This window comes from Curtobacterium sp. PhB172 (genome assembly GCF_003752545.1).
In the GTDB taxonomy this organism is placed as follows: Bacteria; Actinomycetota; Actinomycetes; order Actinomycetales; family Microbacteriaceae; genus Curtobacterium.
In genome coordinates, this window is record NZ_RKIF01000006.1 from 542,953 (window position 1) to 600,623 (window position 57,671).

The window sequence follows — 57,671 nt, forward strand, 5'->3', positions numbered from 1 at the left end:
AGACGATCTCGGACCTCGGTGGCACGCCGAACGGTGTCCCCGCCGGCAACGCGGGTCTGGTGGCCACGAACGGCCAGGCCGCTCTGCCGCTCGTCGGTGGTGCAGCAGCAGCCCTGGCCGCAGCCGCCGCGATCGGTGCCGTGCTGCTCCGTCGACGCACCGCAGCGGCCCGCCGCTGAACGTGCGGTCCCCAGTGCGGTCCGTCACGGTGACGGCCATCGTCGTCGCCGTGGCGGTCGCATCCCTGACCGGGTGCTCGTCGGCCGGATACGCCCCCGACGGGCAGCCGCCCGCCCTGCCGACGAGCACCCCCACTCCGGTCCCGACGGCGTTCTCGACCGCGGTGCCGCAGCAGGCAGCCACCATCCCCCCGGTCCGGCGCGCACCGGCTCCGACCGGCATCGTCGTCGACCACGACGGCATCAGCGCCCCCGTCCAGCCCGAGGGCGTCGACGGCAGCGGGGCGATGGGCCTCCCGCCCGACCCCGCGACCGCCGGGTGGTACCGGTTCGGCCCAGCGCCATCGTCACCGGAGGGCACCGTCGTGATCGCCGCCCACGTCGACGCCGTCGGGTACGGTATCGGACCCTTCGCCCGGCTCCGGGACGTCCCCCGCGGGACGACGGTCACCCTCACCGACGCTGCCGGTGCCGACACCCGGTGGCGGATCGACTCCGTCAGCACGCTCGAGAAGCAGGGCCTCCCCTGGGGAGACGTGTTCCGCGACGACGGACCGCGCCGACTCGTCCTGGTCACGTGCGGCGGCCGGTTCGACACGAGCACCGGACACTACGAGAGCAACCTCGTCGTCACCGCGGCACCGATCTGACCGAGGCGACCGACGGCCGCTTACGATCAGGTCGTGGTCGACGACGACCGCACCAGCGACAGGAAGACGTGACGACCATCCTCCCGGACGACGGCGAACTCTCCGACGCGTTCAGCGCCGGGGGCGAGCACGCCCTGCGCGCCGTCTACGAACGCTGGTCGTCGCTCGTGTACTCCTTGGCCCTGCGGGCGCTGTCGGACCCGGCAGCCGCGGAGGACGTCACGCAGCAGGTCTTCGTGAAGGCCTGGCAGCGGAGCGCCAGCTACGACCCTGCCAGGGGTCCGCTCGGCGCCTGGCTGGTCGGCATCACCCGCAACTGCATCGTCGACGCCCTGAACGATCGCCGTCGGCACGCCAGCGCAGCCGACCCCGAAGTCGTCGAAGCGACGACGCCCGCACCGGAACCGGCGTTCGACCTGGCGGAGCGCGCACTGGTCGCGGGCGAGCTCGACCGACTCGACGAGACACCGAGACGAGTTATGCGACTGGCGTTCTACGACGACCTCAGCCATCGTGAGATCGCCGAACGGCTCGACCTGCCGCTGGGCACCGTGAAGAGCCACATCCACCGGAGTCTGGCTCGGCTCCGAACACGTCTGGAGGTGATCGAATGAAGCACGTCGACGACGAGACCCTGGCGATGCTCGCGGTCTCCGACCAGGTGGCTGAGGACGACGTCGCCGAACACCTGGCGTCCTGCGCCCGGTGCCGCGACGAGGTCGCCGTGCTGCAGCGGGTCGCCGCCGTCACGCGGGCGTCCGACGACCTCGAGCTCATCGCGCCACCGGACCACGTGTGGGACCGGATCGCGGCCGAGATCGCGCAGACGCCGCAGCAGGTGACCGCCCCCGTCGACCAGCGGTCCCACGTCGTGTCCCGTCGACCCCGGTCGGCCACGCGTCTTCGTCGTCTCGTGACGGTCCTGATCGCGGGTGCCGGCGTCCTCGCGGTCGTCCTGGGCATCGGCGTGGCGACCGGCGTCGTCCCCGGGTTGCCCCGTGGGGGCACCGAGACCGTCCTCGCGAACACCGAACTCGCGGCACTCCCCGGCTGGTCCGGCACGTCCGGTACCGCCGAACTCGAACGCGACCGGGACGGGCGGGTGACGCTCGTGGTCGACCTGCACGGTGAACGCGGTCGATCCGGTACCGGTCCGCTCCGCGAGGTCTGGATGATGCGGTCCGACCTCGCCGGCCTGGTGAGCGTCGGCTACCTGGACGGCGACCGCGGCACCTTCACCGTGCCCGCCGACCTGGACACCGCGCGGTTCCCCGTGGTCGACGTCTCCGCCGAGGCGGACGACGGCGACCCGGCGCACTCCGGCGACTCGATCGTGCGCGGGACGCTGACCGATCCCTGAGCGTCTTCGTCCCCCGAATTCTCAGCTGTGACGTATTCGAGACCTCGGGGCGCGCAACGGGTGTCGTTCTCCAGTCCTTTTATCTCATGAGCGTGTTACGTTGGCGCCATGTCCGACACCACCACCGTCGTCTCGCCGGCCACCCCGGCATCCGCCGCCCCGCTCCGCGAGGTCGGTGCCCTCATCCGGGGCGCCCGCAAGGGCCGCAGCATGACCCAGGCGCAACTCGCCGAACGCGTCGGCACCAGCCAGAGCGCGATCAACCGCATCGAACAGGGCGGGCAGAACCTGTCCCTCGAGATGCTTACCCGCATCAGCGACGCCCTCGACCAGCAGATCGTCTCGATCGGCGGCGCCCCGCAGCGTGCCCACCTGCGCGTGCAGGGCGGCCGGAAGCTCAGCGGCTCCATCGCCGTCAACTCGAGCAAGAACGCCGCCGTCGCGCTGCTCTGCGCCTCGCTCCTCAACCGCGGCGTCACCCGCCTGCACAAGGTCGCCCGGATCGTCGAGGTCGACCGGATCATCGACGTCCTCCGCAGCCTCGGCGCGAGCGTCACGTGGTCCGAGGACGGCGAGACCCTCGAGATCGTCGCCCCGTCCGACCTGCACCTCGACGCGATCGACGCCGACGCCGCCCGCCGCACCCGCAGCGTCCTGATGTTCCTCGGCCCGCTCAGCGGCCGGTACGAGTCCTTCCGGCTCCCCTACGCCGGCGGCTGCGACCTCGGCACCCGCACGGTCGAACCGCACCTCATCGCGCTGCGCCCCTTCGGCGTCGACGTCGAGGCGACCTCCGGCTGGTACGAGGTCGGCGTCGCGAACCAGGACGTCCCCACGAAGTCCGTCGTCCTCACCGAGCGCGGCGACACCGTCACCGAGAACGCGATCCTCGCCGCGGCCGCCCGCGACGGCGAGACCGTCATCCGCAACGCCAGCCCCAACTACATGGTGCAGGACCTCTGCTTCTTCCTCGAGCTGCTCGGGGTGCAGGTCGAGGGCATCGGCACCACGACGCTCCGCATCACCGGCAAGAGCCGCATCGACGAGGTCGTGGACTACTGGCCGAGCGAGGACCCGGTCGAGGCCATGAGCCTGCTGACCGCCGGCATCGTCACCGACTCCACGCTCACCGTCACCCGGGCGCCGATCGAGTTCCTCGAGATCGAGCTCGCGACCCTGGCCGAGATGGGCCTGCGCTTCGACGTCACCGACGAGTACCCCGCCGCGAACGGCCGCACCCGGCTGGTCGACATCACCGTGCACCCGTCCGAGCTGCACGCCCCGATCGACAAGATCCACGCGATGCCGTTCCCCGGGCTGAACATCGACAACCTGCCGTTCTTCGTCGTCATCGCCGCGATGGCCGAGGGCACCACGCTCGTGCACGACTGGGTCTACGAAGGCCGGGCGATCCACCTGCTCGACCTGACCCGCCTCGGCGCGAGCGTCACCCTGCGCGACCCGCACCGCCTCGACGTCACCGGTCCGACGCACTTCTCCGGCGCCGAGATCAGCTGCCCGCCGGCGCTCCGGCCCGCGGTGGTCATCCTGCTGGCGATGCTCGCGGCGAAGGGCGAGAGCGTGCTGCGGAACGTGGGCATCATCGCCCGCGGCTACGAGCAGCTGCAGGAACGGCTGAACTCCCTCGGCGCGTCCATCGAGACGTTCCACGACTGAGGCGACCGCCTGCCCGCGTGACCCGACGGCCCGTCCCCGCAAGTGGGGACGGGCCGTCACCCGTTCTGCGCGGATCGACCCGTGCCTCCAGGCTGATGCGCAGGAGCGCTCCACCACCCACCCAGGCGACCGGTGCTGGATGGGGTGATGGCCACGAGATCGCTCTTGACCGTCCCCCTGCTCATCACCGTCGCGGCCGCCGCGGCGGCCTGGTTCGTCCTCGGCCCCGCCGCCGCCCTGGCGTTCGTCGCGCTCGCGCTCCTCGAGATCGCGATGGCCGCCGACTCGTCGGTGCCGATGGCCGGCATCGCCGGACGGCTGCACTCCCCCGCCCGACGGCTGTTCCTGTCGCTCGGGATCGTCGCGGGCGTCCTCGCGATGCGGCTGCTCCTGCCGCCGGCGGCGGTCGCGGTCGGCGACGCGACCGACCCCGCGAGCTCCGTGCAGGAAGCCGTCTTCGCGCCTGGCTCGTTCTCGGCGCACCTCGCCGAGGTGCGCCCCGCCCTCGCCGCCTTCGGCGCCGCCTTCATCTGGCTCGTGTTCGCCGAGTACCTGTTCAACACGGACCGTGCGTCGCGCAGGTCCTGGCTGGGCCGCCTGGAGGCCCGGCTCGCCGCCGTCGCGCGTCCTCGCGTCTGGTCGCTGGTCACCGCTGCGACGGGGGTCGCCGTCACGGCCGTCCTCGTCGGTGTCGACCGCGCATGGTCGCCGGGAGCCCTGCTGCCGGTCGTGCTCGGCGGTGCGGCGGGCATCGTCGCGTACCTCGGGTCGAAGCGCGTCGCCGCCTGGGCGCTCGACGGCGTCGGCTCGGACACCGCGTCGATCGGGGTCGGGCGGGGTGCCTGGCGGATCCACGCCTACGCGTCGACGGTGGTGTTCGAGCGGGGGCTCGTGGTGTTCATGCTGTTCGAGATCCTGGACGGTGTGTACAGCCTGTCCGGGTCCGGGACCCTCGGCGCCGACGGCCTCGGAGCGCTCGAACAGGCGGCGGTCGCCGTGGCGGCGATCGGTGTCGGTGCCGTGTTCCTGGCGCGGTTGACCTCGCGGTTGGACGAAGCCGCGGGGCTGGAGCGGCTGCGGTACCTGAAGGCCGGGGCGGCGTACGTGCTCGGGGTGCTCGCGGTGCTGCTGTGGGCGAGCCTGCTCGTGCCGATCCCCGGGGTCGTCGTCGCCTGGTTCGGCAGCGTGGTGATCGGTTCGGCGCTCGCGAGCTCGTTGCCGTGGCGGGCGTGGTGGCGTCGGGTGGCGCGGGGATCCGCGAGGTCGCGCAGCAGCAGCGGTCTCGCTCCGTGAGTCAGCGGTGGTCGCGGCGAGCGGCGGCTGCGGGAGCGTCATCGCGGACACCGGCGGCGAAGAGTGCCTCCTGCGCGTCGGCGAGGTCCTTGCCCTCGATCGAGAACGCGTCGAAGACCGCGTGCCGGAACCCGAGCCACCCGACCACGACACCGACCGCGACGAGCGCCGTGAGGATGCCGTACATGACCTCGGGGTGGTCGAGGAGCAGCGGGGTCACGAACGCCAGCAGCGCCGCGGCGATCCGGGCCACCGCGATGATCGTTCCCTGGACCGAACCGCGGAGCAACGTCGGGAACGACTCCTGCGACCAGACCTTCATGATCGCCTCGAAGGCGAACGCGTTGCCCACCGCGCCGAACGCGAGCATCGCGACGAGGGTCGGCAGCGAGAAGCCGAACACGAGCGGCAGGCCGTAGCTCACCACGAGGCACACGGCGCCGACGATGTAGAACGGCATCCGCAGCCGACCGTCGACGATGCGCATGAACCAGAACGCGAGCAGCATCCCGATCGGCACGCTGACCAGGTTCATCGTCGAGAAGAACGGCACCGACAGCCCGACGACGTTGACGGCCACGTAGGCGCCGAACTGCCCGCCGGTGTTCGCGCCGAGGTTCGTCAACGTGTAGAAGACCAGCAGGGACAGGAACGGCAGCAGGAAGATCCGCTGCGTCAGGACGTCGCGGATGCCGTGGCGGGCAGCACGGACGGTGTGTGCGCCCGCGGCCTTCTCGGCATGGGCGTCGGACCACGTGGTGGACTCCGGGATCGTGAAGCGCAGGACCATCACGAGGAGTGCGACGACACCGACGTGCGCGAACATGATCTGACCACCGGCGCGGCCGAGGTCTCCGACGCCCGCCGAGATGGCGTAGGTCGCCAGGATCCCGGCGAACCAGAGCACCTGGGAGAAGCCGACGAGCCCGCCCCGGTTCTCGTCGGTCGCAGCCTCGGAGATCGTCGCGAGCGAGACCGGCAGGTCCGCTCCGGTGCCGAGGCCGACGAGGATCGTGCCGATGAGCAGCCCCGCGAACGCCGGGCTCGCCACCAGGACCCCTGCGCCGACCACGGTCATGGCCATCGTCACGATGAACACCGCCCGACGACCGAACAGGTCACCGAGCCGGCCGCCGGAGAGCGCGCCGATCGCGATGCAGAACGTGAGCGCGCCGGAGAGCACCCCGATCTGCGTGCCGGTGATGCCGATCGACTGCTGGTACAGGACGAGCGCGGTGCCGGAACTCACGATCGCGGCCGCGTCGATGTACGAGGCCATCCCCGAGACGACGGCGACCCACCAGGGGTGCGGTCGCCGGGCGGGCTGCTGGGGTCGGTTCACTGCGTTCTCCCTTGAACGTCGGCCGAACACCGGATGAAACGGTTCAACCGGTCGGCGGCACTGTAGCTCGCCGAGTGCCGCAACCGCAAGGATCGTTTACTCCGCCTGCTGCCCACAGCCTCGCTGTTCGTTTCCTGAGGACATTGACTTCTGCGACTCCCAGAACCTACGGTCATCGCAGCGGCACCGTCGCCGCGCGTTCCCGAGGAGAACACCATGTCGATCGAGCACCTCGCCCGTGGCGTCGCCCATCCGGCCATCGAGTACCGTCCGGAGCTGCGGTGGTGGCTCGCCGAGGGGCTGCACACCGACGTGACCCTCCGACGCGAGGTCGACACCGCCCACGCACTCGGGTTCGGCGGCATGGAGTTCCTGGCGATGGACGAAGGGGCGATCGACCACGGCCGGTACGGCTGGGGATCCGAGGAGTGGGTGCACGACTCGCAGATCGTCGTCGAGGAGACCACCGCCAGGGGCATGTCGGTGAGCTTCACGTCCGGGACGAACTGGTCGAACGCGAACCTGCCGACGATCGACGCAGACCACCCCGCCGCTGCGCAGGAACTCGACGTCGTGCACGAGGACCTGCCCGGCGGGACGAGCCGCTCGGGTGCGCTCCGTCGGATCGACCTCGACGCGCCGATCGCACACACGACGCTCCCCGGTGAACGCGGGACGGTGCGCGTCCAGACGCTCGTCGCGGTGGTCGCGACGCGCGTCGTCCCGGACTCCGCCGGTTCCGGCGCCGCAACCGTGCTGGACCCCGACTCGGTGGTGGACCTGACCAGCGCGGTCACCGACGAGGCACTCGACTGGACCGCACCGGAGGGCGGCACCTGGCGGTTGTCCACGTTCTGGAGCCACGGCACCGGCCAGACGGCGTCACCGTCGGCGACGGTCAACTGGACGGTGAACTACCTGGAGCGAGCGGGCGTGGATGCCGTGATCGACTACTGGGAACACGTCGTCCTAACCCCTGGCCTCCGCGCCGAGATCGCCCGCAATCCCCGTGCCCAGATGTACATGGACTCCCTCGAGCTGTCGACCTACGGCGCCGGTGGCCTCTTCTGGGGAGCGCACGTCGCCGAGGAGTTCCGGACGCGCCGCGGCTACCCGATCACGCCGTGGCTGCCGTTCCTGACCCGCAGCGCTCCGTTCATGGCGTCGAGCACCACGTACCACGCCGAACCGGTGCCGGACCGGGCGGTCGACGTCGAGAAGGTCCGCTTCGACTACGTCCGGACGCTCACCGACCTGTACATCGAGAACATGCTGCGCCCGTTCGCGGCGTTCCTGCACGCCAACGGCATGACGCTGCGGTCCGAGATCAGCTACGGGCTGCCGTTCGAGTTGACGCGCCCCGGGCCGGAGGTCGACGGGATCGAGACGGAGTCGCTCGAGTTCGCCGCCCAGATCGACGCGTACCGGCTGCTCGCAGGGCCGGCGCACCTGTTCGGCAAGCAGTACTCGTCGGAGACCGGTGCGACGACCCGCAACCACATGCTCGACCACCGGTTCACCGACCAGATCGTCGCGACGCAGCTCGCCGCCGGCATCACGAAGACCGTCCTGCACGGCTGGGCGAGCACCACGGGCGCCGAGGGCGTCACGAGCTGGCCGGGACACGAGGGCATGTGGAGCATGTTCTCGGAGCGCTTCGACGCCCGGCAGCCCGCTGCCGAGTTCTACCCGCTCTGGAACGACGCGATCGGCCGGTACCAGTACGTCCTGCGCCAGGGACGCCCGCGGATCGACGTCGGCATCCTGCACACCGACCACTTCACCGACAACGCGTCCGGCATGGTGTTCCGCGACGCCGACGGTGGCCGCGTCCCCGACGAGGTCGCCTACGGCCAGTACTGGATGCGCGACCGGCAGAACCACTGGTGGCGCGACCTCGGCATGCAGGACGCCGGGTGGACGTACGAGTTCCTCGACGGGTCGCTGCTGCTCCGCGACGACGTGCGGGTGGACGGCGGCCTGGTGCAACCGGACGGCCCCGGGTACCAGGCACTGCTCGTCTTCCAGAGCGCGCTCGATGCCGACGTCGCTGCACGGTTGCTCGCCTGGGCCGAGGACGGCGTGCGGATCCTCGTCGTGCACGGCACGCGCGAGCTCAAGTCGCTGATCGCCGGGACGGACACGCACCACCCCCGAGCGGCCGCCCGCACCCCGGGCCTCGACGGGCGCGACGCCGAGCTCGCGGACACCGTCGAGCGGCTGCTGGCCCTGCCGTCGGTGACCGCGATCGACGACGCCGCCGACACCGTCGCCGCCCTTCGCGGCCTCGGGGTGACGGGCCGCGCCGAGTTCGTGACGGAGGACCGGAGCGTCCTGTCGCACCTGCGCGAGGACGGTGACCTGCTGCACGTGTACCTGTACCACTTCCTGTACGAGACGACCTCGGCCACCACCGTGGAGGTCGCGCTGCCCGGCACCGGCGCGGTGTACCGCGTGGACGCCTGGTCCGGCGCGGTGTTCCCCCACCCAGCCGCACGGACCGAGGGCGACCGGACGATCGTCACCGTGGACCTCGCGCCCGGTGAGACCGCGCTGTTCACGCTCGACCGCAGCGGGCCTGCGCGCGAGACCGCACTCGACGCCCGGCTCGGCGGACGGGCGACGACCGACGTCGTCGTCGAGATGACCGACTGGCGGATCGCGGTCGAGAGCTGGGACGCGGGCGGTGAGGAACTCATCACCGAGGACCGCGGCCACGGCTACGTCACGCGCGAGGTCCGGCCGCTGACCGACGTCCGACGACTCGACGCCGGTACCGGTCCGCTCCGTCCGTGGAAGGACCTGCCCGCCGTGGGACCGGAGGTCTCCGGGGTCGGCGAGTACGCCACGTCGTTCACCGTCGACACGGTGGACGACGACGGCGCCCGGTTCCTGCTCGACCTCGGGTCGACGGCCGGCGGGCTCGGTTCGGTCGTGCTCAACGGCGGACCGGCACGCGGGTTCGACACCTCGCACCCGGTGGTCGACGTCACCGACGACCTGCGCACGGGAGAGAACACGGTGGTCGTGCGGGTCGCCAGCTCACTCAACAACCGGTTGCTCGCCCGCGGGTACTACGAGGACGTCCCCGACGTCATCGCGCAGCTGCTCGGCGACCCCGACGCGGTGCAGACGACACACGTCCGCGACCACGGCCTGCTCGGTCCCGTTCGTCTGGTGATCGGATGACCCGTCGCGGCGGACGACCGAGCGGTGTGGACCTGCGCCCCGTCATCACCCCCGACCCGTTCGACATCCGGGTCGCACTCGCGGGCATCGTGCACTGGGCGGACAGCCCGCAGGTCCGGCAGCGCATGATGACCGCGATCGACTTCCCGGTGGCCGATCTGTCGATGTTCCTGGTGGTCAACCAGCTGACCTACCGCGGCGCGACGAAGCCGAGCGTGCTCGCGGGGGCGTTGGGCACCGGTCGTGCCAACCTCACGAAGATCGCGAACCGGCTCGAGGACATCGGGCTCGTGGTCCGGGTTCCGGCTCCCGATGACGACCGCAGCGTGTTGATCGCGCTCACCGCCGAGGGCCGCGGGTACGGCGAGCGGATCAGCGACCAGCTCAGCCAGGACCTCGATGCGGTCCTCGCCCACTGGGGTCCGAAGGACGTCGACGCCCTCCGGCGGGTGCTCGCGCGCCTGCGACACGACGCGGCGAACGGGTCCTGAGCCGAGCGTCGCTCCGGCACCCGTGTGCACGATCACCGTCGGCCGCGTTGACTGGAGTGTCGGTCGAACGAGGAGTGCACGTGCTGGGTCCTGAACTGGTGGTCGTCCTCGGCCTCGCCATCGCACTGACGGCGGGGATCGCGGACCGGATCCGGGTGGCCCCTCCGGTCCTGCTGCTCGTCTTCGGCGCTGCGCTGGCCTTCGTGCCGGAGTTCGCGGACGTCGAGCTGCCGGCCGACGCCGTCCTGCTGTTGTTCCTGCCGGCGCTCCTGTACTGGGAGAGCCTGACGACGTCGCTGCGCGAGATCCGGAAGAACCTGCGCGGCATCGTCCTGATGGGCACCCTGCTCGTGGTCGCCACAGCGGGCGCCGTCGCCGTCCTGCTCCACCTGCTCGGCATGCCGTGGGGTCCGGCCTGGGTGCTCGGCGCCGCCGTGGCCCCGACCGACGCGACCGCTGTCGGGGTGCTCACGAAGATGCTGCCGCGCCGCAACGTCACCGTGCTGCGGGCGGAGAGCCTGGTCAACGACGGCACGACCCTCGTCGTGTACGGCATCGCGGTCGCCGTCACGGTGGGCACGCAGGAACTCACGTTCTGGGGCGTGTCGGGGATGCTCGTCCTGTCGTACCTCGGTGGGGTCGCCGCGGGGCTCGCCGCGGCGTGGGTCGGCACGCTCGTGCTGCGCCGGGTCGACACCGTGGTGCTCGAGAACCTCGTCACGCTCCTCGTGCCGTTCGGTGCGTTCCTGGCTGCCGAGGCGATCGGCGCCTCCGGTGTGCTCGCCGTGGTGGCGGCCGGCATCGTCGTCAGCCAGGTCGGGCCGAAGCTCGACCGCGCCGAGACCCGGCAGCAGGTCCGCGCCTTCTGGTCGTTCCTGACGTTCCTGCTCAACGGTGCACTGTTCGTCCTGGTCGGCATCGAGGCGATGGTCGCGGCCCGGGCGCTGACGCCGTCCGAGCTGCTCCGCGCCGTCGGCGTCGTCCTGGCCGTCGCGGTCGTGCTCGTCGTGGTCCGGTTCGCGTTCCTCAACGCCGCGGGCGGCACCGTCTGGCTCGTCACCCGTCGGACGGGAGGCGCGCCCCGCGAGGGCCACCGTGACCGGCTCGTGAGCGGTTTCGCCGGGTTCCGCGGCGCGGTCTCGCTGGCGATGGCCGTCGCCGTCCCCCGCGTGCTCGAGTCCGGAGCGGACTTCCCGGACCGCGACCTCATCGTCTTCGTCACGGCCGGCGTGGTCGTCGTCACCATCGTCGGTCAGGCACTCGTGCTGCCGGCGGTCCTGCGGCGGGCCGCGCTGCCCGAGGACGAGTCGGTCGGTGAGGAACGTCGCTACGCCGAGCGGACCGCGATCGAGGAGGCCCTCGACGCCCTGCCGCGGCTGGCACGGTCGACCGGAGCCGACCAGGCCACCGTCGACCGGGTGCGCAAGGACTACGAGGCGCACCTGGACGTCATCCAGGCACGCGAGGAGGACGACGACGATCACCCGGCGGTGCAGCGGCACGACACCGCCGTCGCGCTCGAGCTCGCCCTGGTGCAGCACAAGGCCGCGACCCTGCTGCGGCTCCGTGACTCGGACGAGATCGACGACCTGGTGCTCCGCCAGGTCCGCGCCGGCTACGACGCGGAAGAGGCGCGACTCGACGGCATCACCCCCGCGTAGCGGAACACCGGACGGGGCGGTCAGACCGGTCGCGCGGTCAGACCGGTCGGGGGCGGTCAGCCCGCGATGCGGAAGCCGATGTGGCTCATCCCGGTGTCCGACTCCTGGCCGCGCCGAGCCGCCGGGCGGTACCGGCGGCAGTAGCTGTCGGCGCACAGGAACGATCCGCCCTTCACGACCCGGCGCTCGACGGTCACGGCCTCGGACGCCGGCGCACAGCAGTCGTGCTCAGCGGCGGGGTCCACGTACCGGTCGCTGGTCCACTCCCAGACGTTGCCCGCCGTGTCGTGCAGACCGTAGCCGTTGGGTGGGAACGACCCGACCGGCGACGTCCGTCCGTACCCGCGTTCCGCGCGCCAGGGGAAGTCGCCGTGCCAGTAGTTCGCGCGACGTTCCCCGGGGCGCTCCGGCTCGTCCCCCCAGGTGAACTCCGCGTCCTCGAGGCCACCGCGCGCCGCGAACTCCCACTCGGCTTCGGTGGGCAGCCGCCCGCCCGCCCACACCGCGTAAGCGGACGCGTCCTCGTACGCCACGTGCACGACCGGGTGGTCGGCGCGGTCGGCGATGGTCGAGCCGGGACCGGAGGGACGACGCCAGTTCGCGCCGGGCGTCCACGCCCACCACTGGCTCAGGTGTCGGAGGTCCACCGGCCCGCTCGCCCCGGTGAACACCATCGAGCCGGCGTGCAGGTTCTCGGCCGGGGCACCGGGGAACTGCGCCGGGTCGAGGGGCCGCTCCGCCACCGTGCGGTACCCGGTGGCGCGGACGAACGCCGCGAACTCCCGGTTCGTCACGGCCTGCGAGGCGATCTCGAACGCGGCGACGGTGACGCTGCGTGCCGGGGACTCCTCCGGGTAGTGCTGGTCGGAGCCCATCGTGAACGCGCCGCCGGCGATCCGCACCATCGAGGAGCGGATCGCCGTGGCGGTGGTCGGGCCGGTGGTGGTCGGCACCGTCAGTCGCCGCCGGCCAGGAACGACTGCAGCTTGTCGACCGCCTGGTCGATGCTGAACGTCGCCGCGCGCTGTCGTGGCGGGAACTCCTCGAAGGTGTCCAGGAACTGGGTGACCAGCGTCGTGGCGGCGAGCAGCAGGTAGTCGTTCTCGAACAACCAGTCGAAGTACGTGTTCGACGTCTGGTCCGCTCGTTCGAACGGGTCGGTCCGCAGGTTGTAGAGCTTCGGGACCCGCAGCACGACGAACGGATCGAACCAGACCTGCAGGGTGCCGGTGACGCGCTGCTCCATGAACACCGCCTTCCAGTTGTCGAACCGGAGCGCGAGGACGTCGCCGTCGTCCGAGAAGTACACCAGGCCCGGTCGCGGACCCTGCTCGACCTCCCCGGTCAGGTACGGCAGGAAGTCGTAGCCGTCGATGTGCACCTTGTAGGTCCGGTCGCCGATCGTCTTCCCGACCTTGAGCTCCTCGACCGTGGTCGTGTCCCCCACCGCCGCCAGGAACGTCGGGAGCCAGTCGTGGTGCTGGATGATCGCGTTCGAGATCGACCCCGCCTCGATGTGGCCGGGCCAGCGGATCATCTGCGGGACCCGGAACGCGCCCTCCCAGTTCGTGTTCTTCTCACTGCGGAACGGGGTCATCCCGCCGTCCGGCCACGTGTTCATGTGCGGGCCGTTGTCCGTGGAGTAGATCACGATCGTGTCGTCCGCGATCCCGAGCTCGTCGAGCTGGTCGAGGAGCGAGCCGACCACCAGGTCGTGGTCGATCATCGTGTCGTGGTACGGCGACTGCCACCGGCCGGCCTGCCCCCGGCTCTCCGGCTTCGGGTGCGTCCGGAAGTGCATGTGGGTGGTGTTCATCCAGACGAAGAACGGGGTCTCGGACTCCGCCTGACGCCCGATGAAGTCCATCGCGGCGTCCGCGAACTCCTCGTCGATGGTCTCCATGCGCTTCTTGGTCAGCGGGCCGGTGTCCTCGACACGCTGCTTGCCACGTCGTCCGTAGCGACCGTCCTCGGTGTCGTCGTCCTCGTCGTTCGACCACGAGTGGATCACGCCGCGCGGCCGGGCCCGCTCGTTGAAGGCCGGGAACTCCTCGATGGACGGCCAGTTCGCCGACTCGGGCTCCTCCTCCGCGTTCAGGTGGTACAGGTTGCCGTAGAACTCGTCGAACCCGTGCGCCGTCGGCAGGAACTCGTTCTTGTCGCCGAGGTGGTTCTTGCCGAACTGCCCGGTGGCGTACCCGTGCGGCTTCAGCACCTCGGCGATCGTCGGGTCCTCGGCGCGGAGCCCCAGGTCCGCGCCGGGCATGCCCACCTTGCTGAGCCCCGTGCGGAACACGCTCTGTCCTGTGATGAAGGACGACCGGCCGGCGGTGCAGCTCTGCTCCCCGTAGGAGTCGGTGAAGCGCATGCCCTCATCCGCGATCCGGTCGATGTTCGGTGTGCGGTAGCCCATCAGGCCATCGCTGTAGGCGCTCAGGTTCGTGATCCCGATGTCATCGCCCCAGATGACCAGGATGTTCGGCTTGTCCTTCGGCATCGCTGTCCTCCTCGTTCGTGTGGTCGTGCTCGTGCATGGATCGTGCTCGGGTGCGCTCCGGTGCGGGCCACCCCGACCGGGTGAGATCGTGGACGTCGTCTGCTCAGCCCGTCAGCAGCGCGACGGCCACCGCGACGGCGGTCGCCAGCGCACACGCGATCGGCAGGAGCCCGAGTCCCTGGGCCGCCGTGGCGGTCGACCGCACCACCAGGTGCCGACCGTCGAACCGGCGCAGCAGGAACCCCAGGACCACGACGACCACGAGGCCGACCCCCGCGATCGGGAGCGTCCACCACCAGTCGAGGGGCGCCACGAGGCCGAAGACGACGAAGAAGGCCACGGTGGACACGAGCGACGCCGCCGTCACGAGGACGAGTGTCCGAGCCGATGGACCGACTGCGCTCGTCACGGGTGCCCACCAAGGTCGTGCGCGATCGCCCGGAGGTCCTCGTCGGAGAGCGTCGTCCGGAGCACCGTGCCGCCGAGGTCCGTCATCGCGCCGACGAGCCGGTCCCCGTCGACCGACGCCACCGAGACGATGACGGCCGCCCCGCCCCGCGCCAGCTCGGCGGCGAGACGCTCCCGGAAGTCCGCGTCCACGCCGGCACGGTCCAGGCTCGCGAAGAGCGCCCCCACCGCACCGCCGACGACGAGCCCCGCGAACGGCATGAGGAACAGGAACCCGAGCACGGTGCCGAACACCGCGCTCGAGGCCGCCCGTGCACCACGCTGCGAATCACGCCCGGTGGAGTCGACGTGGGTGCGACCATGCTCGTCGACGTGCACGACGGCGATGCCGTCGAGGGCGATCTCCGCGCGGCGGTCGAGGCGCAGTGCGGCGTCGTGCGCCGCCCGGGCGCCGTCGTCGTCGTCGAAGGCGATGACGACGAGCTCGGTCGCCCGGTCGCTCACGCCGCAGCCGGTGCCGGCGCCGCGCGGGTGCTGCCGACCGCGTTCGCCTTGATCGCGTCGAACTCCGCCGCCGTGATCGTGCCGGCGTCGAGGAGTGCGCGTGCCTTCGCGATCTCGTCGGACGGGGACGTGCCCGCCACGGTGCGGATGTAGCCGTCGGCGGCGTCCTTCTGCCGCTGGGCGGACTCCGCGCTGCGGTCCGCCATCCCACGACCGCGTGCGATCAGGTAGACGAACGTCGTCAGGAACGGCACGAAGACCAGGAAGAAGACCCAGATCGCCTTGTACCACCCGCTGAGCGAACGATCCCGCACGAGGTCCGCGAGGACCGAGAAGAGCGCCATGAGCGAGGCGATGAGCGCCGAGATGAGCAGCCCGTACCAGATCACTGCCCAGAACGTGTACCAGAAGTCCATGATCGTGTTCCCTTCAGGAGTGCGTGGGCCTGCTGTCTAGCGCCGACGGCGCGCGGCCGGCACCACCCGCTTCGGGCGATCCGGCGCGACGGGCTTCCCGGTTCACCCGATCAGGATGGTGCGCACCGGCCCGCGCGGCCGGACGATCCGGGGCATGGACACACTCCCCTCCTGGCGCCCGGGGCACGCCCGCGACGCCGTCGAACGGTTCCTGGCCCGCACGACCGGCGGGGACACCCCGCTGCCGGTCGACGACCGCGTCGCCGTCTTCGACAACGACGGCACGCTCTGGAACGAGAAGCCGATGCCGACCCAGCTGCACTGGCTCGTCCAGCAGTGGGCCGCTGCAGCGTCCGCCGACCCGGAGCTCGCTCGCACGCAGCCCTACGCGGCCGCGCAGTCCGGTGACCTGTCGTGGATCGGGGGCGCCGTCGACCGGCACGCGAGCGGGGACGACTCCGATCTCCGGCTGCTGCTGGCGGCGGTGGGGCGCGTGACCGCTGGCATGAGCGTCGATGACTACCGACGGCTCGTGTCGGACTTCTACGCGCACGCCGAACACCCCGTGCTCGGCGTTCCCTACGCGGCGACGGTCTACCAGCCGATGGTCGAGCTCGTGCGGCTCCTGCACGAGCACGGGTTCACCTGCTACGTGGTGTCCGCGGGGGAACGCGACTTCATGCGTCCCATGACGGAGCAGAACTACGGCATCGCCCCGGAACACGTCATCGGCTCCGCCATGGGCCTGGAGTACGTCGACGGCGAGGTCCGCTACGTCGACGCACTCGCGTTCTTCGACGACGGCCCGGAGAAGCCCGTCCGGGTCTGGAGCCGGATCGGACGGCGGCCGGCGGTCGCGGTCGGGAACTCCGACGGCGACCGGGAGATGCTCGAGTACACCGTGCCCGGCCACGCAGGACTCCGTCTGCTCGTCCACCACGACGACGACACCGGCCGCGGCGACCAGCCGTACGACAAGGGCGCCGAGGTCGTGCTCCGTGAGGCCGACGAGCGCGACATCACCGTGGTCAGCGTCCGCGACGACTGGGCCACGGTGTTCCCGACGTGAAGCGCATCGGCCGGAACCACGTGCTGCGCTCGGCGATCGCCGCGACGACCGCGGTGCTCCTCGCGACCGGGGCGATCGTGACGACAGCGGTCCCCGCATCGGCTGCGGACCCTGCGGCGATCGAGGTGAACAAGCTGGTCGACGGCGGCAAGAGCGCCACCCTCGGCCCCGGCGACGAGTTCACCTTCACGATCCGACTCGGGTGCGATGACGCCGACTGTGTGGACGCCCGGATCGTCGACACCCTGCCGGCGGAGCTCGAGGGCTTCCCGATCGTCGACCTCAGCGCCACTCCGCCCAACCCCGCCGCGCCGGCAGACCCGGACTGGGTCGTCACCCACACCGGCTGCGGCGGCACACCGGCGACGGTCGTCACCAGCGACCCGCCGTGCGTGGGCACCCTCGAGTTCGTCCAACCGCTCGCCGACGGCTCCCAGGGCCTCGCCGCGGGCCAGGCGTACACGCTCACGGCGACCCTTCGGGTCCCCGCCGACCTCCCGCCGACGTGGCCCTACAACGGCCAGCCGATCACGAACACCGGTACCGGCACCGCGGACAACGCCGCGACCGCGTCCAGCGCCGCGACGGTCACCGTGGACATCCCGACGACCGTCGACGTCGCGACGACGAAGTCCTGGACGCCCATGAACGAGCAGTACTCCCCCGGCGCACCGTCGACCATCGAGCTCTCCGCCTCGAACGCGTCGAACGTCCCCGCCACGTCCCTCGTCGTCCAGGACCCGTCGAACGCGGCGGAGGGTGCGGCGACGCTGGACGCCACGAACCCGTTCCGGTACGTCGACGTCACCGGACCCGGCACGATCGCCCTGCCCGCAGGAGCGACCGCCGTGCAGGTCGACGCGTACGTGCTCGACCCCGGGACCGGCACCTACCGCTGGGTCACCGGGACTCCTTCGCCGCCGGGATCCGCGACGTTCCCGGCCGGCGTCGACGACGCCGACGTCGCCGGGGTCCGGTACACCTTCACCGGCCCGGACGGGGCCGTCCTCACGCCCGGCGATCCGGCTGCCTCGATCCAACTCGACGTCGGACAGCGCAGCACCGAGCGGGACTCCGACGTCGAGCTCGGCGAGGGATGGTCCGCCACGAACACCGCCGCCGCCACCGTCTCGGTCCCCGGGCAGGACCCCGCGACGAGCACGGCCTCCGCCGAACACACCGTCTCACCGACGAACCTCGAAGCAGCGGTCACCAAGTCGATCGACCCGGCGCGGGTCCCCGCGGGCACGAACGCGGTCGGCAGCGTGACCGCCACGAACACGTCGGACGGACCGGTCGAGGAACTCCGCGTCAGCGACCTCGACTACTTCACCGCCGACGTCGGCTTCGCCGGGTTCAGCAGTCCGCTCGCGTACCCCGCGACCGCCACCGGCGCCGACGTCGTCTGGCACTTCAGCGACGGGACGACCCGCACCGATCCGTTCGCCGACGGCGACACCCCGGCGGCCGCGGCCCCGGACGGCACCTTCGTGACCGGGTTCGAGATCGTGTACGACGGCCCGATCGATGCCGACGCGACGACGACGACGCGCTTCGGCATCGACACCGCGCTCGATGCTGCCGACGACGCACCACTCCGGACCACCAACCGTGCGACGGCCTCCGTACGCAACGGGGGTACGACCGCCGACGACGGCGCGTCCGCGCCGCTCGACGTGTTCCGCCCGGACATCGAGATCGCGCTCTCCAAGACCCTCAGCCCGCAGGAGCCGATCGCACCGGGCGGGACGGTCGTGGCCCAGCTCCCGGCCACGACCAGCACGGACTCCGCGTTCGTGACCCCGACGACGATCACCATCGAGGACGTCGCGCCGACGCCCCACGACGACGGATCGTTCTGGAACGCGTTCGACCCGGTCGCGATCGCGCCCACGCAGGTGCCCGCGGGCACCACGCTGACCATCGACTACACGTCCGACGACGGCGCCACCTGGCAGCCGCTCCCGATCGACGGCCTCCCCGCCACCGGCCCGACGAACTTCTCCGGCACCGTCCCCGCCGACCTCCGAAGCGCGATCACCGGACTCCGGTTCGTGTTCACGAACCCGGACGGCTTCCCGCAGGGCACCACCGTGCAACCCAACGTCGTCTCGCAGGCCCGTGCGGACCAGCGGTACGGCGGTGGATCGACGAGCACCCCCGACGCCGGTCCGTCGACCTACACCAACACGGCGACCGCACAGGGCGAGGGTGCCGTCGACGGCGGCACCACCATCGAGAGCGACGTCGTCGAGGCCGACGCCGACGCCGACATCGAGTCGACGACCGGGACGGGGAGCACGATCGCCGGGAAGCGGTGGACCGACACCGACTTCGCCACCGACCGGACCACCGTGGACAGCCAGTCCGGCGAGCAGGTCGGGTCCGTCCTCGAGTGGGGCTCGCGGACGACCGGGACGTCCCAGATCGTCGTCACCGATCCAGCAGGCAACGCGGGGAACCCGGCCGCCACCGTCTTCCAGGCGTTCGACCTCCGGTCGATCGACCCGATCGCGGTGAGCACCGACCCGCTCTGGCGGTGGGACACCGTCACCTCCGTCGAGCTCTTCAGCGACGGGACGTGGTCCACCGTCCCGGCGCCGACCTCCGGCTGGGTCGACCAGACCGGCTTCGTCGGGTACGCGCTGACGAGCGAGCAGACCGCTGCGACGACGGGCGTCCGGATCACCGTGGCGCCCGACGACGACGCCCGCGCGGCGAGCACCGACCCGACCCGACCCGTTCCGGGGTCGGGGATCGCCACGAGCACGACGCCGCGACCGTTCCACCTCACCTGGGAGCTCCGGAACTCCCTCCGAGCACCGGGCACCGCCGACGTCGAGTGGGTGAACGGCACCACCGACTACAACCTCAGCACCGCCGGGTCCGTCCGCAACGCGGTCGACGTCACGGCCACGACCGACGACGGAGACCAGAGCTCCACTGCGGTCGACGACCTCGTCATCCTCGACCGGCCGCCCCTCGTCGGGCTCGCGAAGACCTCCGAGCACGACAGCCTCGCCGTCCCGGCACGCGGTGACGTCGACCCCGACGAGTACCCCACGAACGACTTCACCGTCACCGCCACGAACGGCTCCGCCTCGCGCGCGTCGTACGTCCGCGTGACCGACCCGATGCCGTGCACACCGGCGACCCTCTCCGACTGCACGAGCGACCCCGACGCGTGGTCGGCGGACCCCTTCGACGGAGCCGACTCCACGACCGGCAACCCGTTCGAACGGTTCACCCTCACCGGACTCGACTTCAGCGTCGACGACGACGAGGTCGACGCGGACGCATCGACGGTGACGTTGCTGCACCGGAGTGACACCGGGACGACCTCCAGCAGCACGACCTCGATCACCGGCGCCCGGGCCCAGACCGCGGCACAGCTCGCGGACGTCGTCGGCGTCAGCGTCGTCTACCAGGGCACGGACCCCACCCGCACCGGCGGGACCATCTCCACCGGCCGACCGCTGACCATGACGATGCACACGCAGTTGCGGGCGACGCTCCGGAGCCTGCCGTCCGTCCCCGTGACCGCGACGACCACCGTCACGAACCGGGCGTTCGCGCAGTCGTACGACCCCGTCCTGGCGCCGTCCGGTCAGACCAGCACCCCGACGGACACGGCCTCCGCGGCCGTCGCGCTGGTCCGCGGCGTCCTCGACGTCACCGCGGAGAAGACCTTCACACCGGACACCCTGCTCGAGGCCGACCGCAGCGACACGATCGACGTGCGCCTCGACGGTGCGCAGGGCGACGACGCGACGGTCTCGCCGGACACGGTGACCATCGAGGACACCGACCAGGACTTCTGGAACGACGTCCGGCTCGCAGCGTTCTCCGCGGACGACGTGACGTTCCCGGCCGGGGCCGACCGGGTGCGCGTCGACGTCCAGCTCGACGGCCAGCCTGCGTGGGAGCTCGGGGCGGCATCCGACTCGGCGACGTTGCCGACGTCTGACACGGCCGCGATCACGGGCATCCGCTTCGTCTTCGACCGAGCGGACGGCGACGTCCTCTCCCACGCCGACCCGCCGGCAGCCTGGACCGCCGCCGCGGTGCTCCACGTCGTCGTGCTCCCGGTCGGCCGGGACGGTGCACCCGTCCGCTTCCCCGGCACCCTCGACGACTCGGCGACCGTCACCGCCCACCGCAGCGACGACACGCTCTTCCCCGACGCCACCGCCGCCGCGGACGACACCCTCACGCTCGACCCGGGCACCCGCCAGCTCGACGTCGCCAAGGCGCCCGCGAACGACCAGCACACCGTGCCGGTCGGGACCCCGGTCCCGTGGACCGTCACGATGCGCAACACCGGGACCGGCATCGTCACGCTGACGTCCGTGCGCGACGAGCTCCCCGAGGGCCTCACGTGGGACGGGACGGACCCGACGTTCCGCACCTCGCCCGACGGGACACTGTCCGCCGACGTCACGACGGTCCAGGACGGCCGGACGATCACGTTCACCTGGCCCACCGACGACGACCGGATGGCCCCGGACGAGACGTTCACAATCACGATCCCCCTGACGCTGGAACCCGGTCTGCACGAGGACGAGCGCGCCACGAACTCGGCCGTCGCCGTCACCGGCTCGGCGCTCGACCGCTGCACGAACGACTCCGGCAACGGGCAGGGCACCATCTCGGGACTCCCTGCCGAGGAGTGCGGCACGACCAACTACGTGCAGCCCACGCCCGGGCCGGCGCTGCAGACGAGCAAGGCGGTGCGTGGCGACGTCGTCGACCCGCTCGTCTCGGGTGCGTCCGACCCGTCGGACCCAGGCACGTCCTGCACCCCGGACGACGACGGCTTCACCCTCCCGCCCTGCGTCGCCGCCACGCGTGTCGGCGGGACCGACGAGTGGCGCGTCCGGACGACGAACACCGGCACCGTCGACCAGGACCGGGTCACCTTCGTCGACCCGCTCCCGCAGCCCGGCGACCGGCTCCTCGCGACCGGGGCTCCGCGTGGGAGCAGCTACCGGCCGGTGTTCGACGACTCGTTCGGCGTGGAGGTCGACGCACCGCTCGGTGCGACGACGACCTGGCAGGTCACGACCGACCGCACCGTGTGCTCGACCACCGACTCGACGACCTGGACGGACGACTCGCTCTGCTCGACGAACACGTGGACGGCGAGCGATGCGTTCACCGGCGACTGGGACGACGTGACGGGCCTGCGCGTCTCGGTCGACCTCGTGTCCGTCGGCGGGCTCGACCCGGGCGAGGCCGTCACGGCCCGGTACCGCACCGTCGACGGGCCGGTGACCGCCGCGCACCCGGACGGTGTCCCCACGACGGTCCCGCTCCGCGACGAGACGGCCTTCAACCAGGTCGGGACCACCGCCACACTGAGCGACGGCGGACTCCCGATCGCCCAGGCGCCGGTGAAGGTCGGCGTCGCACCGTCCGTCGGGTCGATGCTCATCCGGAAGCAGGTGACGGGCACCGGCGCCGGCCGAGCCCCTGATCGGTTCGACGCCGACGTCCGGTGCGAGGTGGCCGGTGTCGCGCTCGACCTCGGTGGTGCCGCCGTGGTGGCCCTCACGTCCGAGAACGCCCTCGAGGCGCGCATCGACGGCATCCCGGTCGGTGCCACCTGCGACGTCGCGGAACGCGGTGCAGTGGGCGCGTACGGCGAGGACGCCCGGACCGTCACCCCGGGCACGGTCCGCGTGCTGGTCGCGTCGACGGCCGACCAGAGCGTGCCGACCCTGCAGGTCGTGACGATCACCAACGACTACGACTTCGCCCCCATCCCGCCGACGCCGACGCCGACCCCGACACCCACACCGGCACCGGGTCCTCCGTCGGTGACACCGGGTGGGGACGGCAGCGGGTCGGGTCCGATCGGCCCCGCTCCGGACTCCCTGGCGTCCACGGGCTACGACGGTCGTCAGGCGGTCGTGGCGCTCGCCATCGCCGCGCTCCTGCTCACCGGTGGCATCGCGATCCGCCGTTCCACCCGCCGTCGGCGTCGAGACGGGACCAGGTGGTCCGGGTGACGGCGCGCCCGGGTGCAGGGCCGACGAGACGAGCCCGTCGCGGCGACGATCCGTCGAGCAGGTGGGCCCCGGACGTGCTCGGTCCCGACTTCGAGGCCCGCTCCCTGCCCCTCGAGGACGACGACGAAGGACCGGTGACCGCGACCCTCGTGCGGCGGACCCGGACCCACCGGCTCCCGCGACGGTGGCGGACCGCGATCCCGTGGCGGTCGGACCACCTCCCGCTGGGCGGCGCCGACGTGCTCTACGTCCACGGGTGGTCCGACTACTTCTTCCAACGCGAGATGGCCGAGCACCTCGAGGCGCTCGGCGCGCGCTTCTTCGCCCTGGACCTCCGGAAGTACGGCCGGAGTCTGCTGCCGCACCAGACCCCCGGGTACGTCGACGACCTCGCCGTCTACGACGAGGACATCGCTGCGGCACTCGACACCATCGGGCACGGCGACTCCGAGCACGGACGTCGACGACTCATCCTGTTCGGCCACTCGACCGGCGGGCTGACGCTGGCGCTCTGGAACAGCCGCCACCGGGGTGTGGCCGCCGGGCTGGTGCTCAACAGTCCGTGGCTGGAGTTCCAGGCGACCGGCTTCGCCCGCGAACTGATCGCACCGCTCATGAAGCTCGGCGCGCGGCGCAACCCCCTCGCACCGCTCCCGACCGTCGACCCCGGCTTCTACACCCGCACCGTGTCGAGCGGGTCCGACGGCAGCTGGACCTACAACCAGGCCTGGCGTCCGGAGCGCGGCTTCCCGCTCCACCCGGGGTGGCTCGCGGCGGTGTTCGCCGGTCAGGACCAGGTCGCCCACGGGCTCGGGACCGAGACGCCGACGCTCGTGCTGCTCAGCACGCACAGCCTGCTGTCCCCGAAGTGGTCGGAGGAGATGACCCACGTCGACGTCGCACTGAACGTCGACGCCGTCGCGCACCGCGCACTCTCGCTGGGCGACGACGTCAGCGTCGCCCGGATCCACGGTGCCCTGCACGACGTGATGCTCTCGGAACCCCGGGTCCGCGAGACCGCCTACACCGCCATCCGACGGTGGGCACGCACGCTCCCCTTGCCGGGCGCCTGACCGACCAGGACGATGACGATGACCGAGAAGCCCGAGCGCCCCCACTGGACGCGCCGACGCGAGGTGGCGACCGTGGTCCTCCTCTCGATCACCGCGGTGGTGACCGCCTGGTGCGGCTTCCAGGCGTCGAAGTGGGGCGGCGAGATGTCCATCTCGTTCAGCCAGGCGTCGAGCGCCCGGATCCAGGCCGCCGACGCCGCGTCCGGCGCGCGCGACGCACGACAGTGGGACGTCACCATCTGGGTGCAGTGGGTGCTCGCCGATTCACGGGACGACGCCACGCTCCGCAGCTACGTGCAGGAGCGGTTCTCCCCGGAGCTCCGCACCGCGTTCGAGGAGTGGGATGGTACCGGACGGACCGCGGACGGGCCGTTCGCGACGGACGCGTACGTGCCGGCCGGATCGGACCGCGCGGCGACGCTCTCGGCGAAGGCCGACCGGCAGTTCGACCGTGCCCTCGCCGACAACCAGCAGTCCGACGACTACTCGCTCCTGACGGTGCTGTTCGCCCTCGTCCTGTTCTTCGCGGCCGTGTCGGACCGAGGCAGCCGCGAGTGGGCTCGCATCGCGTTGTTCGTCGCCGCGGTCATCGGCCTCGTCGGCGGGGCGTGCCTGCTCGCCACGTTCCCCGTCCTGGTCTGAGACGGGCGCGAGCGCGGCAGGTGCGCCGACCACGGACAGGACGGGAGGCCCGGTGCCAGCTGGCACCGGGCCTCCCGTCCGGTGGTCTACGCGTCTTCGGGCGCCGCCGCGTCGGACGCGAGCGCCTTCCGACGCTGCGCGACCTGGACCGCGATCGCGACCGGGATCGCGGCGAGGGCGACCGCCCGCAGCCACGGGCGGTCGAACACGTGCCGGGTGGCGTGGTCGAGCGACACCGGACCGGGGCCGCCGAGCGCGAACATCGCCGCCGAGAGGCCGAGGAACGCCGGGAACTCGAAGCCGCCGTCCGCGTTGAAGAAACCGTTCGGGGTGTGCACGCTCGACGCGACACCCATCGTCGTCGCGGCGCCCGCACCGGCGATCGGGGTGGCGAGCCCGAGTGCCAGGGCGGCACCGGAGCCGGCCTCGCCGATGCCGGCCAGCACGGCGTTCCGCTTGGCGGGGCGGAACCCCATCGCGTGCATGCCCTGCGCGGTGCCCTCGATGCCGCCGCCGCCGAACGCCCCGAAGAGCTTCTGGGAGCCGTGCGAGACGAGCACGGCTCCGAGGGCGATGCGGAGCAGGGTCTTGGCGGTGACCGAAGCGGTGCCGGTGGTGTGCGAGCTCATGCGCGCGACGGTACGCCGCGACCGTGCGCCGCGACCGGCGATCGTGAGCAGAAATGGTCGGGTCGCCCGGAGGCACCCGACCATTTCTGCTCACGAAGCGCACGACGCGAAGCGCGACGCGAAGCGCGCAGCGCACGGCGCCGCGACGCGCGCAGCGCGCCTACCGCTTCAGGTTCGTCAGCTCCTGCAGCACCTCGTCCGAGGTCGTGATGATGCGCGCGTTCGCCTGGAACCCGCGCTGCGCCACGATCAGGTTCGTGAACTCCTGCGACAGGTCGACGTTCGACATCTCGAGGGTACCCGCCGCGAGCGACCCGACGCCGGCCGAGCCGGGACCACCGACGGTCGCGGTGCCCGAGTTGCCGGTGGCACGGTAGCCCGAGGCGCCCGTCTTCTCGAGGCCCGCCGGGTTGGCGAACGTCGCGAGGGCGATGCGGCCGAGGGCGAGCGACGCACCGTTCGAGAACGTGCCGGTGACGGTGCCGTCCTTCGAGATGGCGTAGCCCTGCAGGGCGCCGGCCTCGCGGCCGTTCTGCGAGCCGATCGACGCGGTGTTGAGCGAGGCGAAGCCCGTGAGCTCCCCCATGTCGACGGCGATGCCGCCGACCGTCAGGGCGCCACCGGAGGTCAGCTTGCCGTCGGTGCCGAACGTGAGGGACCCGTTCGTGGTGGTCCCCTGACCGTTGCGTGCGGTGACGTCCCAGCCGGTGCCGGTGCGCGTGTAGGCGAGGGACATCGTGTGCTTGGCGCCCGAGGCGTCGTAGACGGTGGCCTCGCGGGTGATGGTGTCGCCGACGGCGGTCTCGGACGGCAGGTTGCCGGCGACCGAGGCGGAGGTGGTGCGGACGGCCGGTGCCGCGGCGTCGAGCGGGAGCGTGATGTCAGCGAGGCCACCGTTGTCGTTGACGACGCCGTTCGTGGCCGGGTAGCCCTGCACGATCTTGCCGTCGGCGGTGACCAGGCGGCCGTCCGCGTCGAAGTCGAACGCACCGGCGCGGGTGTAGACGGTGTCGTTGCCGAGGCGGGTGACGAAGAAGCCGTCGCCGGAGATCATCAGGTCGGTGGCCTTGCCGGTGGCCTGGGCCGAGCCCTGCGCGAAGTTGGTGGAGACGCCGGCGACCTGGACGCCGAGGCCGATCTGCGCCGGGTTGGTGCCGCCGACACCGGTCTGCGGTCCGCCGGCACCCTGGGTCATCTGCGACAGGGTGTCCTGGAAGACCGTCGACGAGGCCTTGAAGCCGACGGTGTTGACGTTGGCGATGTTGTTGCCGGTGACGTCGAGCATCTGCTGGTGCGAGCGGAGGCCGGAGATCCCGGAGTAGAGCGAGCGGAGCATGGTGCGTCCTTTCGGAGAGGCAGGAAGAGCAGGAAGGAGAAGGGGAAGGAGAACGGTCAGGAAGCCGGAGCGGTGGTGGTGATGCCGGAGATCACGTCGAGAGCGACCTCCTTCCCGTTCACGGTGACCGTGGGCACGCTGTTCGCGTAGGACACGGCCGAGGCGGTCCCGGTGACGGCGGTACCGGTCGCAGCGTCGGTGTAGCTGACCTGCTTGCCGACGAGGTTCGCGGCGGCGATGCGCATCTGGAGCGAGAAGTTCTCGTTCCCCGTCGTGGTCTGGTTGGTGATCTGCTCCATCATCGCGAGCTGCGTCTGCTGGCTGATCATCTGGTTGGTGTCCATCGGCGACGACGGGTCCTGGTTCTGAAGCTGCGTGACGAGCAGCTTCATGAACACCTCGGAGTCCATCGTCTGGGACTTCTTCGCGGTCGAGTTCGCGGCGAGGGCCGCGGCCTGGGCAGCCTGGTCCACGCTGCCGGTGATGGCGTCGATGGGCATGGTCTGGTTCCTGTTCGTGAGCCGGTCAGGCGAGGACGTCGAGTCCCGCGGTGCGGATGGTGGAGGTGGACGTGGCGGCTGCGGAGGCTGGCTGCGCGGCGGAGGTGCGCCGTGCCTCCAGGCCGGTGTCGGCACGCAGGCGGCCGTCGGCCGGTCGCTGGTCGCGACCCGCCGACGTGCCCGGGTGGTTCTGCGACGACAGGTCGAGCGTGGTGCTCAGCCCGGTGCCGGCGGCGTCGCGCCGCAGGTCGGGCAGCACCTGGCGGACCGCGTCGCGTCCCGCTTCGGACGCCGCGAACAGCTCGACGTGCATGCCGTGCGCCGTCACGTGCGCGCGGACCGTGACCGGTCCGAGGCTGTCGGGCACGACCTGCACCGTGACGATGTGCTCCCCGGGGCCGGCCTGCGCGAGCGAGAACACCGGTCGCGCGAGCTGCTGCCCGAGGGGCGCGGGCGTGGCGGTCTGGGACGTGACCGGCGCGGCGGCTGCGACGGGGGCGGGCGCGGCGGTCGGCGTGGTGGGCAGGACGAAGGGCGTCTCGCCGCCGCGCGTGGCGGTGACTGCCGGGAGGCCCGGATCACCCGCCGTCGATCCCTGCTGGTCCGTCCCGTGGCCGGTCTGCCCACCCCGCGCGGCGGTCGCCGCTGCCACCGTGACGACGGCCGGGGTCGCGGTCGCGGAGCCGTCGGTGGGCTGGGTGGTCGGGCCGGTCGGCTGGAGCGTCGCGGCGACCGCGGCCCCAGCGGCCGCGGCAGCGGGCGCGCTGCTCGTGCTCGTGCTCGTGCTCGTGACTCCGACGGTGCCGGTGCCGGTCGTCCCGCCGGACGGGGTGCCGGGCCTCGGGATGTCGGACGCCGGTGACGGTGCGGGGCCGTCGGCGGGGACTGCGGCGGTCGTGCCCGGTGCCGGTACGGCGGCGGATGCGACGGACGCCGTGGTGCTGGCCGACGGCGCCGTCGTGGCCGGCAGCGAGACCGCGGCCCCCGTGGCAGTGGCAGCCCCGGTGGCGGCGGAGGAGACGGCAGCAGTCGTCGTCGGCGTGGTCGTCTCCGGGGCCGGCGCCGGGGCCGCCGTCGTCGCGGTGACGACCTGCGCCGTCGGCTCGGGCGCGGTCGACGTCACCGTTGTGACCGTCTGGGCAGGGGTCGTCGTCACGATCGGAGGGACCGACGCGGGCACCGTCCCGGTGAGCGTGGGCGTGGGTGTGGGCGCCTGGGCCTCCGCGGCGGCACCGGTCGCGCCGTCAGCGGCAGCCGCCGCGTCCGTCCCGGTGGCGGTCGTGGCAGTGTTCGTCGGTGTGGTCGAACCGGTGTCGTCGGCTGCGCGGGAGTCGTCCCGGCGCGCCGGTGCACGCTCACCGGCACGACGATCCGTCGCGGCGGCCGCGGACAGGGCGGCGTCGAACGAACCGGCACCGCCGGGGTCGGACGTGGCGCGGGCGGGCGCAGCGCTGCTCGCCGGAGCGGGCGCGGGCTGGGTGGCGATGGTCAGGCTCATGCGGCGCTCCCGGACTGCATCATGGACAGCAGCGCGGCGGTCTGCAGATCGGTGACGCTGCTCGCGGCGGTCGTCGCCGGGGTGGCGGACGCCTGCGCCGGCACGATGCGGCGGATGGTGGCGATGTCGGCGTCCGAGTACCAGTTGTCGACGATGCGGACGTCCTTGCCCGGGCGCGGCGCGTGCAGCACCTTGCCGTCGCCGGCGTAGATGACGACGTGGCCCTCGCCCTTCGGGATGATCAGGTCGCCGGGCTGTGCGTCCTTCAGGGAGCCGACCTCGACGCCCATCTTCGCCTGGTCCGGCACGACCCGCGGCATGGTCACGCCGAGGTCCTTGAACACCGTCTGCACCAGCCCCGAGCAGTCCATGCCAGCGGTCGTGGTGCCGCCGAACACGTAGGGCACGCCGAGGTACTTCTTCGCGTCCGTGACGACGTCGGAGCCGGTGGCGCCGCTGCCCGTCGCGAGCGTGCCCGCGCCGGCGTCGACGGACGTGGCGGGCGCGCTGCTGGTGGTCGCCGCAGCGCCGGTAGCAGCGGTCGCGGTCCCGGTGCCGGTGTTCCCGGTCGCCGTGGCCAGGGCATCGGCGAAGGCGCTCGACGACGCGCTGGTCGACGCGGCGGACGACGACGAACTCGTCGCCGCGGCCGTGCCACCGCGCAGGGTGTCGATCTGGGAGCGGATCTCGGAGATCCGGGAGAGCACCGCTTCGACGCTCATCGGGCACCACCTTCCGTGCGGCGTCGTGCCGCGATCTCGTCGAGGGCGTTCTGTTCGGTGCGGAGTTCCTCGGCGGCCTGCTCGGCGGCGTGCTTGCCCTCGAGCTTCTCCAGGCCGACCGCGGCACGTCGTGCGGCGGTGTACTCCTCCTGTGCCCGGTCGGCGTCCGCGCGGCGGGTCCGGACCACGGCGTCGAGCTCCTCGAGCATCCCGCGGGTCGCAGCACGCGCAGCGGCGACGGCGCTCAGGGTCGCGGCGTCCTCGATCGGCTGCGCGCCCTCGGCGTCGGCGAGGCTGCGGCGCGCGGCGATCCGGGCGTCGGCGGCGTCGCGCACGCGCTCGTTCGCGGTGGCGAGCGAGGCAGCGGCGCGGTCCTGTTCGGTGTGCCGCAGGCGCAGGAGCCCCGCGAGCGGGAACCGGCGGGCCATCACGACACCCCCAGCTGCTGCACGAGACCGCCGAGTCGCTGCCAGGACGCGTCGGCGGTCGCCCGCTCGTCCATCCCCTGGCGCAGGAACGCCTCGATCGCGCCCTGGTGGTCGACGGCGGCGTCGACGAGCGGGTTCGAGCCGCGCTGGTACGCCCCGACGTCGAGCAGGTCCTGGGCGGCGGCGCGCGCGGCCATCACCTTGCGGAGGGTCGTCGCGGCGCCGCGCTGCGCCGGGCCGGTCACCTTCGAGGCCACCCGGGACACCGAGCCGAGGGCGTCCACGGACGGGAAGTGCCCGGTGATCGCGAGCTTCCGGTCGAGCACGACGTGACCGTCCAGGATGCTGCGGGCGGCGTCGGCGATCGGCTCGTTGTGGTCGTCGCCGTCGACCAGCACGGTGTACATGCCGGTGATGCTGCCGACGCGGTCCGTCCCGGCACGCTCGAGCAGCCCGGCGAGCACCGAGAACGTCGACGGCGGGTAGCCCCGGGTTGCCGGCGGCTCCCCCACCGAGAGTCCGATCTCACGCTGCGCCATCGCGACGCGGGTGAGCGAGTCCATCATGAGCACGACGTCCTGGCCGGCGTCGCGGAACGACTCCGCGATTCGGGTGGCCACGAACGCGGCGCGCAGACGCATGAGGGCGGGCTCGTCCGAGGTCGACACGACGACGATCGAGCGGGCGAGGCCCTCGGCACCGAGGTCGTCCTCGAGGAACTCGCGCACCTCGCGGCCACGCTCCCCCACGAGTGCGATCACGTTGACGGCGGCGTCGCTCCCCCGGGCGATCATCGACAGCAGCGAGGACTTGCCGACACCGGAGCCCGCGAAGAGCCCCATGCGCTGGCCACGGCCGACGGTGGTGAGGGTGTCGAGCACCCGCACACCGAGCTGCATCGGGGTGTCGATGCGGGTGCGTGCCATCGCGTTCGGGGTCGCGTGGTCGAGCGGCACCCAGTCGACGGGCTCGCCACCGGCACCGACGATCGGTCCGCGGTCGTCGATCGGTCGGCCGAGCCCGTCGAGCACACGGCCGAACAGCCCGGCACCCGTCGGCACGAGCACCGGCCGGCCGGTGGGGCGTGCGGGGGTGCCGGCGGTCACACCGGTGAGGCGTCCGAGGGGCATGCAGCGCACGCCGGTGGCGTCGGTGGCGACGACCTCGACCGTGGTCGGCTCGGAGCCGTCGCGGCCGACCGACACCAGTTCGCCGACGTGGGCGTCGAGCCCGGCGATCGTCAGCCCGAGGCCGACGGCGCTCGTGACGACGCCGACCCGCTGGGGTGCGGCCTGCCGAAGGGCGTCGTCGAGCCCGCGGGGGCGGAGCAGCGTGGCGGTCACGCGGACACCCCCTGCAGCTCGACACCCAGTGCAGTGCGGGCACGGTCGAGTGCGGTGGCGATCCGGGCGTCGAGGATGCCGTCCGGCAGGTCGACGACGGCATCGCCGTCCCGCAGCGCGGGGTCCGCGACCACGGGCACCGGCAGGTCGACGTCGGCGACGCGGGCGGCGTCCGCCGGGCTGAGCCGGACGGCCACCGGGACGCTGCGGTCGATGGACGCGAGCGCCCGCCGGACGGTGGTCTCGGCACCGGACGTGATCCGGGCCTCCCGGTCGTCATCGGTCCCGACCGCCGGACGGGAGGCACGGATCTCGTACCCGACGATCGCCTCGGCCAGGTCCGTGGCCGCGCTGGCGACCGAGGCCTCGGCGTCGCTGAGGACGGGCGCGACCGTGGACAGCATCGCGTTCGTCGCGGCGTCGAGGACGGCGATGCGGCGGACGGTGTCCGCGCGCAGCGACGCGGTCAGCGCGGCGTGCTCGGCCTGCAGGCGGGCGCGCAGGGCGTCCGTCTCGGCCTGTGCGGCGCGGAGTCCCGCGGTGTAACCGGCGGCGTGGCCGCGGACGTCTGCGCCGGACGCGCGGTCGGTCGCGGCGGCGGTGCCGATCGCGGGGAACGCGATGCGCTGCACGGTGCCGGTGGTCGTGGTGTCAGTCAACGAGCTCGTCCTCCTCGGCACGGTGCACGGTGATGACGCCCTGCGCCTCGAGCTCGCGCACGGAACGGACGACCTCGGCACGCGCCTCCTCGACCTGCGAGACGCGGACCGGGCCCATGGCCTGCAGCTCGTCGTCGAGCAGCGAGCGGTTGCGCTCGGACACGTTCGCGCGGATCGTCTCGACGACGGGTCCGGCGGCACCCTTCATGGCGGTCGCGAGGAGCTTCGAGTCGATGCCGCGCAGCACCTGCTGGATGTCGCGGGACTCGAGCTTGACGATGTCCTCGAAGGTGAGCATGCGCGAGCGGATGTCCTCGGCGAGCTCCGGGTCGCGGGCCTCGAGCCCGTCGAGCACGGCCTTCTCGGTGGCGACGTCGGAGCGGTTGATGATGTCGACCAGGGGCGCGATGCCGCCGACGACCTCGACGCTCTCGCGCGGCGACACGACGGCGCCGGCGCGCTGCCGCAGGACACCGGCGACGATCCCGACGGCCTCCGGGGTCGCGCTGCCCATCGTGGCGAACGCCTGCGCGACGTCGGTGCGGACGCGCTCGTCGACACCCGCGAGGACGGCGCTCGCCTGACCGGGCTTGAGGTGTGCGAGGACGAGGGCGATGGTCTGCGGCAGCTCGCCCTCGAGCAGGGTGATGACCTGCCCGGGCTCGGCGTCGTCGAGGAAGTCGAAGGACTGGCCGGCGAGGTTCGAGGCGAGCCGGTCCATCACGCCGGCGGCGCGCTCGGCGCCGAAGGACGCCTCGAGCAGCCCGAGCGCGGTCTCCTTGCCGCCACGCTTCTGCAGCCGGCCGCTCATCGTGATCCGGTGGAACTCCGACATCGTCTGGTCGACGACGGTGTCCTCGACGCGGCGCATCCGGACGATCTCGGCCGAGATCTCCTCGGCCTCCATCTCGGTGAACTGCTTCATCACCTCGGCCGCACGGTCGGTGTCCATCTGCATGAGGATGAGCGCGACCTTCTGGGCGCCGGTCAGCGCACGGTCGTTCGAACCCTTGCCGGTGCCCGGGCCGTTGCCGTTGCCGTTGCTGCCGCTCGGCATCAGGGCGCTCACACCGGTGCCCGGTCGTCGAGGAGCCCGCGCAGGAGCTCGGCCGTGCGCTTCGGGTCGCGTTCGGCCAGCGCGGAGATGTCCTGACGGCGGCGCTCGGCCGTGATCTCGTCGGTCGTCAGCACCTCGGTCGGCGGGTCACCGGCGGGCATCGTCGACAGCACGGCGGTGGGGGCGTCGCCGGCGCCGAGGGTCGCCCGGTCGGCGGCGCCGTCCATCGCGAGGGGCAGCTGGAAGGTCTCGCCGGCGAAGGCGTCGAGTTCGCCGACGTCGACGGCCTCGCGCTCCTGCTTCCGACTGCGACGGGCGATGACGAACATGACGGCGATGAGCGCGAGCAGGATGCCGATGACGATGCCGGCGGTGCGGATCGACGACCACAGGGCTTCCTGCTGGTCGGCCTTCTGCTGCGCCTCGAGGGCCTTCGCGGCCTGGTCGGCACCACTGGTGTCGAAGTCCATCATCGCGACCTTCACCTGGTCGCCGCGGTTCTGGTCGACGCCGGCGGCGGCCGACACCAGGTCGTTGATGCTCTGCAGGTTCGCGTTCTGCACGGCGTCGGCCTTCGAGTTCAGCGCGACCGAGATGGTCTGCCGGTCGAGGGACCCCGACGGGATCTGCGTGGTCTCGGTGGTGTGGTCGACGGCGTTGTTCTTCGTCGCCGACTCGTTGGTGTACCCGCCGTCACCGGTGCCGCTCGTGGCGGTGCCGTTCGGCACGGCGATGTTGTCCGGGCCGAGGACCCCGGTCGCGCCGCTCGACGCACCCGCGGCACCCGAGCCGTACTGCTCGGTCGTGCTCGACTCGTTGAGCGCGACCGGACCGGAGGTCGGGGACGTGTAGCTCTCCGACGTGCGGGTGCCGGACTCCTGGTTCATCGTGCCGGAGACGACGACCGTCGCGTTGCCGGCCCCGAGGGTGGTGTCGAGCAGGTCCTGGATCTTCTTGCTCGTCGCGGCGTCGTAGTCGGCGGCCTGGTCGGCCCCGCTGCCGGTCGCACCGGTTCCGACGGCGGACAGCGTCTGCCCCTTGGCGTCGACGACCGAGACGTCGGTGGTCTGCATGCCCTCGACCGAGGCGCTGGTCAGGTGCACGATCGCCTGCACCTGGTCGGTGCTCAGCTGCGTGCCGTTGTCGGTGGCGATGAACACCGACGCCGTCGGGTCCTTCTCCTCGGACACGAACACGGACTTCTCCGGGATCGCGAGCTGCACGGTCGCGGTCTGCACGCCGTCCATCGCGCCGATGGTCTTGGCGAGCTCGCCCTCCATCGCCCGCTTGTAGGTGACGTCCTGCTGGAACTCCGAGCTCGTCACGCCCATCTGGTCGAGCAGCGAGTAGCCGCCCTCGTTCGACGACGGCAGCCCGTTCGACGCGGCCTTGAGCCGCTCCGAGTACACCTGCGCCTGCGGCACCAGGATCGTCGCGCCGCCGTCGGTGAGCTGGTACGGCACACCGTCGGTCTGCAGCTGGTCGGTGATGGAGCTCGCGTCGGCGGCGGCCAGCCCGGTGAAGAGCGGCGCGTAGGACGCCTTGCCGAGCCACGACGCCAGGGCGATCCCACCGAGCACGAGCGCGGCGATCACCAGGATCGCGATGGTGCGCTGGGCGGCGGAGAAGCCCTTCACGTACGCGGACAGGCGCGCGAAGACGTTCTTGACGGCGACGGGCATCAGGCCTGCATCCTCATGATCTCGTTGAACGCGTCGACGCCCTTGTTGCGGACGGCGGAGACGAGCTCGAGCGTGACCTGCGCGCGGGTGGCGGCGATGGTCGCGTCGTGGATGTCGTCGAGGTTGCCGGTGACGGCCTTGAGCGCGAGGGTCTTCGAGTCGCTCTGCAGCGCCTGCAGCCCGTCGACGGCGTTCCCGAGGCTGGCGGCGAACCCGCTGCCGTCGGTGGTCGTCGCGCCGGCGGTGCCGGCGACGTCGCTGGAGGTGCCGGACACACTGGTCAGTGCGTTCGTCATCGCGTTGGTGGTCACACCGTTGACGGCGTCGATGGGCATCAGTTCTTCCCGATCTGCAGTGCCGCCTCGTAGGCGGTCTTGGCACGGTCGACCACGGCGGCGTTCGCCTGGTAGCCACGCTGGGCCATGATGAGGTCCGCCATCTGCGTGCCGAGGTCGATGTCCGGCATGCGGACGTAGCCCTCGTCGTTCGCGAGCGGGTTGTCCGGGTCGTAGGTCACGCGGCCGGCGGCGCTGCCGAACGCGGCGCCCTTGACGTAGGCGCCGGACACGCCGTTGCCCTCCTGGACCTCGACGTAGCGGGCCTGGAACGCGGTGTCGTCCATCGACTTCACGGTGTTCGCGTTCGCCATGTTGTCGGCGACGGCGTCGAGCCACTTCCGGTGCACGGTCATGCCGGTGCTCGCGATGCCGATCGCGTCGAAGGTCGTCACGAGTTCGTCCGCATCGCCGCACGGACGCTGGTGAGCTCGGAGTTCATCGCCTGCGTGGCGAACTGGTACCGGAGCACGGTGTCGACGTTGGAGAGCGTCTCCTCGTCGAGGTTGACGTTGTTGCCGTTCGTGTTCGTCGGCTCGAGGCTGCGGGCGACCGTCGGCGCGGTGTCCCCGCTGCCGTCGGTGATCGACTTCGCCAGGGCGTCCTCGAACTGGACCTTCTCGGCGTGGTAGTCCGGCGTGTTGATGTTCGCGATGTTGTTCGCGATCACCTTCTGGCGCATCGACAGACCGTCGAGTGCGCTCTGCAGCGCGACGCTCGTCACGGAATCGAACACGGTGGTCCCCTCGTCAGGCGTCGCCCGTGGGACGTCGCCGTGCGGTGGTGGCCGATCCGTGGCCGAACTGGTGAGCGATCCGTGCTCGTGTGGCGCTATCGGTGCCCGTCCCCGGCCGCGTTAGCCCTCGCCCCGAACGGGGGTGGCCGGGGCGCGTCCGTCCGATGCAGAACGACTTCCTCGTTGTCGTACGACGACCACCTCGTCGCACCTTGCGCGCGCCCGGTGTTGCACGCGCGGGCGAGCGACCCCATCGATGTCGTACGACGTCGACGATGTCGCACGTTGCGCGCGTAGACAGTTGCGCCCGCGGTCCGACGACATCCTCGTCGTCGCACGACGACCACCCTCGTCGCACGTTGCCGACGCTGGCCGTTCACAGTGGGAACCGTTGCACGCGCGGGGCATCGACATCCTCGTTGTCGTACGACGACCACCTCGTCGCACCTTGCGCCCGCCCGGCGTTGCACGCGCGGGGCATCGACATCCTCGTTGTCGTACGACGTCGAGCATGTCGTTCCGGGTCGAGCGCGTGACGGGTCAGGCGGACGCGTCGAGGTACACCGCGCCGCGGGGCTCGCGGGTCGCGTCGACGGCGCGCAGCGCACCGAGGTGCTCGAGCGTCGCCCGCCGGTCCGACTCCAGTTCCGCGATGCGGTCGCGCTGCGCAGCGAGCAGCCGGGAGGCACGCCCCACCAACGCGCGCGGCACCGGACCCAGCCCGGCCGGCTCCGACCACCCCACCACGGCCGTGGGGTCGGCCGCCTGCCGGGCGGCGTCGTGCTCCAGGGAGTCGAGCAGGGCCTCCCAGGCGAGGCGGTGGTCGACCTGCTCGGGCGACACCTCCTGCTCAGGCGACGGTGCCGTTTCGGGCGACGGTGCCGGTTCACGCGACGGTGCCGGTTCACGCGACACCGAGGGCTCCGCCCGTCGGCTGCTGGCGGGCCGGCGTCGCCGGCAGCGACGCGGCGGCGTCGTGCCATGACTGCCGCAGGGGTTCGAGGATCCGGATGCAGTCGCGCGTCGCCTGCACGTCACGGTGCACGTTCGCGGTGATGAGGGACGTCGACGCGTAGTTGTAGACGGCGAGCAGGCCCTCGCCCCCGTCCCAGACGTCGATCCGCAGCGTGGACGACAGCTCGCCGACGATCGCCTGCGCGTGCAGCAGTTGCTCGCGGGCGGCGTCCCAGTCGGCGCTGGTCTGTGCGGCCTCGGCGCGGTGCAGGTCGAGCAGCAGCCGGTCGTAGAGCATCGTGACGAGCTGCGCCGGGGTGGCCGACAGGACGGCCTCGTTCGTGTACTGGGCGCGACGCTGGTCGGTCACGGTGCGGGGCTGCGCGGCCTGGCGGAAGGCGGCGGCCTGGAAGTCGAAGGTCATGGTGATCCCGTCAGCTCGTCGTCGCCGCGAGCTGGCTGGCGAGCCAGCTGGACTGGGACTGGAGCTTGCTGAGGCTGGTCTCGAGCGACGAGTACAGCGTCTGGAGCGATGCGCGGCGCATCGTGAGTCGGTCGGTCCAGCTGTCGATCTGGGTGTTGAGGTCCTTGGCGACCGCCTGCTGGCCGGTGATCGTCGTGGTGATGGACCCGTCGTACTTGTCGGACGCCGCGGTGGCGGCGGCACCGACGTTCGCGGCGACACCGGACAGCATCGCCTGCGTGCCCTCGGGGTCGGTGGCGAGGGCCTTCTGGAAGACCTCGGCGTCGAAGGTGAAGCTGCCGTCCTTCGTGATCGAGATGCCGATCGACGACGGCGACTTCCCGCCGACGGGCGCCGACATGGTGCTGCCCAGGCGCTGCACGGCGTCGCGCGTGGTGCCGTCGCCCATCAGGACCCCGGCGGTCGTGGTCGTCGACCCGCTGGTGGCACTCGTGCTGCTCGTCACCGCGGTGTTCGTCTTGTAGTAGGCCGAGACCGCGTTCATCGCGTCGACGAGTCCGGACGCCACGGACTGGGCCTTCGTGGTGTCCTGCGCGACACCGACCGTGACCGGGTCCGTCGAGGCCCTCGACACGGTGACGCTGAGCCCGGGGACCAGGTCGGTGAACGTGTTCGTCGCGCTCGTGATCGTCTGCTCGGCGGCGGTGCCGGCCCACAGCGTGACGCTGGCGTCCTTCGCCTGTGCGACGACCGCGGCGCCGACCTCGGTCAGCACGTTCGTCGCGGTGCCCGCGGTCACCTGGTCGGCGGTCCCCCGGTACACCTCGAAGCCCCCCGCGGCCCCGGTCTTGGCGGACGTGAGCTGCAGCCGGTAGAGCTTGGTGCCGTCGGCGGCCGCACCCGCGGCGACCTTCGTGGCGGTGACGCCGGCCCCGGACTTGTTGATCGCCGACACCGTGTCGTCGAGGGAACCCGACGACGGCGTGACGGTGGTCTTCGTGCCGTCGGCACCCACCAGGGTGATCGGTTCGGCAGCGGCCGACCACGTGGACATCGCAGCGGTGACCCCGACCTGGGCCGAAGCGGTCGAGCCGACGCTGAACGTCAGCGACCCGGCGCTCGCGTTCGTGCCGGTGACGGCGGTGACGCCCGACGACGAGCTCGTGGCCGTGAACAGGTCGAGCGAGGTCGCCTTGGCGGCGTCCTTCGCCTTGGTCGCGAGGGCCTGCACCAACCCGTTGATCGTCTGCAGTGACGAGATGAACGAGTTGGTGCTCGTGAGCTTGTTCTTGAGCAGGGTCTGCGGCACGCCCTCGACGCTCATCAACGAGTTGATGAGGTCGGTCGTCTTGAGCCCGCTGACGAGCCCGTCGATCGCGAGGCTGGTGCTCGAGGACACGGACGATGACATCGTCGACACTCCCTGGCGTCGTGGGGATGGTCAGGAGGGCGACGCCGCCTCCCGGGAAGCCTGAACGATCCCGGAAGGCGGCGTCGTGGGTGCTAGCGCAGGAGCGAGAGCACGCCCTGCGTGCTCTGGTTCGCCTGCGCGAGCATCGACGTGCCGGCCTGGCTGAGGATGTTGTCGCGCGTGTACTTGACCATCTCCTCGGCCATGTCGACGTCGGTGATGCGCGAACCGGCAGCGGTGAGGTTCTCCTTGGCCACGTTCGTCACGTTGATGGCGTGGTCGAAGCGGTTCTGGACAGCACCGATGCTCGAACGTGCCGAGGACACGTACTTGATCTGCTCGTCGATCGCGGTGATGGCGGCCTGAGCGTTCGTCGCGCTGTCGAAGGTGAGGGCGCCGACAGCGGTCGACACGGACTCCACGTTGGACTTCGACAGGTCGACGTCGATCTGGCTCGCCGCGTCGCCGTTGGCGCCGACCTGGAACTTCAGGACGCCCGCTGCGCCGGCGGAGCCGTCGAGCAGGTTGATGCCGTTGAAGTTGGTCGACTGCGAGATGCGGGTGAGCTCCTTGGTGAGCTCGCCGACCTCGGTGGTGATCGCCTTGCGCGAGTCCTCGTTGTTCGAGTCGTTACCGGCCTGGACGGCCAGGTCGCGCATGCGCTGGAGGATCGAGTGGGTCTCGGTGAGGCCACCTTCAGCGGTCTGCACGACGGAGATGCCGTCCTGCGCGTTGCGGGCGGCGACCGTGAGGCCACCGACCTGGGACTTCAGCCCCTCGGAGATCGACAGACCGGCCGCGTCGTCGGCAGCACGGTTGATGCGGAGACCCGACGAGAGCTTCTCGAGGGACTTCGACAGGTCGTTCTGCGTCGAGTTGAGGTTCCGGTACGTGTTGAGTGCCGAGAGGTTGGTGTTGATGGACATACCCATGGTGGTTTCCTCCGTGAATGCTGGGTCGTACTACAGCCCATCCGTGGGCTGACGTGGATGACTCTCGACCGGGTGCCGGGAGCCGTTAGGGAATCGACGGAAATACCCGTCGACGGTTCAGCTCGCCGCCACGGCGACCGGCGCAGTCGCGTCGTGGACGGCACGTGCGACGCCGGCGGCGGCGTTCGACGCGACGCGTGCGAGGTAGGCGCTCCGGCGGGCCGCGGTGGTGCGCGAGGCGGGTGCGGCGGCGGCACCTCCGTCGCCGTAGTGGGCGGCCAGTCCGTCGCGGAGCAGGCGCATCGCCTCGGAGCGCTGCTGCGAGACGGCGGAGTGCGTGATGCCGAGTTCCGCGGCGACGTCGGTCACCGAGCGGTCCCCGAAGTAGACGGCCTCGACGACGAAGCGCATCCGCTCGGGCAGCGCCTCGACGGCTGCGCGCAGGTAGCGGCGCTTCTCGGTCTCGAGCAGGTCGTCGCCGGGCAACGGCAGGTCGGCGGCGACGAGGTCGTGCACGGTCTCGTCGAGGGGCGCGACGATGCGGGCCGCGTCGCTCATGGCGTCCGAGGCGGTCTGCCGGTCGACGCCCATCGCGTCCGCGATCTCCTGCACGCCGACGCTCCGGCCGAGTCGGGCGGACAGGGCCTCCTGCGTGGCGAGGGTCTCGCGGATCCGCTTCCGGGTGCCACGGGACGCCCAGTCGGCCGAGCGCATGTCGTCGGCGAGGGCTCCGGCGATCCGGGTCCGGGCGTAGGCGCCGAAGGGGACGCCGAGGGTGGGGTCGAACGCGTCGGCAGCGGCGACGAGCGCGAGGGAGCCGACGGCGGCGAGGTCGTCGCGGTCCAGGTGCGTGGCACGGGACCGGACGTCGGCGACGATGTAGCCCACGAGCGGGAGGTGCTCCACGATCATCGCGTTGCGTGCGGTGCGGTCCATGCTGATCCCCTGATCGACCTGACGTGACTGTCTCGACTCACCCGTCCCTGGGCACGACGGACGCCGGCCTCGGATGGCCGGTGCGTACGCCGAAGACCCGCCCGGTTCCCTCCGAGCGGTGCACCCCGCGCCCCTGTGACGCGGTTCGAGGTCGCCCTCGTGGTGCGTTCTGAATGTATCGGCTGGCAATGTCCTGAACAGGGGTTCATCCGTCCCCAGTGCGGGGGCATTCGCGGTGTTTCCCGGTCCACATTTGGGGGGACCCGACCCGTAGAACGACCGTTCCCGTCCCCCGGACGGGGTGCGTTTCGTTCGTTCCGGGAGGCCCGGGGGACGTCCGCCTCGCAGGTCACGTCCCCCGCCGCTTACGGTCACCGCCGTCGGGTCGATAGGTCTCGGTGTCCGCCGGATGGTGGACTCGAAGACCCGAAGACCCGAAGACCCGAACACCCGACGACGACCCACACGGGAGGAGCTGATGAGCGTGAACGACCTGTCCGCCGTGCTCTGGCGCGAACGCGAACTGCTCGAGCTGCTCACCTTCAAGCTCGAGGAGGAGCAGCTCCTGCTCACCGCGGGCCGTTCCCGGTGGGTGTCGCACGCCAGCCGCGAGGTCGAGCAGGTCCTCGAACGACTCCGCAGCACCGGACTCGAGCGCGCCGCGTCGAGTGCCGAGGTCGCCGAGGAGTGGGGCGTCCCCGCCGATGCACCACTGCGCGACGTCGCCGCCGCAGCGCCGAACGGCCCGTGGGGTGAGATCCTCGCAGCACACCTGACCGCGATGGTCGAGCTGACCACCCAGATCGGCGCCCTGCGCGACGAGAACGACCGCTTCCTGCGCACCGCCGCCCAGGCGACCGAGGAGACCCTCGCCGGCACCGTGACGACCGCCGCGACCTACGACGCCTCGGGCACCTCCGGTCCCGGCTCCGACGGCGCCCGCCTGTTCGAGGGGACCCTGTAGCCCCGTGGTCAGCACCTTCGGCTCCCTCGCCACCGCGTACTCCGGCCTCGCCGCCGCCCGCGCCGGCATCGACGTCACCGGCCAGAACATCGCGAACGCCGGCACCGCCGGGTACACGCGGCAGCGCGTCACGCAGAACTCCGTCCCCGCGACCCAGACCGGGTTCATGCGCGGCACCGCCGCCCTCGCCGGTCAGGGCGTCTCCGTCGACGGCATCGCCCGCCTGGCATCGCTGACGCTCGACGTCGGCGTCCGGGTCGCCGCGGGGTCCTCCGCCTACGCCGACGCCCGTGCGACGGCACTGTCCGCCCTCGAGACCGGCCTGCACGAGCCCGGCAAGGACGGCCTGAGCGCCAAGCTCGATGCCTTCTGGTCGTCGTGGAGCGAACTCGCCAGTCACCCCGACGACCCGGGTGCCGCCAGCGCCGTGATCGGCGCAGCGGGCACGGTCGCCTCCGCCCTGGCCGCCGGGTCGAAGGCCGTCGACGCGCAGTGGTCCTCGGTCCGGGGCACCGCGGCCGGCCAGGTCACCCAGCTGAACGACGCCGCGAAGCAGGTGGCCGACCTGAACGGGCGGATCCGCACCGCACTGGCCTCCGGCGGCAACGCCAACGAACTCCTCGACCAACGTGACCAGCTCACCGAGCAGATCGCGACGCTCGCCGGCGGGACGACCCGCACCAACGCGGACGGCACGGTCGACGTGCTGCTCGGCGGCAACCCGCTCGTGCAGGGCACCGACGCCCGCGCCGTGGCCCTCGGCGGTGGCGAACGCCTCGCCGACGGCGCCGCGGTCACCCTGACCTGGACCTCCGGCAGCGCCGGCGCGGTGTCCCTGAGCGGCGGGTCGATCGGTGGCGCCCTCGCCGTCCTCGCCCCGGCGAACGGGAACGGCACGGGCGGCGCGCTCGCCCAGGCCGCCGCCTCCTACGACGCCGTCGCGACCCAGCTCGCAGAGACCGTCAACGCCGTGCACGCCACCGGCACCACCCCGGCCGGCACCACCGGCACCGCGTTCTTCGCCCTCGCGGCGGGCGTCCCCGCCGCGCAGGGCCTGTCGGTCGTCCCGACGGACGGCAGCGGCCTGGCGACGCGGAACGCGGCGGGGCAGCTCGACGACTCGTTCGCCGACGCGCTCTCGCGACTCGGCACGGGCCCTGGAGCCGCCGACACGACCTGGGCGACGTTCGTGGCGGGGGTGGGCACCGCCTCCCGGTCGGCCGCGACGGAGTCGACACTCACCGGACTCGCCCTGACCAACGCGCGCACCCAGCAGCAGTCGAGCGCCGGCGTCGACCTCGACGAGGAGAACGTGAACCTGCTGAGCTACCAGCACGCGTACCAGGGCGCGGCACGCGTCCTGACCGCCGTCGACGAGATGCTCGACACCATCATCAACCGCGTCGGACTCGTCGGGAGGGGCTGATCGTGATCACCCGGGTGACCACCCAGATGTCGATGGCCGCGGCCTCGGCACGGCTGCAGACCGGTGCGGCGCGCGTGGCGCAGCTGACCGAGCAGGCCACCACGCTGCAGGCGATCCAGAAGCCGTCGGACGACCCGGTCGGCACCGCGTCGTCGATGCAGGTCCGCAAGGAACAGGCCGCCGCCGCGCAGTACACGCGCAACGCGAACGACGCCGTCGCCTGGCTCGCGACCACCGACAGCGCCCTGTCCAGCGTCTACTCGGTGCTGAACAGCGTGCGGGACCTGACCGTGCAGGCGGCGAACTCCGGCACCATGAGCGACACCGACCGCGACGCCTTCATCACGCAGTTCCAGTCGCTGAAGTCCGACCTCGAGGCACGGGCCAACACGACCTACGGCACCCGCTCGGTCTTCGCCGGTGCCTCGACCGCCGCCGCCGCGTACGACCCGGCGACCGGGTGGGCGGCCTCCGGCACGGACGTCTCCCGCCGGATCGGCGACGGCACCACCGTGCGCGTCGACACCGCCGGGGCCGACGTCTTCGGCACCGGGGCGTCGTCGGTGTTCGGGGTGCTCGACTCCATCGTCAGCGACCTGCAGAACGGGGTGAACGTGAACGCGCGGATCAACGACGTCGACGGCGCGCTCGGTGCCGTCCGCGGTGCCCAGGCCGACGTCGGTGTCCGGCACGCGACCGCCCTCGCCGCCCAGGACTCGCTGAAGACGGCAGCCGTCTCACTCGAGAACCGCCGCGCCGGCATCGAGGACGTCGACCTCGCCAAGGCCGTCCTCGACCTGCAGGTGCAGCAGACCAACTACCAGGCCGCCCTCGCCGTCACCGCGAAGGTCCTGCAGCCGACCCTGATGGACTACCTCCGATGAGCATCTCCCTGACCTTCGCCGTCCCGCCGTTCGGCCTGTCCCCCGCACCGGTCTTCACGCTGACCCCGGTGGACGGCGCCGAGGGCCTGTTCACCCTCGTCGGGGGTTCCTCGCGCTTGTTCGTGCTCGACGCCGCGGTGCACCTGCCGTCGTACTCGCCCGAGCTCACCGACGAGCAGGCCGCTGGGCTCGAGCTGACCGACCCTGCCGACGCCATGCTGCTCGTGGTGGCGAACCCCGGCGCGTCCGGGACGACCGTCAACCTGCTCGCGCCGATCGTCGTGAACGCCCGGACCGCCGTGGGCGCGCAGCTCATCCTGGAGGACCAGGACCTGCCGCTGCGGGCGGAGCTCGCGCGGGCGTAGGTGCTGCGGGGCCAGTCGGCCGCACCCGCTGCCTGGTCGACTCGGAACGACATGCTCGATGTCGTACGACATCGAGTTCGTCGCACCCGCGCGTGCGCAACAGTTGCACGCGCGGCCCGACGACAACATCGACGTCGTGCGACATCGATGTTGTCGCACCGCGCGTCCGCCTCATCCCTCCACAGACTGGAGGCCCGGCTCGTTTCCCACAGATCGTCGCTCCGGACCGACGTGGTCGGCTCGCACCACCGATCGTTGAGACATGAACGACCGAGTCCTCGACATCCCCCTCATCCGCACCGGCGACCATCCGAGCGCGGAACGGCGTGCGCTCCAGCGTCGCGTGCACCGCGGCTCACTCGCCTCGATCCGGCCCGGCGTCCTGGTCGATCCGTCGCTCGTCCAGGGGCTGCGGAGCGAGGACCGTCTGCTCCTGCTCGTTCGGGCGACGGTCCCGTCGGTCCGGCTGCCCCGGGCGTTCTCGCACTCGTCCGCGGCAACCGTGCACGGGCTGCCCTTCACCGCAGGTGCTCCCGACCGAGTCGAGGTCGTCGACCCTCGGTTGACCCGGCCGGACACGACGGCGCTTGCCCGGGTCAGGCCGGGGCATGCGATCGACGACTCCGGCGGACGATGGGCAGGGACGCCGCCGACCGTACCGATCGAGATCGACGGGGCGCCGGTGACGTCGTTGGTCCGGACGCTCGTCGATCTCTCGGCCACCGCACCGTTGGACCAGGCCGTACCGATGATCGATCAGGCGCTGCGCGGGCGACGGGTCCTGCCGGAGATGCTCCGCGACGAACTCTCGGACCACGAGCGCAAGGGCTCCGAGAAGGCAGTGGTGGCGATCGGGATGGGGTCGGCGCTGTCGGGGTCGCCGGCGGAGTCGGTGTGCCGAGTGCGCTTCCGGCAGGTCGGGGCGCCGGAGCCGGTGCAGCAGCACGAGTTCCGACGGACCGGCGGCGGGACGGCCGTCGTCGACTTCTGGTTCCCCGATCAGGGCGTCGTGGTCGAGGTCGACGGCCGCGCGAAGTACGAGGACCCGGTGATGCTCGAGGGGCGGAGCACCGCCGAGGCGCACTGGCAGGAGAAGCGTCGCGAGGACTTCGTCCGGTCGTTCCCCGAGGTCCGGTTCGTCATCCGGTTGTCGTGGGCCGACCTCATGCAGCCCGACCGCGTGCGTGCAGCACTCCGCCGGGCGGGTGTCCCGTGCCGGTGACGAACAGGCGAGCGGCTCCGAGGACCCGGCCGGGGTCAGTGGCTCGGCGCCTCCGGGTGGTGTGCGCGCTGCCGTTCGACCACGAGCGGTGCACTCGGCACGCCACCGCCGACGATCACTTCACCGGTGCCGACCCGCACGCCGTGGACGCGTCCGACACCCTTCACCACACCGGCACGCCGATCGGGGTCGGGCTCGCGGTGGTCGCCCCCGGCTGCGAGTTCGGCGTCACGGACGGCGACCGTCCCGAGCACCTGCGCACCGGCGCCGAGCTCGGTGGGGCCCTCGACGAGGCAGCCGCCCGACAACCGAGCGCCGTCCCCCACGAGCACGTCCGCCCCGGTCGCCGTGATCGTGACGGGCCCCGGGCCCAAGTCGGCACCGGAACCGATGGTCACCCGGGCCGCGGTGGCGACGACGGTGGCCGGGCCCGGACCGAGCCGCGCGCCGGACCCGACGGTGATCGACCCCCCGGCACGGCTCTCGAGCACGGCTCCGGGGTAGAGCACCACCCCGGCTGCCAGGGTGACGTCCGCGCCGATGAGCACGGAGCCGGGGTCGAGCACCACGACCTCGGGCAGCAAGCCGCGCACCTCCGCGACCGTCAGGAACCCGGAGGCCCGCCGAGCGTCGTCAGCCGGACCGGGCGCGCCGTCGATGTCCATCCAGCGAGCCTCCCACATGCCCGGCGTACGGTGAGCGCATGGCCCGCTCCCCGAAGGACCAGGCGATCGTGCCGCTGCCGAACGCCCAGGTCTCCCCCATGCCCGACGACTCCCGGACCCCGCAGCCGCAACAACCCGGCGGGTGGGTCAAGTGGCTCGACCGTGCCATCAGCGTCCAGCGCCCGGTGGTCGTGGCGCACGTCAACGCGATCCGTCGACGCAAGCCGGACGCCACCCCCGCCGAGGTCATCCAGATCCTCGAGCGGCAGTACCTCACCGCGGTCACCACCGGTGGCGCAGCGGTCGGTGCGAGTGCGGTCATCCCGGGCGTCGGGATGGTGGCCGCCCTCGGGCTGAGCGGCGCGGAGACGGTCGGGTTCCTCGAGACCACCGCGCTGTTCGCCCAGTCGGTGACCGAGGTGCACGGCATCGCCCTGGACGACCCCGAACGGGCACGGACCCTGGTGATGGCGATGATCCTCGGCGCTCCAGGGACGCAGCTCATCAAGCAGCTCGGCGGGCAGATCGCCGGCGGTCAGGCGCGTACGGCGTTCTGGGGAGAGATGGTGACCTCGTCCCTGCCGAAGCAGGTCGTGAACGGCCTCGGCGGGCAGGTCCGCGACCAGTTCATCAAGCGGTTCGCAGTGCGTCAGGGGACGTCGGTGCTCGGCCGTGCACTGCCGTTCGGCATCGGGGCCGCCGTCGGCGGGCTCGGCAACCACGCGCTCGGGCGGAAGGTCATCCAGGCCTCGCGGACCGGGTTCGGGCCGCCGTCGGCACACTTCCCGATCGTGCTCGAGCCAAAGCCGGCGAAGCCCGAGAAACAGCCGAAGGACAAGCAGCCAAAGGACAAGCAGCCAAAGGAGCTGAAGCAGCCCAAGCAGCTCGGCTGGCGCCGAGGCTCGGCAAAGGACGAGGACCTCTGGTCGGAGACGCCCGAGCGCTGAACCGGGCGGCAGGCCCGATCAGAACGACCGAGGCCCGATCAGAACGACCGAGGCCCGATCAAAACAACCGAGGCCCGATCAGAACGACCGCACCGGCGTCCTGACGACCTGTCCGGCGTGCGCGAACCCGCCGCCGAAGCCGAACAGCAACGCCGGGACGCCCTCGGGCAGGTCGCCACGCGCCCATGCTTTCGACAACCCGAGCGGCACGCTGGCGGCCGAGGTGTTGCCGGACTCGACGACGTCGCGGATGACGAACTTCGACTCCCCACCGAGTGCGGTCACGAGCGGCTCGATGATCCGCAGGTTCGCCTGGTGGAACGCGAACACCTCGATGTCGTCCATGGTGAGCCCGGCGGCCTCGACGACCTTGCGGGCGTGCCCCTCGGCCTCGGTGATGGCCCAGCGGTAGATCGATCGGCCCTCCTGGTTGAACCGACCCGGCGAGCCCTCGACCCGCACCGCGTCGAGCAGGTGCGGCACGCTGCCCCACGACACGGGCCCGATCTCCGGGACGTCGGCGGCGCCGAGCACGGCGGCTCCGGCCCCGTCGCCGACGAGCACGCACGTCGACCGGTCGGTCCAGTCGGCGATGGCGGAGAGGGTCTCGGACCCGATGACGAGCGCGACGTCGGTGGACCCGACGCGGATCGACTGGTCGGCGAGGGCGAGCGCGTACTCGAACCCGCTGCACGCGGTGTTGATGTCGATGGGCGCCGGGCCGTTCGTCATCCCGAGCGCGGCGGCGACCCGACCGGCGGTGTAGGGCGCACGGTCCTGGTGCGTGGTGGAGGCGACGATGACGAGTCCGACGGCCGAGGGCGACACACCGGCGTCGGCGAGGGCGTTGCGGCCCGCTTCGATCGCCATCGACGTGACGCTGTCGTCCGGACCGGCGATCTGGCGGGTCTGGATCCCGGTCCGGGTACGGATCCACTCGTCGTTGGTGTCGACCATGGTCGAGAGCTCGTCGTTGGTCAGGATGCGTTCGGGCTGGTGGTGACCGAACCCGAGGATCCGGCTGCCACGGAGTGCTGGGGTGTTCACCGTCGTCACGGTACTCCTCCCCGGAGCGCGGACATGCCCCGGACGGCATGCAGCCACGCACCATGCAGAACCATGCACCCCAGCACGCAGAACCATGCACCCCAGCAAGCAGACCGATGCAGCCCAGAAAGCAGAACGCAGCAGCCCAGCATGCAGAACCGGTACTCCCAGGGCCTGGCAGGGTGCCCCTCGGAGCGCGTAGACCGGAGTCATGGACTACACACACCTCGGACGGACAGGGCTGTCGGTTTCACGAGCAGTGCTCGGCACGATGAACTTCGGCCCGGAGACCACTGAAGACGACTCGCACGCCATCATGGACCGGGCCCACGAGCTCGGCGTCAACTTCTTCGACACCGCCAACGGCTACGGCGGCTCGGTGGGCAAGGGCGCCACCGAGGAGATCATCGGCCGCTGGTTCGCGAAGGGCGGCGGCCGTCGCGAGAAGACGGTGCTGGCGACCAAGGTCTACGGCGACATTATCGACTGGCCGAACGGCGGCAAGCTCAGCGCCTTCAACATCCGCCAGTCGCTCGACGCCAGCCTGCAGCGCCTGCAGACGGACCACATCGACCTGTACCAGTTCCACCACGTCGACCGTGCGACCCCGTGGGACGAGATCTGGCAGGCGATCGACGTCGCCGTGCAGCAGGGCAAGGTCCTGTACGTCGGGTCGTCGAACTTCGCCGGCTGGCACATCGCCCAGGCGCAGGAGGCCGCGAAGCGCCGCCACACCTTCGGCCTGGTGAGCGAGCAGTCGATCTACAACCTCGTGGTGCGCGACATCGAGCGCGAGGTCCTGCCCGCCGCCCGCGAGTACGGCCTCGGCGTCATCCCGTGGTCGCCGCTGCAGGGCGGCCTGCTCGGTGGTGTCATCGAGAAGACCGAGAACGGCTCCCGCCGTCTGTCGGGTCGCAGCGCCGAGTACGTCGAGGGGCACCGCGACCAGCTCACGGCCTACGAGTCGTTCGCCGAGGAGCTCGGCCACACGCCCGGCGAGCTCGCCCTCGCGTGGCTCCTCCACCAGCCCGGTGTGACCGCGCCGATCACCGGCCCCCGCACGATGGAGCAGTGGGAGTCCGCGGTCCGCGCCGTCGACATCCGCCTGGACCAGCGTGCGCTGGACCGGCTCGACGAGATCTTCCCGGGGCACAAGACCTCACCGGAGGACTACGCCTGGTGAACTGACGGAACGGGCCGGAACCACGGCCCGCGATCAGGGCCACGGACGGGAGGCACGGTGCGCGTCCGACGCGCACCGTGCCTCCCGTCCGCCGTTGCGACCACCGCACGTGGCGAGCCGCCAGGACGACGCACGCCCGTCAGAGCGCTGCGATCTCCGCGTCCGTCAGCCCGGCCCAGCGCAGGTACGCGGTGACGCTGCCCCACCGCGCCTCGACGTGCCGGACGACCGTGGTCATCGTCTCCGGCACGCACCGTTGCGCGACGGCGGTGGCCTCGGGGTCCGTGCTGACCGCACGCTCTGCGGCGAACCGATCGGCCAGCCCGACAGCGCTCGCGGCGTAGTCGTCGCCGACGGCCTCGATCGACGCACCCCAGAGTCGGGCGAGCAGTCCGCTGACGACGCCGGTGCGGTCCTTGCCGGCGGAGCAGCAGACGAGCACGTCGCCGTCGGACCGGGCGATCGCGCGGAACGCGGCGGCGATCCCGGCGCGGTGGCGCTCGAGCCAGTCGACGTACTGCTCCTCGAGCTGCACGGCCTGGGCGCCGGACTCGACGGTCGACGGGTCGAACAGCGGGACGAGCCGGTAGCCGTCGGTGGTGCGGAGCGGGTGCGGGACGCGGGCGACCTCGTCGTCACGGCGCAGGTCGACCACGGCCGCGAGTCCGTGCGGGTAGGCGTCGGCACCGACGTGTTCGGTGTTGGCGCGGTACACGATGCGGGAGCGGGCGTCCTGCAGGCCCGGTCCCCCGACCTCGCGCAGGTTGGTGAGGGTCGACGTCGTCGTCATGCCTGCAACCCTGCCAGACGCCAGACGCCAGACGACAGACCGCACGACGACGGGCCCCGCGCTTGCTGTGTGCGCGGGGCCCGTCGTCGTGCGGGTGGTGCTGGTGGAGCCGGTGTCTGCTGGCTAGCGGACCGAGACCGGCGAGTCGTCGGTCTGCTCGTAGAGGACGTAGCCCTCTTCGCCGTGGACCGCGGTGTCGATGCCGGCGACCTCGTCCTCGGTCTTGACGCGGAAGCCGATCGTCTTCTCGATGAGGAAGCCGATGACGAACGCCAGGACGAAGGAGTAGATGCCGACGGCCAGGGCCGCGGTGGCCTGCTTGCCGAGCTGCTCGAACGAACCGGAGTAGATCAGGCCGGTGTCGTTGGCGAAGAAGCCGAGGTACAGCGTGCCGACGATGCCGCCGACCAGGTGGACACCGACGACGTCGAGCGAGTCGTCGAAGCCGAGACGGTACTTCCAGTCGATCGCGAAGCAGCAGATGATGCCGGCGACGAAGCCGAGCAGGATGCCCCAGCCCGGGGTCAGGTTGGCACATGCCGGGGTGATCGCGACGAGACCGGTGACGGCACCCGAGGCGGCACCGACCGACGTGGCCTTGCCGTCCTTGAGCTTCTCGACGAGCAGCCAGCCGAGGATGGCGGCGGCCGGTGCGGCGAGGGTGTTGACCCAGGCGATCGCGGCGATGCCGTCAGCGGCGCCCTCGGAGCCGGCGTTGAAGCCGAACCAGCCGAACCACAGGATGGCGGCACCGAGCAGGACGAAGGGCGGGTTGTGCGGCTTGTGCGCACCCTTGGCGAAGCCGACGCGCTTGCCGAGGACGAGTGCCAGGGCGAGACCCGCTGCTCCGGCGTTGATGTGCACCGCGGTGCCACCGGCGAAGTCGATGACGCCCCACGTGGCAGCCCAACCCGAGGTCAGGTTGAAGACCCACGAGGCGACCGGGAAGTAGACGACGGTGACCCAGATGCCCGCGAAGACCATCCAGGCGCCGAACTTGGCGCGGTCGGCGATGGCGCCGGAGATGAGCGCGACCGTGATGATCGCGAAGGTGGCCTGGAAGCCGACGAACGCCATCGACGGGTACGCCGCCTGGATGTTCGAGGACTGCGCCTCCTCGAAGGCCTGGCCGAGGCCGATCTGGTTCCAGTCGATGCTGAAGAACCCGACGACACCGGAGACCGCCGTGCCGTCACCGTGGTTGGCGAAGGCGATCGCGTAGCCGTAGAGCACCCACAGGACGCTCACGAGTGCGATCGCACCGAACGACATCATCATCATGCTGATGACGGACTTGGCCTTCACCAAGCCGCCGTAGAAGAAGGCCAGGCCGGGTGTCATGAACAACACCAGCGCCGCCATGACCAACACGAACGTCGTGTTGCCCTGATCAAGCATCTGTTCACCTCTCGATTGCACGAGCGGCTCTTGGACCGCCTCGGGTGACACCGAGTCTGGCGAGGTGACGTTTCACGAGGGGGCACGATGTGTTTCGCGGATGTAACGCGACGGCGCGGTTTGTAAACGTCGTGTTTCGCATGGCCCGATGCCCCCTGGACAGGGGGTGCACCGACCGGTCAGCGGATGCCCCGGGCGGTGGGCGTCAGTCCTGGGCGCGGCTCAGCGCCACGACACGGCTGGCTGCGCGCAGGTACTTCTTGCGGTAGCCGCCGTCGAGCATGGCGTCGGGGTACACCTGGTCGAGCGGCGTACCCGAGGCGACGATCCGGACCTGCGCGTCGTACAGCCGGTCGACGAGCGCCACCCACCGCAGTGCGTCGGTCTGGTCCGTGAACGCCCGGACGTCGGTGAGCCCGACGGCGTCGAGGTCCTCGACGAGCGCGACGTACTTCGACGGGTGCACCGAGCCGAGGTGCGCGACCACGGCCGAGAAGTCGTCGAGCGTGACGGTTCCGGCCGGCAGCGCCGCGGCCACGTCGGACACCACACCGGCCGTTTCGTCGACCGCGCGGCGGCGGTAGTCGAGCCCGTCGATCCGCATCGTGTCGAACCGGTCGGACATCGCCTGGATCTCGCGCAGGAAGTCCTGCGCCGCGAACCGTCCCTCGCCGAGCGCGCCCGGAGGCGTGTTCGAGGTCGCGGCGAACCGGGTGCCGGTCTCGGTCAGCTCCTTGATCAGGCGGGTCATGACCATGGTGTCGCCCGGGTCGTCGAGCTCGAACTCGTCGATGCAGACCAGCGCGGTCCCCCGCAGCAGGTCGACCGTGCCCTGGAACCCGAGCGCGCCGACCAGGGCCGTGTACTCGATGAACGTGCCGAACGTCTTCCGCCCGGAGGCCGCGTGGTACGCCGCGGCGAGCAGGTGGGTCTTGCCGACACCGAATCCGCCGTCCAGGTAGACGCCCGACTTCGCAGCGGGCTCGACCGGCTGCTTGCGGCGGCCGAACAGCCCACGACGTGGCGCGTCGGTCGGCCCGGCCGCGACGAACGCGGCGACGGCGTCGCGCACGTCGGTCTGCGAGGCGTAGTCCGGGTCGGGCCGGTACGAGTCGAACGAGGCGTCCGCGAACTGGGGCGGTGGCACGAGTGCCGCGGCCATCTGCTGCGGGGTCACCTGGGGGTCACGGTCGACGAGGTGCGCTGGCGCGGTGTTCGTGGACAAACAGGAGGCCCTTCCGGGAAGCAAGTCGTGCGGTGTCACGTTGCGGCTGGGGCACGGTACGTCCGCGTACCGTTGCCCACAGGCACCGACGACCGATCCTAGTCCGGTGCCGGATGACCACCTGGAGGTAGCCCACCATGACCGCACCGGTCGACCCGTCCGAGAAGTTCACCGCCTACGCCCACCCGGAGCGTCTCGTCTCCACCGAGTGGCTGCAGGAACAACTGGACGCCCACACCCCCGACCTGGTCGTCGTCGAGTCCGACGAGGACGTCCTGCTCTACGAGACCGGACACATCCCCGGCTCGGTCAAGATCGACTGGCACACCGACCTCAACGACCCGGTGCAGCGCGACTACATCGACGGCGAGGCGTTCGCCGAACTGCTCAGCAGCAAGGGCATCGGCCGCGAGACCACCGTCGTGCTCTACGGCGACAAGAACAACTGGTGGGCCGCCTACGCCCTCTGGGTCTTCTCGCTGTTCGGCCACGAGGACGTCCGCCTGCTCGACGGCGGCCGTGCGAAGTGGATCGCCGAGGACCGCGCCCTCACCACCGACGAGACCGTCGTCACGCCGGCCGAGTACCCGGTCGTCGACCGGATCGACACCGAGATCCGTGCCTACAAGGACGACGTGCTCGCCCACCTCGGCAAGCCCCTCATCGATGTGCGCAGCCCGGGCGAGTACGACGGTTCCCGCACCACCGCGCCCGACTACCCGGAAGAAGGAGCACTGCGCGGCGGCCACGTCCCCACCGCGGTGAACATCCCGTGGGCGACCGCCGCCGCACCGGACGGCACGTTCAAGCCGCGCGCGGAACTCGACGCCATCTACCGCGAGGGCGCCGGCATCGGCGATGCGGACGAGGTCATCGCGTACTGCCGCATCGGCGAGCGGTCGAGCCACACCTGGTTCGTCCTCCAGCACCTGCTCGGCTACGACAGCGTCCGCAACTACGACGGCTCGTGGACCGAGTGGGGCAGCGCCGTCCGTGTCCCGATCGTGCAGGGCGCGGAGCCGGGTACAGTTCCGAACCGATGAACGACGCCACACTCCCCGCCACCCTCGCCGAGATCCGCGACGACTTCCTCGCCCTGGGCCAGAAGGACCGCCTGCAGCTCCTCCTCGAGTTCTCGAACGAGCTGCCCGCGCTGCCCGAACGGCTGCAGGGGCACGAGGACGAACTCGAACGGGTCGAGGAGTGCCAGTCCCCCGTGTTCATCACCGTGACCGTGGGCGAGGACGGCGACGCACCCGACGTCGTCCGCATGCACGCGACCGCCCCGCGCGAGGCACCGACCACGCGCGGCTTCGCATCGATCCTCGCGCAGGGCCTGAGCGGCCTGACGGCAGCGCAGGTGCTCGCCGTGCCGGCGGACTACCCGCTGACGATCGGGCTGTCCGAGGCGGTCAGCCCGCTGCGGATCCGCGGCATGGTGGGCATGCTCGGACGCGTGCAGCGTCAGGTGCAGGCTGCGGTGTCGTAGACGCGACCCTCTGACGGACGGGAGGCCCGTGGCGGATCCGCCACGGGCCTCCCGTCCATCTCCCCCTCGGCACGCATGCCGTCCTCTGGAATTTCAGTCCGGATCCGTGCCAGGATGGTGCGGTCAGCACCAGGGGGGAATGACGATGGCGAAGATCCACGGGAACGATCCGACCGGCTACTCGTACAGCGCGGCGGATGCGCTCAAGTCGGCTTCGACGGCGCTCGCGTCGTCGATCGGCGGCCAGTCCGGGTCGCGGTCGCCATCGGTGACGACTGCGCGTGCGGAGTTCCGGGGCTACTTCTCCGAGGTCTTCGCGGACAACGCCGACATCGCCTCGCGCAGCGCGACGAAGCTCGTCGAGTCGCTGCAGAGCCTGTCGGGCTTCGTACAGCAGCTCCGCGACGCCGCGAAGGACGAGGACGACCGGCGGAAGCAGGCGAAGGAGTGGACCGCCCGCAAGCGTGAACGCGAGGAGAACCTCCTCGTCGCCGCAGGACACGAGATCTCGACGTGGTTCGGCGGGGGCGACGACCCGAAGCCGCCGGAGCCCGAGCCGGAGCCACGACTGCAGGCGGACGAGGTCAGCGTCACGGGGCGGGAGTTCCCGGCGGGCGGCGGCACCAGCGGTGGGACGTCGTCCGCCGTCCCCGAAGACCTCCGCTCCTTCGAGGCGACCACCCGGACGCTCGACGCCGATCTGTCGGGTGCCGTCTCCACGTTCCGCAACGCCCTGAGCGACTACGAGGCCGAGTGCAACCCCTGCTGGGGCACGCTGAACGCCCAGTCGCTGCTGACCGCGGTGAACGACTGGCTCACGGCGAACGGGAAGGACGCCGACTGGGCGGGCACCGTCGCCGCGCAGTTCGAGGCCGCCGGTGGCGGTGCAGGGCCCGCGACGCTGTCGGACGCGGCGATCGCGGCCGCCCTGTCCGCGGCGGGGATCGACGCCGGACGTGACGACTTCACCATCGGGCCGTTCTCCGCGATGGGGACGCCCCCGACCAACGGGTTCGCCGACGACCCGGTCAACACGGCCACCGGCAACTTCCTCGAGCCCGAGACCGACCTGTCCTTCGCGGGGCAGGCCGCGTCGCTCCGGCTCACCCGCATGTACAACTCACTCGACGGCCGCGTCGGGGTGTTCGGACTCGGGTGGTCCTCCATCCTCGACATCCGGCTCGAGGTCAGCGACGAGGCCGCCTCGGTCGTGCTGGACGACGGCCGGCAGGTCGACTTCCCGCGGCAGGGGGACGGGTGGAGCCGCGGCGTCGGCGAGGACCTGTGGCTCCGGGCCGAGCAGGACTCGCTCGTCGTGCGGGACAACGCCGGCGGCCGGTGGGCGTTCACGCCGTCCGGACTGTGGCTGAGCAGTGCGCGTGGAGCGGGCACCGCCGTGACCGTGCGACGCGACGAGCACGATCGGATCACGCGGCTCGCGCACGTGTTCGGGCGGTTCGTCGACATCGAGTACAGCGGCGACCGGGTGGCGTCCGCGACGGCGTCGGACGGGCGCCGCGTCGAGTACCACTACGACGAGGGCCGTCGGCTGGTCCGGGCGACCGACGCCGTCGGCAGTCGCCGGTACCGCTGGAACGCGGACGGCCTGATCGACCGGGTGACCGCTGCGACGGGGGTCGTCGAGTGCGAGAACACCTACGACGACCGCGGCCGGGTCGTCGAGCAGCGCACACCGTTCGGTCGACGGGTCCGGTTCTCGTACCTGCCGGGTCGGGTCACCTCGGTCTCCGACGTCGACGGGGTCCACGCGAACACCTGGATCGCCGACCGGAAGGGCCGCGTCGTCGGGATCATCGACACCGACGGGCAGCGCCAGTCGATGTCGTACGACCCGCACGGCAACCTCGTCTCGGTGACCGAGCGCGATGGTCAGGTGACCGTCCACGGCTACGACGACCGCGGGCGTCGGGTCCGGACCGTGACGCCGGAGGGCGCCGATCTGACCTTCGGGTACGACGAGCAGGACCGCATGACCACGGTGGTCACCGCGAACGGTGGGGTCGTCGAGTACGGGTACCCGTTCGACGACCGGAACCCGTCCGTCGTCATCGACCCTGTCGGCGGTAGCACGCTGCTCGAGTGGCGGGACGGCGTGCTCGTCCGCACCACCGATCCGACGGGCGTCGTCGTCACGTTCCACCACGACGCGTCCGGTGAGCTCGTCGGCGTCGAGAACGCCGTCGGCGACACCGCACGTCTGATGCGCGACGCCGGAGGCAGGATCGTCGAGGCCGTCACGCCGCTCGGCAACCGGACCCGGTACCGCTACGACGCCGCCGGGCTGCTCACCGCGCGCGAGGACCCGGACGGGGGACTGTGGCGGTTCGAGCACGGCGACGGCGGTCGGGTCACGACGACGATCGACCCGACCGGTGCCCGCACGGAAGTCACCTACGGTCCACACGGCGAGGTCGTCTCCACCACGGACCCCCTCGGTCGCGTCGTCACGAAGGACTTCGACGCGTTCGGCAACGTGTCGACGATGACCCTGCCCGACGGTGCCGAGTGGGCGTTCGTGCACGACGCGCTCTCCCGGCTCGAAGCCGTGGTCGACCCGGCCGGTGGCACCTGGGAGCGGGAGTACGACGCGGTCGGAGCCCTCGGCGCGACGGTCGATCCGACCGGCGTCCGCACCGAGGTGCGCCGCTCGCGCGCTGACGGCGTCTCCACGGTCCGCGACGCCTTCGACGCCGTGTCCGTGACGACCGACGAGTTCGGGCGTCCGACCCGGCTCGAGCACGCGGATTCCTCTGCTGAGCTGACGACGTACGACGCCTGCGGCCGCCCGGTCGAGCTCGTCGACGCGGACGGTGGCCTCACCCGGATCGAACGTGACCTCGCCGGACGCGTCGTCGCCGTCATCACCCCGGCGGGCCGCACCACCCGGTACGAGTACGACGCGTGCGGCCGCCCGGTCAGCGCGATCGACCCAGCCGGCGCACGCACCACGCTGACCTACGACGCCGATTCGCGGGTCGTCGCGCGCACCCTGCCGACCGGCGAGGTCGCACGCACCGAGTACGACCGCCAGGGCCGGGTCGTCCACGCCGAGGTCCCCGGGGTCGGCACCGTCCGGTACCGGTACGACCGGGTCGGTCGCGTGGTCTCGGCGCGGGACACCCGCTTCGGCCAGCGGAGCTTCCGGTACGACGCCGCCGGACAGCTCGTCGCCGCGGTGAACGGGCTCGGCGGCACCACCCGCTACGACTACGACCAGCGTGGACGACTCGTCCGCACCGTCGATCCGCTGGGTGGCGTGACCGTCCGGACGTACACGCAGCTCGACAAGGTGGCCTCGTCCACGGATCAGCTCGGGCGCACGACGACGGCGACCTACGACGTCGCCGGACGACAGCTCACCCAGACCGATCCGGACGGCACCGTGCTGCGGTGGGAGTACGACGCAGCCGGTCGGGAATCCGCGCAGTACGCCGGCGACCGTCTGATCGGCCGCATCGACCGCGATGCCCGCGCCCGCACGGTGACGATCACCGACGAGACCCGCCCGGACTCCCCCAGAACCCACGTCCTCGAGTTCAGCCGACTGGGCCAGCTCGTCCGACGCGCCACCGGCGCGCGCGAGACCCGGTGGACCCACGAAGCCGACGGACTCCGCACCTCGGTGCAATCCCCTGACGGGTCCACGACCCGGTACGAGCACGACGCCACCGGACGGGTCGTCCGCGTCGACCACTCGGCCTTCGGCGAGGTCCGGTACGAGCACGACGCGGCGGGGCGGCTCCTGCAGGCCCACGCCGGCGATCAGCTGCAGACCTGGGAGTACGCGAACGGACACGTGGTCCGGCACGCGCGAATCGACGCGGACGGCACGCACGCCAGCACGATCGAACGCGACGCCGACGGGCGCATCACCCGGGTCGACGGACCCGGCGGGAGCACCACCTACGAGCACGACGATGCCGCGCAGCTGGTGGCGTCCGTCCAGGACGGCAGTCGCACGGGCTGGGTCTACGACGCAGCGGGTCGCCTGGTCGAGGAAC

General features: G+C 71.6%; 52 protein-coding genes (2 of these 52 only partly in view). 23 read left to right on the plus strand and 29 right to left on the minus strand.

Annotation, left to right across the window (positions count from 1 at the left end):
• The 6 genes from EDF42_RS06860 to EDF42_RS06885 form a co-directional block, all read left to right on the plus strand.
• Positions 1-179: the 3' end of a DUF4397 domain-containing protein gene (locus EDF42_RS06860; protein WP_123671881.1), read on the plus strand. The gene continues 661 nt to the left of window position 1, outside the view; the window shows 179 of its 840 coding nt (coding positions 662-840); the start codon falls outside the window, past its left edge; it ends in the stop codon at positions 177-179.
• Between the two features lie 29 nt (positions 180-208).
• Positions 209-829: a class F sortase gene (locus EDF42_RS06865; RefSeq protein WP_221181005.1), complete on the plus strand. Its 621-nt coding sequence runs from the start codon at positions 209-211 to the stop codon at positions 827-829.
• Between the two features lie 68 nt (positions 830-897).
• Positions 898-1,443, plus strand: coding sequence for an RNA polymerase sigma factor (locus EDF42_RS06870; RefSeq protein WP_123671820.1), 546 nt, complete (start codon positions 898-900; stop codon positions 1,441-1,443).
• Entirely contained in the window at positions 1,440-2,189 is a 750-nt protein-coding gene (locus EDF42_RS06875; protein ID WP_123671821.1) for an anti-sigma factor, read from the plus strand. The genes EDF42_RS06870 and EDF42_RS06875 overlap by 4 nt, the downstream gene beginning before the upstream one ends.
• 108 nt (positions 2,190-2,297) lie before the next feature.
• Entirely contained in the window at positions 2,298-3,866 is a 1,569-nt protein-coding gene (locus tag EDF42_RS06880) for a UDP-N-acetylglucosamine 1-carboxyvinyltransferase (RefSeq protein WP_185002989.1), read from the plus strand.
• 147 nt (positions 3,867-4,013) lie between these two features.
• A complete protein-coding gene (locus tag EDF42_RS06885) occupies positions 4,014-5,159 on the plus strand; it encodes a DUF475 domain-containing protein (protein ID WP_123671822.1) in 1,146 nt (381 codons plus the stop codon).
• A gap of 1 nt (position 5,160) precedes the next feature.
• Here the strand turns inward: EDF42_RS06885 and EDF42_RS06890 are convergent, their stop codons facing one another.
• A complete protein-coding gene (locus EDF42_RS06890) occupies positions 5,161-6,501 on the minus strand; it encodes an MFS transporter (RefSeq protein WP_260235194.1) in 1,341 nt (446 codons plus the stop codon).
• A gap of 216 nt (positions 6,502-6,717) precedes the next feature.
• On the opposite strand from EDF42_RS06890, the gene EDF42_RS06895 reads away from it, so the two are divergent.
• From EDF42_RS06895 to EDF42_RS06905, 3 genes are all read left to right on the plus strand, one after another.
• Entirely contained in the window at positions 6,718-9,690 is a 2,973-nt protein-coding gene (locus EDF42_RS06895; protein ID WP_123671823.1) for a glycosyl hydrolase, read from the plus strand.
• Positions 9,687-10,181, plus strand: coding sequence for a MarR family winged helix-turn-helix transcriptional regulator (locus EDF42_RS06900; protein ID WP_123339570.1), 495 nt, complete (start codon positions 9,687-9,689; stop codon positions 10,179-10,181). The genes EDF42_RS06895 and EDF42_RS06900 overlap by 4 nt, the downstream gene beginning before the upstream one ends.
• 80 nt (positions 10,182-10,261) lie before the next feature.
• Complete coding sequence (locus EDF42_RS06905) at positions 10,262-11,842, plus strand: Na+/H+ antiporter (RefSeq protein WP_123292869.1); 1,581 nt, start codon at positions 10,262-10,264, stop codon at positions 11,840-11,842.
• A 56-nt stretch (positions 11,843-11,898) separates the two neighbouring features.
• Here the strand turns inward: EDF42_RS06905 and EDF42_RS06910 are convergent, their stop codons facing one another.
• The 5 genes from EDF42_RS06910 to EDF42_RS06930 all read right to left on the minus strand — a co-directional run bounded on the left by EDF42_RS06910 (position 11,899) and on the right by EDF42_RS06930 (position 15,667).
• Positions 11,899-12,747, minus strand: a complete 849-nt coding sequence (locus EDF42_RS06910) for a formylglycine-generating enzyme family protein (RefSeq protein ID WP_123339873.1) — start codon at positions 12,745-12,747, stop codon at positions 11,899-11,901.
• A gap of 50 nt (positions 12,748-12,797) precedes the next feature.
• On the minus strand, positions 12,798-14,339 hold the full coding sequence (locus EDF42_RS06915) for an arylsulfatase (RefSeq protein ID WP_123671824.1): 1,542 nt from the start codon (positions 14,337-14,339) through the stop codon (positions 12,798-12,800).
• Positions 14,340-14,442: 103 nt separating this feature from the next.
• Positions 14,443-14,748 (minus strand): hypothetical protein, encoded by a 306-nt coding sequence (locus EDF42_RS06920; RefSeq protein WP_123292747.1) that lies wholly within the window; start codon positions 14,746-14,748, stop codon positions 14,443-14,445.
• Positions 14,745-15,251: a DUF1269 domain-containing protein gene (locus EDF42_RS06925; RefSeq protein WP_123339568.1), complete on the minus strand. Its 507-nt coding sequence runs from the start codon at positions 15,249-15,251 to the stop codon at positions 14,745-14,747. Before EDF42_RS06925 ends, EDF42_RS06920 begins: the two co-directional genes overlap by 4 nt.
• Positions 15,248-15,667 carry an SHOCT domain-containing protein gene (locus EDF42_RS06930; protein ID WP_123339567.1) on the minus strand — a complete coding sequence of 140 codons (420 nt, stop codon included), beginning with the start codon at positions 15,665-15,667 and terminating at the stop codon, positions 15,248-15,250. The genes EDF42_RS06925 and EDF42_RS06930 overlap by 4 nt, the downstream gene beginning before the upstream one ends.
• A gap of 154 nt (positions 15,668-15,821) precedes the next feature.
• Here EDF42_RS06930 and EDF42_RS06935 point away from each other — a divergent pair, with 154 nt between their 5' ends.
• The 4 genes from EDF42_RS06935 to EDF42_RS06950 all read left to right on the plus strand — a co-directional run bounded on the left by EDF42_RS06935 (position 15,822) and on the right by EDF42_RS06950 (position 24,462).
• Positions 15,822-16,736, plus strand: coding sequence for an HAD family phosphatase (locus EDF42_RS06935; protein WP_123292867.1), 915 nt, complete (start codon positions 15,822-15,824; stop codon positions 16,734-16,736).
• The gene (locus EDF42_RS06940) at positions 16,733-22,747 is read left to right on the plus strand and encodes a DUF5979 domain-containing protein (RefSeq protein WP_123671825.1); all 6,015 of its coding nucleotides are present in this window, start codon (positions 16,733-16,735) and stop codon (positions 22,745-22,747) included. The genes EDF42_RS06935 and EDF42_RS06940 overlap by 4 nt, the downstream gene beginning before the upstream one ends.
• Positions 22,748-22,821: 74 nt before the next feature.
• Entirely contained in the window at positions 22,822-23,820 is a 999-nt protein-coding gene (locus EDF42_RS06945) for an alpha/beta hydrolase (protein WP_260235197.1), read from the plus strand.
• Positions 23,821-23,838: 18 nt separating this feature from the next.
• Positions 23,839-24,462, plus strand: a complete 624-nt coding sequence (locus EDF42_RS06950) for a hypothetical protein (protein ID WP_123339871.1) — start codon at positions 23,839-23,841, stop codon at positions 24,460-24,462.
• An 86-nt stretch (positions 24,463-24,548) separates the two neighbouring features.
• On the opposite strand, the gene EDF42_RS06955 is transcribed toward EDF42_RS06950, so the two are convergent.
• The 18 genes from EDF42_RS06955 to EDF42_RS07035 all read right to left on the minus strand — a co-directional run bounded on the left by EDF42_RS06955 (position 24,549) and on the right by EDF42_RS07035 (position 40,044).
• Entirely contained in the window at positions 24,549-25,091 is a 543-nt protein-coding gene (locus tag EDF42_RS06955) for a DoxX family protein (RefSeq protein WP_123671826.1), read from the minus strand.
• 160 nt (positions 25,092-25,251) lie between these two features.
• Positions 25,252-26,427 carry a flagellar hook protein FlgE gene (locus EDF42_RS06960; protein ID WP_123292728.1) on the minus strand — a complete coding sequence of 392 codons (1,176 nt, stop codon included), beginning with the start codon at positions 26,425-26,427 and terminating at the stop codon, positions 25,252-25,254.
• Between the two features lie 56 nt (positions 26,428-26,483).
• Entirely contained in the window at positions 26,484-26,927 is a 444-nt protein-coding gene (locus EDF42_RS06965; protein ID WP_123671827.1) for a flagellar hook assembly protein FlgD, read from the minus strand.
• 25 nt (positions 26,928-26,952) lie between these two features.
• Positions 26,953-28,425, minus strand: coding sequence for a flagellar hook-length control protein FliK (locus tag EDF42_RS06970; RefSeq protein WP_123671828.1), 1,473 nt, complete (start codon positions 28,423-28,425; stop codon positions 26,953-26,955).
• Positions 28,422-29,147, minus strand: coding sequence for a C40 family peptidase (locus EDF42_RS06975; RefSeq protein ID WP_123671829.1), 726 nt, complete (start codon positions 29,145-29,147; stop codon positions 28,422-28,424). The genes EDF42_RS06970 and EDF42_RS06975 overlap by 4 nt, the downstream gene beginning before the upstream one ends.
• On the minus strand, positions 29,144-29,575 hold the full coding sequence (locus EDF42_RS06980) for a flagellar FliJ family protein (RefSeq protein ID WP_123292724.1): 432 nt from the start codon (positions 29,573-29,575) through the stop codon (positions 29,144-29,146). The genes EDF42_RS06975 and EDF42_RS06980 overlap by 4 nt, the downstream gene beginning before the upstream one ends.
• Positions 29,575-30,918, minus strand: coding sequence for a FliI/YscN family ATPase (locus EDF42_RS06985; protein ID WP_123671830.1), 1,344 nt, complete (start codon positions 30,916-30,918; stop codon positions 29,575-29,577). The genes EDF42_RS06980 and EDF42_RS06985 overlap by 1 nt, the downstream gene beginning before the upstream one ends.
• The gene (locus EDF42_RS06990; protein WP_123671831.1) at positions 30,915-31,577 is read right to left on the minus strand and encodes a hypothetical protein; all 663 of its coding nucleotides are present in this window, start codon (positions 31,575-31,577) and stop codon (positions 30,915-30,917) included. The genes EDF42_RS06985 and EDF42_RS06990 overlap by 4 nt, the downstream gene beginning before the upstream one ends.
• Complete coding sequence (gene fliG, locus EDF42_RS06995) at positions 31,570-32,646, minus strand: flagellar motor switch protein FliG (protein ID WP_260212467.1); 1,077 nt, start codon at positions 32,644-32,646, stop codon at positions 31,570-31,572. Before fliG ends, EDF42_RS06990 begins: the two co-directional genes overlap by 8 nt.
• Positions 32,643-34,316: a flagellar basal-body MS-ring/collar protein FliF gene (gene fliF, locus EDF42_RS07000; RefSeq protein WP_123671832.1), complete on the minus strand. Its 1,674-nt coding sequence runs from the start codon at positions 34,314-34,316 to the stop codon at positions 32,643-32,645. Before fliF ends, fliG begins: the two co-directional genes overlap by 4 nt.
• Entirely contained in the window at positions 34,316-34,651 is a 336-nt protein-coding gene (gene fliE / locus EDF42_RS07005; RefSeq protein ID WP_123671833.1) for a flagellar hook-basal body complex protein FliE, read from the minus strand. The genes fliF and fliE overlap by 1 nt, the downstream gene beginning before the upstream one ends.
• Entirely contained in the window at positions 34,651-35,046 is a 396-nt protein-coding gene (locus EDF42_RS07010) for a flagellar basal body rod protein FlgC (RefSeq protein WP_235035933.1), read from the minus strand. The genes fliE and EDF42_RS07010 overlap by 1 nt, the downstream gene beginning before the upstream one ends.
• Positions 35,043-35,387, minus strand: a complete 345-nt coding sequence (locus tag EDF42_RS07015; RefSeq protein ID WP_123671834.1) for a flagellar basal body protein — start codon at positions 35,385-35,387, stop codon at positions 35,043-35,045. The genes EDF42_RS07010 and EDF42_RS07015 overlap by 4 nt, the downstream gene beginning before the upstream one ends.
• A gap of 540 nt (positions 35,388-35,927) precedes the next feature.
• Positions 35,928-36,230: a hypothetical protein gene (locus tag EDF42_RS18870; protein WP_123292718.1), complete on the minus strand. Its 303-nt coding sequence runs from the start codon at positions 36,228-36,230 to the stop codon at positions 35,928-35,930.
• 61 nt (positions 36,231-36,291) lie between these two features.
• Entirely contained in the window at positions 36,292-36,765 is a 474-nt protein-coding gene (fliS, locus tag EDF42_RS07020) for a flagellar export chaperone FliS (protein ID WP_123671835.1), read from the minus strand.
• 10 nt (positions 36,766-36,775) lie between these two features.
• Entirely contained in the window at positions 36,776-38,176 is a 1,401-nt protein-coding gene (gene fliD, locus EDF42_RS07025) for a flagellar filament capping protein FliD (protein WP_123671884.1), read from the minus strand.
• A gap of 92 nt (positions 38,177-38,268) precedes the next feature.
• Positions 38,269-39,108, minus strand: coding sequence for a flagellin (locus EDF42_RS07030; protein WP_185040801.1), 840 nt, complete (start codon positions 39,106-39,108; stop codon positions 38,269-38,271).
• Positions 39,109-39,225: 117 nt separating this feature from the next.
• Positions 39,226-40,044, minus strand: a complete 819-nt coding sequence (locus EDF42_RS07035; protein ID WP_123671837.1) for a sigma-70 family RNA polymerase sigma factor — start codon at positions 40,042-40,044, stop codon at positions 39,226-39,228.
• A 478-nt stretch (positions 40,045-40,522) separates the two neighbouring features.
• Between EDF42_RS07035 and EDF42_RS07040 the strand changes: the two genes are divergently transcribed.
• The 5 genes from EDF42_RS07040 to EDF42_RS07060 all read left to right on the plus strand — a co-directional run bounded on the left by EDF42_RS07040 (position 40,523) and on the right by EDF42_RS07060 (position 44,905).
• Positions 40,523-41,008 carry a flagellar protein FlgN gene (locus EDF42_RS07040; protein WP_123671838.1) on the plus strand — a complete coding sequence of 162 codons (486 nt, stop codon included), beginning with the start codon at positions 40,523-40,525 and terminating at the stop codon, positions 41,006-41,008.
• Between the two features lie 4 nt (positions 41,009-41,012).
• Complete coding sequence (gene flgK / locus EDF42_RS07045) at positions 41,013-42,434, plus strand: flagellar hook-associated protein FlgK (RefSeq protein ID WP_123338350.1); 1,422 nt, start codon at positions 41,013-41,015, stop codon at positions 42,432-42,434.
• Positions 42,435-42,448: 14 nt separating this feature from the next.
• Complete coding sequence (locus tag EDF42_RS07050) at positions 42,449-43,318, plus strand: flagellin (protein WP_185021205.1); 870 nt, start codon at positions 42,449-42,451, stop codon at positions 43,316-43,318.
• On the plus strand, positions 43,315-43,683 hold the full coding sequence (fliW, locus tag EDF42_RS07055; protein WP_111086356.1) for a flagellar assembly protein FliW: 369 nt from the start codon (positions 43,315-43,317) through the stop codon (positions 43,681-43,683). The genes EDF42_RS07050 and fliW overlap by 4 nt, the downstream gene beginning before the upstream one ends.
• A gap of 262 nt (positions 43,684-43,945) precedes the next feature.
• On the plus strand, positions 43,946-44,905 hold the full coding sequence (locus tag EDF42_RS07060; RefSeq protein ID WP_123338349.1) for a hypothetical protein: 960 nt from the start codon (positions 43,946-43,948) through the stop codon (positions 44,903-44,905).
• A gap of 35 nt (positions 44,906-44,940) precedes the next feature.
• Here EDF42_RS07060 and EDF42_RS07065 read toward each other — a convergent pair whose 3' ends face one another.
• The gene (locus EDF42_RS07065; protein WP_123338348.1) at positions 44,941-45,570 is read right to left on the minus strand and encodes a hypothetical protein; all 630 of its coding nucleotides are present in this window, start codon (positions 45,568-45,570) and stop codon (positions 44,941-44,943) included.
• A gap of 38 nt (positions 45,571-45,608) precedes the next feature.
• On the opposite strand from EDF42_RS07065, the gene EDF42_RS07070 reads away from it, so the two are divergent.
• Positions 45,609-46,517 carry a hypothetical protein gene (locus EDF42_RS07070; RefSeq protein ID WP_185040803.1) on the plus strand — a complete coding sequence of 303 codons (909 nt, stop codon included), beginning with the start codon at positions 45,609-45,611 and terminating at the stop codon, positions 46,515-46,517.
• Positions 46,518-46,595: 78 nt separating this feature from the next.
• Here EDF42_RS07070 and EDF42_RS07075 read toward each other — a convergent pair whose 3' ends face one another.
• The gene (locus EDF42_RS07075) at positions 46,596-47,564 is read right to left on the minus strand and encodes a beta-ketoacyl-ACP synthase 3 (RefSeq protein WP_123671886.1); all 969 of its coding nucleotides are present in this window, start codon (positions 47,562-47,564) and stop codon (positions 46,596-46,598) included.
• A 211-nt stretch (positions 47,565-47,775) separates the two neighbouring features.
• On the opposite strand from EDF42_RS07075, the gene EDF42_RS07080 reads away from it, so the two are divergent.
• Positions 47,776-48,747, plus strand: a complete 972-nt coding sequence (locus EDF42_RS07080; RefSeq protein ID WP_123671839.1) for an aldo/keto reductase — start codon at positions 47,776-47,778, stop codon at positions 48,745-48,747.
• Positions 48,748-48,886: 139 nt separating this feature from the next.
• Here EDF42_RS07080 and EDF42_RS07085 read toward each other — a convergent pair whose 3' ends face one another.
• The 3 genes from EDF42_RS07085 to zapE all read right to left on the minus strand — a co-directional run bounded on the left by EDF42_RS07085 (position 48,887) and on the right by zapE (position 52,160).
• Positions 48,887-49,537: a tyrosine-protein phosphatase gene (locus tag EDF42_RS07085; protein ID WP_123671840.1), complete on the minus strand. Its 651-nt coding sequence runs from the start codon at positions 49,535-49,537 to the stop codon at positions 48,887-48,889.
• 123 nt (positions 49,538-49,660) lie between these two features.
• The gene (locus EDF42_RS07090; protein WP_111086361.1) at positions 49,661-50,935 is read right to left on the minus strand and encodes an ammonium transporter; all 1,275 of its coding nucleotides are present in this window, start codon (positions 50,933-50,935) and stop codon (positions 49,661-49,663) included.
• A gap of 205 nt (positions 50,936-51,140) precedes the next feature.
• Positions 51,141-52,160 (minus strand): cell division protein ZapE, encoded by a 1,020-nt coding sequence (gene zapE / locus EDF42_RS07095; protein ID WP_123671841.1) that lies wholly within the window; start codon positions 52,158-52,160, stop codon positions 51,141-51,143.
• A gap of 137 nt (positions 52,161-52,297) precedes the next feature.
• Here zapE and EDF42_RS07100 point away from each other — a divergent pair, with 137 nt between their 5' ends.
• The 3 genes from EDF42_RS07100 to EDF42_RS07110 form a co-directional block, all read left to right on the plus strand.
• A complete protein-coding gene (locus EDF42_RS07100) occupies positions 52,298-53,203 on the plus strand; it encodes a sulfurtransferase (RefSeq protein WP_123338345.1) in 906 nt (301 codons plus the stop codon).
• Complete coding sequence (locus EDF42_RS07105) at positions 53,200-53,649, plus strand: SufE family protein (RefSeq protein ID WP_123312753.1); 450 nt, start codon at positions 53,200-53,202, stop codon at positions 53,647-53,649. Before EDF42_RS07100 ends, EDF42_RS07105 begins: the two co-directional genes overlap by 4 nt.
• A 145-nt stretch (positions 53,650-53,794) precedes the next feature.
• Positions 53,795-57,671, plus strand: partial view of a DUF6531 domain-containing protein gene (locus tag EDF42_RS07110; protein ID WP_148067639.1) — the 5' portion only. The gene runs 1,463 nt beyond the window's last position; 3,877 of the gene's 5,340 nt are visible here — the first part of the coding sequence; its start codon is at positions 53,795-53,797; its stop codon lies beyond the right edge, outside the window.

Bases quoted from the DNA above. Each gene is read 5' to 3' on its own strand.
- EDF42_RS07100 (WP_123338345.1), top strand. From the start codon at position 52,298: ATGACCGCACCGGTCGACCCGTCCGAGAAGTTCACCGCCTACGCCCAC.
- EDF42_RS07060 (WP_123338349.1), top strand. From the start codon at position 43,946: ATGAACGACCGAGTCCTCGACATCCCCCTCATCCGCACCGGCGACCAT.
- EDF42_RS07085 (WP_123671840.1), bottom strand. From the start codon at position 49,537: ATGACGACGACGTCGACCCTCACCAACCTGCGCGAGGTCGGGGGACCG.
- EDF42_RS06950 (WP_123339871.1), top strand. From the start codon at position 23,839: ATGACCGAGAAGCCCGAGCGCCCCCACTGGACGCGCCGACGCGAGGTG.
- fliD (WP_123671884.1), bottom strand. From the start codon at position 38,176: ATGTCATCGTCCGTGTCCTCGAGCACCAGCCTCGCGATCGACGGGCTC.
- EDF42_RS07070 (WP_185040803.1), top strand. From the start codon at position 45,609: ATGGCCCGCTCCCCGAAGGACCAGGCGATCGTGCCGCTGCCGAACGCC.
- EDF42_RS07040 (WP_123671838.1), top strand. From the start codon at position 40,523: ATGAGCGTGAACGACCTGTCCGCCGTGCTCTGGCGCGAACGCGAACTG.
- EDF42_RS06960 (WP_123292728.1), bottom strand. From the start codon at position 26,427: ATGCTCCGCTCGCTCTACTCCGGGATCTCCGGCCTCCGCTCGCACCAG.
- EDF42_RS06955 (WP_123671826.1), bottom strand. From the start codon at position 25,091: ATGAGCTCGCACACCACCGGCACCGCTTCGGTCACCGCCAAGACCCTG.
- fliF (WP_123671832.1), bottom strand. From the start codon at position 34,316: ATGCCCGTCGCCGTCAAGAACGTCTTCGCGCGCCTGTCCGCGTACGTG.
- EDF42_RS06975 (WP_123671829.1), bottom strand. From the start codon at position 29,147: ATGAGCGTCGAAGCGGTGCTCTCCCGGATCTCCGAGATCCGCTCCCAG.
- EDF42_RS07080 (WP_123671839.1), top strand. From the start codon at position 47,776: ATGGACTACACACACCTCGGACGGACAGGGCTGTCGGTTTCACGAGCA.
- EDF42_RS07035 (WP_123671837.1), bottom strand. From the start codon at position 40,044: ATGGACCGCACCGCACGCAACGCGATGATCGTGGAGCACCTCCCGCTC.
- EDF42_RS06885 (WP_123671822.1), top strand. From the start codon at position 4,014: ATGGCCACGAGATCGCTCTTGACCGTCCCCCTGCTCATCACCGTCGCG.
- EDF42_RS06895 (WP_123671823.1), top strand. From the start codon at position 6,718: ATGTCGATCGAGCACCTCGCCCGTGGCGTCGCCCATCCGGCCATCGAG.
- EDF42_RS06930 (WP_123339567.1), bottom strand. From the start codon at position 15,667: ATGGACTTCTGGTACACGTTCTGGGCAGTGATCTGGTACGGGCTGCTC.
- EDF42_RS06910 (WP_123339873.1), bottom strand. From the start codon at position 12,747: ATGGTGCGGATCGCCGGCGGCGCGTTCACGATGGGCTCCGACCAGCAC.
- EDF42_RS07090 (WP_111086361.1), bottom strand. From the start codon at position 50,935: ATGCTTGATCAGGGCAACACGACGTTCGTGTTGGTCATGGCGGCGCTG.
- EDF42_RS07065 (WP_123338348.1), bottom strand. From the start codon at position 45,570: ATGGACATCGACGGCGCGCCCGGTCCGGCTGACGACGCTCGGCGGGCC.
- EDF42_RS06935 (WP_123292867.1), top strand. From the start codon at position 15,822: ATGGACACACTCCCCTCCTGGCGCCCGGGGCACGCCCGCGACGCCGTC.
- fliE (WP_123671833.1), bottom strand. From the start codon at position 34,651: ATGCCCATCGACGCCGTCAACGGTGTGACCACCAACGCGATGACGAAC.
- EDF42_RS06915 (WP_123671824.1), bottom strand. From the start codon at position 14,339: ATGCCGAAGGACAAGCCGAACATCCTGGTCATCTGGGGCGATGACATC.
- EDF42_RS07030 (WP_185040801.1), bottom strand. From the start codon at position 39,108: ATGGGTATGTCCATCAACACCAACCTCTCGGCACTCAACACGTACCGG.
- EDF42_RS06970 (WP_123671828.1), bottom strand. From the start codon at position 28,425: ATGAGCCTGACCATCGCCACCCAGCCCGCGCCCGCTCCGGCGAGCAGC.
- EDF42_RS06880 (WP_185002989.1), top strand. From the start codon at position 2,298: ATGTCCGACACCACCACCGTCGTCTCGCCGGCCACCCCGGCATCCGCC.
- fliW (WP_111086356.1), top strand. From the start codon at position 43,315: ATGAGCATCTCCCTGACCTTCGCCGTCCCGCCGTTCGGCCTGTCCCCC.
- EDF42_RS07105 (WP_123312753.1), top strand. From the start codon at position 53,200: ATGAACGACGCCACACTCCCCGCCACCCTCGCCGAGATCCGCGACGAC.
- EDF42_RS06875 (WP_123671821.1), top strand. From the start codon at position 1,440: ATGAAGCACGTCGACGACGAGACCCTGGCGATGCTCGCGGTCTCCGAC.
- fliS (WP_123671835.1), bottom strand. From the start codon at position 36,765: ATGACCTTCGACTTCCAGGCCGCCGCCTTCCGCCAGGCCGCGCAGCCC.
- EDF42_RS06900 (WP_123339570.1), top strand. From the start codon at position 9,687: ATGACCCGTCGCGGCGGACGACCGAGCGGTGTGGACCTGCGCCCCGTC.
- EDF42_RS06980 (WP_123292724.1), bottom strand. From the start codon at position 29,575: ATGGCCCGCCGGTTCCCGCTCGCGGGGCTCCTGCGCCTGCGGCACACC.
- EDF42_RS06965 (WP_123671827.1), bottom strand. From the start codon at position 26,927: ATGCCCATCGACGCCATCACCGGCAGCGTGGACCAGGCTGCCCAGGCC.